This is a genomic window from Rhodanobacter sp. FW106-PBR-R2A-1-15 (genome assembly GCF_058789735.1).
On record NZ_JBYTEM010000021.1, the window covers coordinates 1 to 57312 of the forward strand.

At 64.5% G+C, this 57312-nt stretch carries 54 protein-coding genes and 1 pseudogene (1 of these 55 only partly in view); 35 read left to right on the forward strand and 20 right to left on the reverse strand.

The window, feature by feature from the left end; genetic code table 11:
* Positions 1-134 precede the first annotated feature (134 nt).
* Entirely contained in the window at positions 135-1142 is a 1008-nt protein-coding gene (locus tag AC3WTD_RS11675) for a DNA-binding protein (RefSeq protein ID WP_027485184.1), read from the reverse strand.
* A 168-nt stretch (positions 1143-1310) separates the two neighbouring features.
* Between AC3WTD_RS11675 and AC3WTD_RS11680 the strand changes: the two genes are divergently transcribed.
* The 16 genes from AC3WTD_RS11680 to AC3WTD_RS11755 all read left to right on the forward strand — a co-directional run bounded on the left by AC3WTD_RS11680 (position 1311) and on the right by AC3WTD_RS11755 (position 19134).
* A complete protein-coding gene (locus tag AC3WTD_RS11680; protein WP_027485185.1) occupies positions 1311-2474 on the forward strand; it encodes a tyrosine-type recombinase/integrase in 1164 nt (387 codons plus the stop codon).
* Complete coding sequence (locus tag AC3WTD_RS11685; protein ID WP_027485186.1) at positions 2471-2779, forward strand: hypothetical protein; 309 nt, start codon at positions 2471-2473, stop codon at positions 2777-2779. Before AC3WTD_RS11680 ends, AC3WTD_RS11685 begins: the two co-directional genes overlap by 4 nt.
* A gap of 112 nt (positions 2780-2891) precedes the next feature.
* Complete coding sequence (locus AC3WTD_RS11690) at positions 2892-3221, forward strand: hypothetical protein (protein WP_027485187.1); 330 nt, start codon at positions 2892-2894, stop codon at positions 3219-3221.
* Between the two features lie 577 nt (positions 3222-3798).
* The gene (locus AC3WTD_RS11695) at positions 3799-5586 is read left to right on the forward strand and encodes a copper resistance system multicopper oxidase (protein ID WP_027485188.1); all 1788 of its coding nucleotides are present in this window, start codon (positions 3799-3801) and stop codon (positions 5584-5586) included.
* A complete protein-coding gene (locus AC3WTD_RS11700) occupies positions 5583-6866 on the forward strand; it encodes a copper resistance protein B (RefSeq protein ID WP_027485189.1) in 1284 nt (427 codons plus the stop codon). The genes AC3WTD_RS11695 and AC3WTD_RS11700 overlap by 4 nt, the downstream gene beginning before the upstream one ends.
* An 11-nt stretch (positions 6867-6877) precedes the next feature.
* Positions 6878-7987 (forward strand): c-type cytochrome, encoded by a 1110-nt coding sequence (locus AC3WTD_RS11705; RefSeq protein WP_027485190.1) that lies wholly within the window; start codon positions 6878-6880, stop codon positions 7985-7987.
* 26 nt (positions 7988-8013) lie between these two features.
* A complete protein-coding gene (locus AC3WTD_RS11710; protein WP_395121386.1) occupies positions 8014-8541 on the forward strand; it encodes a DUF411 domain-containing protein in 528 nt (175 codons plus the stop codon).
* A gap of 138 nt (positions 8542-8679) precedes the next feature.
* A complete protein-coding gene (locus AC3WTD_RS11715) occupies positions 8680-10935 on the forward strand; it encodes a heavy metal translocating P-type ATPase (protein WP_395121387.1) in 2256 nt (751 codons plus the stop codon).
* Between the two features lie 245 nt (positions 10936-11180).
* Positions 11181-11594 (forward strand): hypothetical protein, encoded by a 414-nt coding sequence (locus tag AC3WTD_RS11720; protein WP_027485193.1) that lies wholly within the window; start codon positions 11181-11183, stop codon positions 11592-11594.
* 82 nt (positions 11595-11676) lie between these two features.
* Positions 11677-12510, forward strand: a complete 834-nt coding sequence (locus AC3WTD_RS11725; RefSeq protein ID WP_492613891.1) for a TolC family protein — start codon at positions 11677-11679, stop codon at positions 12508-12510.
* Positions 12511-12513: 3 nt separating this feature from the next.
* A complete protein-coding gene (locus AC3WTD_RS11730; protein WP_492613892.1) occupies positions 12514-12951 on the forward strand; it encodes a TolC family protein in 438 nt (145 codons plus the stop codon).
* Positions 12952-12962: 11 nt separating this feature from the next.
* Complete coding sequence (locus AC3WTD_RS11735; protein WP_027485195.1) at positions 12963-14255, forward strand: efflux RND transporter periplasmic adaptor subunit; 1293 nt, start codon at positions 12963-12965, stop codon at positions 14253-14255.
* Positions 14252-17428: an efflux RND transporter permease subunit gene (locus tag AC3WTD_RS11740; protein WP_027485196.1), complete on the forward strand. Its 3177-nt coding sequence runs from the start codon at positions 14252-14254 to the stop codon at positions 17426-17428. Before AC3WTD_RS11735 ends, AC3WTD_RS11740 begins: the two co-directional genes overlap by 4 nt.
* 3 nt (positions 17429-17431) lie before the next feature.
* Positions 17432-17782 (forward strand): copper-binding protein, encoded by a 351-nt coding sequence (locus tag AC3WTD_RS11745; protein ID WP_027485197.1) that lies wholly within the window; start codon positions 17432-17434, stop codon positions 17780-17782.
* 126 nt (positions 17783-17908) lie between these two features.
* Entirely contained in the window at positions 17909-18250 is a 342-nt protein-coding gene (locus tag AC3WTD_RS11750) for a hypothetical protein (RefSeq protein WP_168149676.1), read from the forward strand.
* Positions 18184-19134: an MFS transporter gene (locus tag AC3WTD_RS11755; RefSeq protein WP_231381789.1), complete on the forward strand. Its 951-nt coding sequence runs from the start codon at positions 18184-18186 to the stop codon at positions 19132-19134. The genes AC3WTD_RS11750 and AC3WTD_RS11755 overlap by 67 nt, the downstream gene beginning before the upstream one ends.
* Positions 19135-19399: 265 nt before the next feature.
* On the opposite strand, the gene AC3WTD_RS11760 is transcribed toward AC3WTD_RS11755, so the two are convergent.
* Positions 19400-19798 carry a MerR family DNA-binding protein gene (locus AC3WTD_RS11760; RefSeq protein WP_027485198.1) on the reverse strand — a complete coding sequence of 133 codons (399 nt, stop codon included), beginning with the start codon at positions 19796-19798 and terminating at the stop codon, positions 19400-19402.
* A 40-nt stretch (positions 19799-19838) separates the two neighbouring features.
* Here AC3WTD_RS11760 and AC3WTD_RS11765 point away from each other — a divergent pair, with 40 nt between their 5' ends.
* From AC3WTD_RS11765 to AC3WTD_RS11810, 10 genes are all read left to right on the forward strand, one after another.
* Entirely contained in the window at positions 19839-20195 is a 357-nt protein-coding gene (locus tag AC3WTD_RS11765) for a mercuric transporter MerT family protein (RefSeq protein ID WP_027485199.1), read from the forward strand.
* 10 nt (positions 20196-20205) lie between these two features.
* On the forward strand, positions 20206-20493 hold the full coding sequence (locus AC3WTD_RS11770) for a heavy-metal-associated domain-containing protein (RefSeq protein ID WP_027485200.1): 288 nt from the start codon (positions 20206-20208) through the stop codon (positions 20491-20493).
* Entirely contained in the window at positions 20483-20698 is a 216-nt protein-coding gene (locus AC3WTD_RS11775) for a GDCCVxC domain-containing (seleno)protein (RefSeq protein WP_027485201.1), read from the forward strand. The genes AC3WTD_RS11770 and AC3WTD_RS11775 overlap by 11 nt, the downstream gene beginning before the upstream one ends.
* Before the next feature lie 176 nt (positions 20699-20874).
* Positions 20875-21198 (forward strand): hypothetical protein, encoded by a 324-nt coding sequence (locus AC3WTD_RS11780; protein WP_223250752.1) that lies wholly within the window; start codon positions 20875-20877, stop codon positions 21196-21198.
* Between the two features lie 212 nt (positions 21199-21410).
* Complete coding sequence (locus tag AC3WTD_RS11785; RefSeq protein WP_043795569.1) at positions 21411-22589, forward strand: TolC family protein; 1179 nt, start codon at positions 21411-21413, stop codon at positions 22587-22589.
* Entirely contained in the window at positions 22586-23683 is a 1098-nt protein-coding gene (locus tag AC3WTD_RS11790) for an efflux RND transporter periplasmic adaptor subunit (RefSeq protein WP_027485203.1), read from the forward strand. The genes AC3WTD_RS11785 and AC3WTD_RS11790 overlap by 4 nt, the downstream gene beginning before the upstream one ends.
* Positions 23683-26817 (forward strand): efflux RND transporter permease subunit, encoded by a 3135-nt coding sequence (locus AC3WTD_RS11795; protein WP_063107839.1) that lies wholly within the window; start codon positions 23683-23685, stop codon positions 26815-26817. Before AC3WTD_RS11790 ends, AC3WTD_RS11795 begins: the two co-directional genes overlap by 1 nt.
* Positions 26814-27143 (forward strand): P-II family nitrogen regulator, encoded by a 330-nt coding sequence (locus tag AC3WTD_RS11800; protein ID WP_027485205.1) that lies wholly within the window; start codon positions 26814-26816, stop codon positions 27141-27143. The genes AC3WTD_RS11795 and AC3WTD_RS11800 overlap by 4 nt, the downstream gene beginning before the upstream one ends.
* Positions 27144-27276: 133 nt before the next feature.
* Entirely contained in the window at positions 27277-27897 is a 621-nt protein-coding gene (locus AC3WTD_RS11805) for a cation efflux transmembrane domain-containing protein (RefSeq protein ID WP_027485206.1), read from the forward strand.
* Entirely contained in the window at positions 27897-28802 is a 906-nt protein-coding gene (locus AC3WTD_RS11810) for a cation diffusion facilitator family transporter (protein ID WP_043795557.1), read from the forward strand. Before AC3WTD_RS11805 ends, AC3WTD_RS11810 begins: the two co-directional genes overlap by 1 nt.
* A gap of 210 nt (positions 28803-29012) precedes the next feature.
* Here the strand turns inward: AC3WTD_RS11810 and AC3WTD_RS11815 are convergent, their stop codons facing one another.
* From AC3WTD_RS11815 to AC3WTD_RS11830, 4 genes are all read right to left on the reverse strand, one after another.
* On the reverse strand, positions 29013-29582 hold the full coding sequence (locus tag AC3WTD_RS11815; RefSeq protein WP_027485207.1) for a phosphatase PAP2 family protein: 570 nt from the start codon (positions 29580-29582) through the stop codon (positions 29013-29015).
* The gene (locus tag AC3WTD_RS11820) at positions 29579-30202 is read right to left on the reverse strand and encodes a cation efflux transmembrane domain-containing protein (protein WP_027485208.1); all 624 of its coding nucleotides are present in this window, start codon (positions 30200-30202) and stop codon (positions 29579-29581) included. Before AC3WTD_RS11820 ends, AC3WTD_RS11815 begins: the two co-directional genes overlap by 4 nt.
* A gap of 12 nt (positions 30203-30214) precedes the next feature.
* Positions 30215-32173, reverse strand: a complete 1959-nt coding sequence (locus AC3WTD_RS11825) for a cytochrome c/FTR1 family iron permease (RefSeq protein WP_240954413.1) — start codon at positions 32171-32173, stop codon at positions 30215-30217.
* A 70-nt stretch (positions 32174-32243) separates the two neighbouring features.
* A complete protein-coding gene (locus AC3WTD_RS11830; RefSeq protein ID WP_206370854.1) occupies positions 32244-32810 on the reverse strand; it encodes a cation efflux transmembrane domain-containing protein in 567 nt (188 codons plus the stop codon).
* Positions 32811-32938: 128 nt separating this feature from the next.
* On the opposite strand from AC3WTD_RS11830, the gene AC3WTD_RS11835 reads away from it, so the two are divergent.
* Positions 32939-33325 carry a MerR family transcriptional regulator gene (locus tag AC3WTD_RS11835; RefSeq protein WP_027485211.1) on the forward strand — a complete coding sequence of 129 codons (387 nt, stop codon included), beginning with the start codon at positions 32939-32941 and terminating at the stop codon, positions 33323-33325.
* 18 nt (positions 33326-33343) lie between these two features.
* Here AC3WTD_RS11835 and tnpC read toward each other — a convergent pair whose 3' ends face one another.
* A complete protein-coding gene (gene tnpC, locus AC3WTD_RS11840) occupies positions 33344-33712 on the reverse strand; it encodes a Tn3 family transposase post-transcriptional regulator TnpC (RefSeq protein WP_068205447.1) in 369 nt (122 codons plus the stop codon).
* The gene (locus AC3WTD_RS11845) at positions 33693-36713 is read right to left on the reverse strand and encodes a Tn3 family transposase (protein ID WP_063107840.1); all 3021 of its coding nucleotides are present in this window, start codon (positions 36711-36713) and stop codon (positions 33693-33695) included. The genes tnpC and AC3WTD_RS11845 overlap by 20 nt, the downstream gene beginning before the upstream one ends.
* 105 nt (positions 36714-36818) lie before the next feature.
* On the opposite strand from AC3WTD_RS11845, the gene AC3WTD_RS11850 reads away from it, so the two are divergent.
* The 3 genes and pseudogenes from AC3WTD_RS11850 (at position 36819) to AC3WTD_RS11860 (ending at position 39417) form a co-directional block, all read left to right on the forward strand.
* Positions 36819-37325 (forward strand): IS630 family transposase, encoded by a 507-nt coding sequence (locus AC3WTD_RS11850; RefSeq protein ID WP_492613893.1) that lies wholly within the window; start codon positions 36819-36821, stop codon positions 37323-37325.
* Positions 37321-37900 (forward strand): annotated as a pseudogene (locus AC3WTD_RS11855) (oxidoreductase dimerization domain-containing protein); the annotation flags it as partial. The gene AC3WTD_RS11850 and the pseudogene AC3WTD_RS11855, both read left to right, overlap by 5 nt.
* A gap of 200 nt (positions 37901-38100) precedes the next feature.
* A complete protein-coding gene (locus tag AC3WTD_RS11860) occupies positions 38101-39417 on the forward strand; it encodes a hypothetical protein (protein ID WP_492613894.1) in 1317 nt (438 codons plus the stop codon).
* Positions 39418-39427: 10 nt separating this feature from the next.
* Here the strand turns inward: AC3WTD_RS11860 and AC3WTD_RS11865 are convergent, their stop codons facing one another.
* The 12 genes from AC3WTD_RS11865 to AC3WTD_RS11920 all read right to left on the reverse strand — a co-directional run bounded on the left by AC3WTD_RS11865 (position 39428) and on the right by AC3WTD_RS11920 (position 54118).
* Positions 39428-40390 carry a DUF6629 family protein gene (locus AC3WTD_RS11865; RefSeq protein WP_492613895.1) on the reverse strand — a complete coding sequence of 321 codons (963 nt, stop codon included), beginning with the start codon at positions 40388-40390 and terminating at the stop codon, positions 39428-39430.
* A complete protein-coding gene (locus AC3WTD_RS11870) occupies positions 40341-41558 on the reverse strand; it encodes an MFS transporter (protein WP_492613896.1) in 1218 nt (405 codons plus the stop codon). The genes AC3WTD_RS11865 and AC3WTD_RS11870 overlap by 50 nt, the downstream gene beginning before the upstream one ends.
* Positions 41555-42028: a hypothetical protein gene (locus AC3WTD_RS11875; RefSeq protein ID WP_027492535.1), complete on the reverse strand. Its 474-nt coding sequence runs from the start codon at positions 42026-42028 to the stop codon at positions 41555-41557. The genes AC3WTD_RS11870 and AC3WTD_RS11875 overlap by 4 nt, the downstream gene beginning before the upstream one ends.
* Positions 42025-43593: an ABC1 kinase family protein gene (locus AC3WTD_RS11880; RefSeq protein WP_492613897.1), complete on the reverse strand. Its 1569-nt coding sequence runs from the start codon at positions 43591-43593 to the stop codon at positions 42025-42027. The genes AC3WTD_RS11875 and AC3WTD_RS11880 overlap by 4 nt, the downstream gene beginning before the upstream one ends.
* Before the next feature lie 23 nt (positions 43594-43616).
* A complete protein-coding gene (locus tag AC3WTD_RS11885) occupies positions 43617-45389 on the reverse strand; it encodes a hypothetical protein (RefSeq protein ID WP_492613924.1) in 1773 nt (590 codons plus the stop codon).
* Entirely contained in the window at positions 45389-46351 is a 963-nt protein-coding gene (locus AC3WTD_RS11890) for a hypothetical protein (protein WP_492613898.1), read from the reverse strand. The genes AC3WTD_RS11885 and AC3WTD_RS11890 overlap by 1 nt, the downstream gene beginning before the upstream one ends.
* Positions 46348-47259, reverse strand: a complete 912-nt coding sequence (locus AC3WTD_RS11895; RefSeq protein ID WP_492613899.1) for a ribose-phosphate diphosphokinase — start codon at positions 47257-47259, stop codon at positions 46348-46350. Before AC3WTD_RS11895 ends, AC3WTD_RS11890 begins: the two co-directional genes overlap by 4 nt.
* A complete protein-coding gene (locus tag AC3WTD_RS11900; RefSeq protein WP_492613900.1) occupies positions 47256-48770 on the reverse strand; it encodes a thymidine phosphorylase family protein in 1515 nt (504 codons plus the stop codon). The genes AC3WTD_RS11895 and AC3WTD_RS11900 overlap by 4 nt, the downstream gene beginning before the upstream one ends.
* Position 48771: 1 nt before the next feature.
* Positions 48772-50157, reverse strand: a complete 1386-nt coding sequence (locus AC3WTD_RS11905) for an MBL fold metallo-hydrolase RNA specificity domain-containing protein (protein ID WP_492613901.1) — start codon at positions 50155-50157, stop codon at positions 48772-48774.
* A 36-nt stretch (positions 50158-50193) separates the two neighbouring features.
* Positions 50194-52650, reverse strand: a complete 2457-nt coding sequence (locus AC3WTD_RS11910; RefSeq protein ID WP_492613902.1) for a heavy metal translocating P-type ATPase — start codon at positions 52648-52650, stop codon at positions 50194-50196.
* 238 nt (positions 52651-52888) lie between these two features.
* On the reverse strand, positions 52889-53191 hold the full coding sequence (locus AC3WTD_RS11915) for a DUF2933 domain-containing protein (protein WP_492613903.1): 303 nt from the start codon (positions 53189-53191) through the stop codon (positions 52889-52891).
* A 573-nt stretch (positions 53192-53764) separates the two neighbouring features.
* On the reverse strand, positions 53765-54118 hold the full coding sequence (locus AC3WTD_RS11920; RefSeq protein ID WP_492613904.1) for a DUF3693 domain-containing protein: 354 nt from the start codon (positions 54116-54118) through the stop codon (positions 53765-53767).
* Positions 54119-54201: 83 nt separating this feature from the next.
* On the opposite strand from AC3WTD_RS11920, the gene AC3WTD_RS11925 reads away from it, so the two are divergent.
* From AC3WTD_RS11925 to AC3WTD_RS11945, 5 genes are all read left to right on the forward strand, one after another.
* Positions 54202-54408: a hypothetical protein gene (locus AC3WTD_RS11925; RefSeq protein WP_492613905.1), complete on the forward strand. Its 207-nt coding sequence runs from the start codon at positions 54202-54204 to the stop codon at positions 54406-54408.
* Positions 54409-54694: 286 nt separating this feature from the next.
* Positions 54695-55684: a replication initiation factor domain-containing protein gene (locus AC3WTD_RS11930; RefSeq protein ID WP_492613906.1), complete on the forward strand. Its 990-nt coding sequence runs from the start codon at positions 54695-54697 to the stop codon at positions 55682-55684.
* On the forward strand, positions 55666-55947 hold the full coding sequence (locus AC3WTD_RS11935; RefSeq protein WP_492613907.1) for a single-stranded DNA-binding protein: 282 nt from the start codon (positions 55666-55668) through the stop codon (positions 55945-55947). The genes AC3WTD_RS11930 and AC3WTD_RS11935 overlap by 19 nt, the downstream gene beginning before the upstream one ends.
* A gap of 317 nt (positions 55948-56264) precedes the next feature.
* A complete protein-coding gene (locus AC3WTD_RS11940; protein ID WP_492613908.1) occupies positions 56265-56477 on the forward strand; it encodes a major capsid protein in 213 nt (70 codons plus the stop codon).
* 146 nt (positions 56478-56623) lie between these two features.
* A protein-coding gene (locus tag AC3WTD_RS11945; protein WP_492613909.1) for a hypothetical protein crosses the window boundary here: on the forward strand, positions 56624-57312 show its beginning. 700 nt of this gene lie beyond the right edge of the window; 689 of the gene's 1389 nt are visible here — the first part of the coding sequence; the start codon lies at positions 56624-56626; the stop codon falls past the right edge of the window.

The window sequence follows — 57312 nt, forward strand, 5'->3', positions numbered from 1 at the left end:
GTGCGGTCGCCCGGTTCGCTTGATGTTCCAGGACGAGGGGCGGTTTGGCCTGCTCGGCTCGCCACGGCGATGTTGGGGTCGTGCCCGGATAAGGGTAAAATTGGGTCATAAGCCTCAAACAAGGCTTACGCGTCTCACTTCTTGCCCTGTTTCTTCCGAGGCGTTGCTGGCGACTTCCGTTCGTCCAGCAGCGTACTGATACGCGACTCGGCGGTGATAGCCCGAGTTTCGAGCGACTGCATCGCCGTTCCCAAACCTTCCAATTGCCCGCGAGCTGCGGCCAGTTCGATGGCCATGCGATCGCGATCCGCGACAGCCGCGGCCAATGCCCCCAAGCGGGTATCACGCTCGGCCAGTTCACGACGGTGATGTCCTGCTTCGGTGCGCAGCTCCGCCAAACTGGCTTGTTGTCGCTCCAGTCGTTCTCGCGTTTTGACCATCTGCTGTTCTGCGCGCCGCTGGCCTTCGCGAGCTGTATCGATCTCCTGCAGCATGCGGGCTTGGGCGGCCTCCAGCCGCTCGTTCGCTGTATCACGTTCGACCTGAAAAGCCGCATCCCGGCTCGCAATCACGGCTTGGAATTCTTCGGCCTGGTCAGTTTGCGCTTGACGGATGCGTTCGATCTGTTCGGCGGTGTCGGTCTGGAGTGCGATGAGTTTCTGCTGCAGTGCCTGGCCATCCTGAAGCGCTTGATTCTTCGCGGTGGCCTCGAACTCCACTCGCGTTTGCAGCGTGGTGATCTGCTGTCGAAGTGTTTCGCACTGTTCGGTCAGTGTCGTTGAGGTCGCCAATGCGTCGTCGCGCGCCTGCGTAACCGTAGCGTGCTGCTGCTCCGCATCTGCCACGGCAGCTTCCAAAGTGCTCCGCTGTTCGGCGAACACCACCTCGCCCTGTTCGACGGCCACCACCCACAGGGCACGCATGGCGTCGGCCACAGCAGCCGGGAGATCAGCACCGAGCGCATCGGCCTTCGTACGTTCGTCCTTCCACTGCTTCAGCTCGTCATTGATCGTCGTACGGCTGCCTTGCTGGATGACGGCGTAGATCTGGTCGACGGTGATTTCGTGCGGCCGCTTCGCACCGGCAACGAGTTGGGCGGCGGCTTCACGGGTACGCTGACGGGTATCGCTGACACGGCTCATGGCAAATTCCCAGTCGCTCGGAGGGTCAATTTCGAAGGATAAGAGAATGTATATCATAGTATTACGTTATATACGTAATGATTAAATCAAGAAATTTACGATAACTCCTATAATCGAAAGTCTTTTGGCAGTACGCTGTGTTTTCCGTGGCGTCGGACATCGGAAAGCATGACTGAGCCTGCAGTGACCCTTTTGGCGTTGCCCCAAGCCTTGCCGCCCGCCCTGTCGGGAGGTGTCGGCACCAACCGCGCACCGGCCAGTGTGGCGCGGCAGATCGCCGCCAACGACGACGTGGCCGCGATCGGCCTGTGGCTGGCGGAATATCACGACTCGCCGCATACCTTCCGCAGCTACCGCAAGGAGGCCGAGCGATTGCTGCTTTGGGCCACCCAAGTGCGTGGCAAGCCGGTGTCCAGTCTCACCCGCGAGGATGTCATCGCCTATGAGGCGTTTCTTGCCCAGCCACCGGCGACCTGGTGCGACGCCGGTCTCGCCCGTCGCGGTGAGCATCGGCGACTGTTCATCGGGCCGCTGGCCGAGCGCAGTCGCCGGCAGGCCTTGGGCATCCTGGCGGGGCTGTTCAATTACCTCGTGCGCGCTGGCTATCTCGCGGGCAGTCCGTTTGTGCTGCAGCGCCGACGGGCACGCCGCGGCCCCCGCCGCACGATCGAACGCTACCTGGACCGTGCCCTCTGGGACCAGGTGCTACGCGTCGTCGACGGCTGGCCACAGACAACTGCGCGGGAACGGCAGCGCTACGAACGCGTTCGCTGGATCCTTCGCTTTCTCTATGAAACCGCCTTGCGGGCCGCCGAAGCCGCGGCCGCCAGCGAGGGCGATTTTCAGCCTATTCGTGGCCGGTGGTGGCTGCATACCGTGGGGAAAGGCGGCGTCGAGGGCACGATTCCCCTAAGCGACGGTCTCATGGAAGACTTTGCACGCTATCGGCGCTTCCATGGACTGCCGGCGTTGCCTTCGGGCGACGGCACAGCCCCGGCCATTCTGGGCATCGCCGGACGGTCTTCCCCGCTGACACCCACGGCGGTCTACCAGATCGTCAAGGACACCTTCCGGCGCGTGGCCGACGAGCTGCAAAAGCACGATGGTGCCCAAGCCGCGCGGGTGCGGCGGGCCTCGACCCATTGGCTGCGGCATACGGCCGCCACGCACCAGGCCGAGGACGGCACCCCGATCCACCACATCCAGCAGAATCTGCGTCACAGCTCCATTGGTACGACCTCGATCTATATTCATGCGGAAGAGGATGCGCGACATGCCAGCACCACGAAGCCACGCATCGAGCCATCGGTGTCCCACGGAGACGTGCCATGACTGACCCCGACGACCGCTTTGGCATGCCAGACAGTGCGTTCAAGGCCGCCCGGAAAAGCCACGGCGTGAATAGCCCGGTTTTTCGGGCGGGCATGTATGTCCCGACTCGGCAGGAAGTAGCTACCCTTTCTGCCGCCAAACTCCTCCCGATCGTGGTCGACTGGATGTGGGAAAGCCCGTCGGAGTTGATCCCGAACAACGACCAGATTTCGCAGCTTCGCGCGATACTTCTGGCGCGTACCGATGCCGGCGAACCCGAGGTACGCGAACTCATTGTGGCCTGTGAGGATTATTTAAAGGTGTAACCACATTGCCCGTAGCAAAGTGGACAATCGGCCGGAATTTCAACTTGCGTACACACAAATGGGCACACGCTCGACACTGTTGCGTTTGGCAACTCATCGTTGGGACAGCCATATGACTACTTCACGCAAATCACTACTTTCGACGCTTGGCTCTCTGGCGCTCGCATTGGCCCTCAGTGGCGTCGCCGTGGCCCAAGACAGCACGCCCACAAGCGGCATGGACAAGATGGGTGCGATGCACTCGGACATGAAGGGCATGCACGACAACATGATGGGCATGCACATGATGCCGGCGACGGTGACGGCGGCCGATACGAAGACCGGCGTGGTTGATGTGACGACTGAGGGCATGGCCTTGAAGGTGCATTTCCCACCGTCCGCCATGGCCAGCCTGAAGGCCGGCGACAAAATCACCTTGCATATGGGTTTCAGCAAGCCGTGAATCCCCTGAACCCACCTCCAGAGTTGAGGGTGTCAGGTCACACGGGTAAGCTCCCCCTATGACCTTCTCGCTACGTCTGCTTGCTCGTTCACGTCGCCTTCGGGCGATGGGCGTGTTGGCGTGGCTGATGCTGGTCATCAACTCATTGGCCGCTGCACCGATGGGCATGACGGGAGGTCCTCACTCCCATCCCATGCACGCAACGGTCGCGGCGGTCAGTGAACACTGTCACCACCATGTGGCCGTCAAGGCATCCCGATCCTGTTGCGACGATCAGGCCGGTTGCTGCGGTGGCATGACGGGACACACCTGCAATTGTGCCGCGATGTGCAGTACCACGTTGCCACCCGGACCAGCAGTTGCCCTGATCTCGACTGCGATCACCGCCCGCTACGCCTTGCCGCTGCCCAGCAGCGCGCCTTCGTTGAATACCGCCCCTCCGTTGCGACCACCGGCGGTCTGACTCTCCCTCGTTGCTAATGAGCTTTGCGTTCGATCGTCGCGTGTCGGCGATCGCAAGCAATCGGCTGTGATCGGTATCGGTAATGTTCGATATCACCTGCCTTGGAGAGATCCCATGAACTTGTTTTCCCCGCCCCCGGCGGATCTGTCGCGGCGTCGTTTCGTGCAAGGCGTGGCCATCGGCGGTGCCGTAGCCGGCCTGGGCCTGCTGCGTCCTTCGAATGCCTGGGCGCTGACCAGCCCCGGCCAGCCCACCGTGCTGAGCGGCACCGATTTCGCACTCGATATTGCCGAAACACCGGTCAACTACACCGGCGCCACGCGTCTGGCGACCACCGTCAATGGCGGCATCCCGGGTCCAATTCTGCGCTGGAAGGAAGGCACTACGGTGAACCTTCGAGTGACCAACCGGTTACGCGTGCCGACCTCGATCCATTGGCACGGCATCATCCTGCCGTTCCAGGAAGATGGGGTGCCGGGTATCAGCTTCGACGGCATCGCTCCCGGCGAAACCTTTCTCTACCAGTTCAAGGTGCGCCAGAGCGGTACCTATTGGTACCACTCGCACTCGGGCTTCCAGGAACAGACGGGTTTGTATGGCCCGTTGGTGATCGAACCGGCCAGCCCGGATCGCCATCCGACCGATCGCGATTACGTGGTGATGCTCAACGACTGGACCGATGAAAATCCCGAGCGCATCTACGCCAAGCTAAAGAAGCAGAGCGACTACTACAACTTCGCCCAGCCCACGGTGCCGGATTTCTTTCGCGATGTGCGCGAGAAGGGGCTGGGCCAGGCCTTGGCCATGCGCAAGATGTGGAACGAGATGCGCATGAACCCGACCGATTTCGGCGACGTCTCCGGCTACACCTACACCTACCTGATGAACGGTGCGGCGCCGGCGGGCAACTGGACCGGCATCTTCAAACCCGGCGAGAAGATCCGGTTGCGCTTCATCAACGGATCGGCGCAGACGATCTTCGACGTGCGCATTCCGGGCCTGAAGATGACGGTGATCTCGGCCGATGGCCAGGACGTCGAGCCGGTGTCGGTCGACGAATTTCGCATCTCGGTGGCCGAAACCTACGACGTGATGGTCGAGCCGCAGGACGAGCGCGCGTACACGCTGTTCGCCCAGTCGATCGATCGCAGCGGCTACGCTCGCGGCACGCTGGCGCCGCGCGCCGGCATGGAAGCAGACGTGCCCAAGCCCGATCCCATTCAGTGGCTGGCCATGCAGGACATGATGGGTGCGATGGCGATGGGTGATGCCGGTCACGGGAACATGCAAGGCATGTCGGGCATGAGCGGCATGCAGGGCATGCAGGGCATGGCCGGCATGGATCACGGTGCGATGCCGGGCATGGCACCTGCGCCAGCGCCTGTGGTGCGCCACGCCCGCACCGAATACGGCCCCGGCGTGGACATGCATGTGGACATGCCGCGTACCAACCTCGACGACCCGGGCATCGGCCTGCGCGACAACGGTCGACGCGTGCTGACCTACGCCGACCTGCACACCATCGGCGGACCGATCGACGCGCGCGAACCCAGCCGGGAGATCGAGCTGCACTTGACCGGCAATATGGATCGCTTCATCTGGTCGTTCGATGGCGTGAAGTTTTCCGACGCCAAGCCGGTGCATTTCAACAGCGGCGAACGGCTGCGCATCGTGCTGGTCAACGACACCATGATGAACCATCCGATCCACCTGCACGGCATGTGGAGCGAGCTGGAGAATCCCGAAGGCCAGTTCCAGGTACGCAAGCACACCATCAACGTGCAGCCGGCGCAGCGCATCACCTATGCGGTGTCGGCCGACAACCCCGGTCGGTGGGCCTACCACTGCCACCTGCTGTATCACATGGAAGCGGGCATGTTCCGCGAAGTGGTGGTGTCATGAAAATGAATCGCCGCAGCACCTCAGTCGTCCCGCTGCGTTCCGCGTTGCTGGCCGCAATATTGCTGGCGTTGCCACCGGTGGTCACGGCGCAGAGTGCACCCGCGTCCAGCAGCACATCGTCGATGGACATGAGCTCCATGCCAGGCATGGATCACGGCAGCATGTCCGGTATGGCCATGCCGGCTGCTGCGAGCAGCACGGCGAAGCCGGCAACGAAACCGCCTGCCAAGAAAGCCAGGAAGAAACCCGTCGCAGCCCCGCCGACGCCGGCTTCCCACAACATGGATGGCATGAAGGGCATGGATCACAGCAGCATGCCTGGCATGGATCACCGCGCGATGTCGGACATGCCCACGCCCGCCAAACCTGCCGCATCGGCAGCACCCGCCGGCGACATGTCGGGGATGGATCACTCGTCGATGCCCGGCATGAGCCCGGAAGCGATGCAGGGGATGGACCACAGCGGCATGGCCGGTATGGATCACGGCGCGATGCCGAAGAAGGATCAAGGCGACATGACCGGCATGGGTGCGATGCCGGGCATGACGATGGGCCCGATGCAGGGCGGGAGTCCGCCAGCGAATGCGCGCAGCTCCGACTACTCCGACGGCGTCGGCTACGGCTCCATGAAAGGCATGGACATGGCCGACAACGCACCGCTGGGCAGGCTGTTGATCGACCAGTTGGAAGCCTTCCACGGCCGCGATGCCAACGGCCAGAGTTGGGAAGCCGAAGGCTGGTACGGCAACGACGAGAACAAGCTGTGGGTACGCACTGAAGGCGAGCGCAGCCGCGGCAAGCTGGAAGACGGCGACCTCGAAGCGTTTTGGAACCACAACATCGCCACGTTCTGGAGCACTCAGCTCGGCGGTCGCCAGGACGTGGGCGAAGGCCCCAAGCGCACGTGGGCGGCCTTTGGCGTGCAGGGCCTGGCACCGTACTGGTTCGAGGTGGAAGCGACGGGTTACGTCGGGGCTTCCGGTCGTACAGCCGCGCGTCTGCGCGCCGAATACGAAATGCTCTTCACCCAGCGCCTGATCCTGCAGCCGGAAGCGGAGATCAACCTGTACGGCAAGAACGATCCGCAACGCCGGATCGGTAGCGGCGTGTCCGACATTCAGTTCGGCTTGCGTCTGCGCTACGAGATCCGTCGTCAGTTCGCGCCGTACATCGGCGTGAACTGGGTGCGTCGCATCGGCACCACCGCCGACTACGCGCGGCAGGATCATCAACCCGTTCTCGACCGGCAGATCGTGGCCGGCGTTCGCATCTGGTTTTAAGGGGAAACATCATGAAACAGCACATCAAGCATCACAGCATCACCGTCGCCGTTGTTCTTGGCGTCCTTGCCATCGGTGCAGGCGCGTTCGTGTACTCCGGCATCTACAACATCGGCGCCGACGACCATCACACCAAGCCGGTGTTCGCGGTCATGCAGACCCTGCGCGAGCGCTCCATTCATGTCCGCTCGGAAGACCTCACGGTTCCGGATCTCAACGATCCCCAGCTGATCCTGAAAGGGGCCGGCCAGTACGCGGCTATGTGTACCCAGTGCCACCTCAAGCCGGGCATGAAGGACTCGGAGCTTCGCCCCGGACTGTACCCGCAGCCACCGAATCTGTCACAGACGCGGGTCGATCCGAAGGACGCGTTCTGGATCATCAAGCACGGCATCAAGATGAGCGCGATGCCGGCATGGGGTGGCAGTCACGACGATCCCACCATCTGGAGCATGGTCGCGTTCCTGCAGAAGCTGCCGGCCATGACGCCGGAGCAATACAAGGACATGGTGGCGAAGGCGCCGCCGGATGAAGACATGGACATGGGCGACGAAGGCGGCCATAGCCACGGTGGGGCTGCTGACGAGGACGCTCACGGTGCTGCCGACATGAAAGACATGGTCATGTCCGGCGAGGCCGGTCACAGCCATGGCGCCGCTCCAGAGGATAGCCATGATCATGCGTCGACCACCGCGCCTGCAGCCGAAACCCCGCTGTCGCTGGATGGAATGAAGCCAAAGGCGGCACCAGAGGCCGAAGCTGTGGCACAGGCGTTCCACACGGCCTTGCAGCATGGCGATCGAACGGCGGTGCTTGCCCTGCTGGCACCTGATGTCACCATCAGCGAAGGCGGGCATACCCAGACGCGTGACGACTACGCGAACGGCCATCTCGGCGAGGACATCGCGTTCCTGAAGAGCGCGAGGATCACACCCGTCTCGCTCGGTTCGATGCCGATGGGCGACACCGCGATGGTCGGCAGCGAGAGCGACATCCAAGCCATGGTCAAGGGCAAGCCGACCATGTTGCGCAGCCGCGAACTGCTCAATCTCAAGAAGGACGGCAAAGACTGGAAGATCGTCTCGATCCAGTGGCAATCCGCACCGGTATCGGGAGAATGACCGTGAAGCGAATGAGCATCTCAGCCATGAATGCAAGAAACGTTTTGTTCGCAGCCATCTCCGTTGTTTCCTTCAGCGCGCTTGGTGCCTGCACCTACCCCGTCGATGCGCAGTCCAGCCAGCCATCCTCCGCGACAATCCATGCCGCAACAGCAAGCTCACCGGCCGCATCGCTTCCAGTCATGCTGGTGCACAAAAGCGCTACGTGTGGATGTTGCGGCGCGTGGGTCGACCATATGCGTGCCGCGGGCTTCAACGTCGACGTGCGCGATGTCGACGACCTCGATTCGGTGAAGAGTCAGGTCGGCATTCCGTTCGGCAAAGGGTCATGCCATACCGCCGAAGTGGGCGGCTATTTTGTCGAAGGCCATGTGCCGGCGCCGGACATCAAGCGGCTCCTGGCTGAAAAGCCCGATGCCAAGGGCCTCGTCGTGCCGGGCATGCCGGCCGGTTCGCCGGGCATGGAGATGCCCGATGGCCGCGTCCAGCCTTACGTGGTTGAGCTGGTCGGCCGCGACGGCACGACGTCCGACTTCGCCCGCCACGGACACTGACACGTCGATCAACGTCAAGCCATTGCCATCGTCATGGGAGGATGCATGAACACCCATCATCACCACACGGGCGCCGACAACCACGGACGTCACACCCAACCCGGCGCAGTGACAACCGCGATCGATCCGGTTTGTGGCATGCAGGTCGATCCACACCAGACCGCCCATCACGCCGAACATGATGGAGTAACGCATCATTTTTGTTCGGCGCGCTGCCTGGAAAGTTTCACGAGGGATCCGGCCAAATATCTGACCCGGCGACCCGATGGTGCCCCCGTGCAGGCACCGACGGGAACGATGTATGTCTGTCCGATGCATCCGCAAGTGCGCCAGGACGGTCCCGGCATCTGCCCGATCTGCGGCATGGCACTGGAGCCGGAAATGCCAGGACTGAACGATGAGGACCATCCCGAACTGCGTGATTTCAGCCACCGCTTCTGGTGGACCTTGCCGGCAACGCTGGTGGTGCTCGTACTGGCGATGTTCGGCCACCACTTCCCCCGATTGCCGGTGGACGCCCGGACCTGGATCGAGCTGGTACTGACCACGCCGGTGGTGTTGTGGGCAGGCTGGCCCTTCTTCGTTCGATGCGTGCAGTCGGTCCGCAACCTCAGTCCCAACATGTGGACCCTGATCGGCATCGGCGTCGGCGCGGCGTTCGGCTACAGCATCGTCGCCACCCTTGTACCGGACCTGTTCCCGGAGTCATTCCACGAACACGGCCGCGTGGGCGTCTACTTCGAAGCCGCCGCGGTGATCGTCTCGCTGACCTTGCTCGGCCAGCTACTCGAACTGCGTGCCCGCTCGAAGACCTCGACTGCCCTGAAAGCCCTGCTAGGGCTGGCCCCCAAAACCGCACGCCGCCTGCGCGACGATGGCGGCGAGGAGGATGTCGAACTCAGCCGCGTTCACGTCGGTGATCGCCTGCGCGTACGCCCCGGCGAAAAGGTGCCGGTGGACGGCGAAGTCATCGAGGGACACTCCCATGTCGACGAGTCGATGCTGACCGGGGAGCCCGTCCCGGTCGAAAAGGCCATCGGCTCCAGCGTGATCGGCGCGACCCTCAACGGCACCGGCAGCCTGGTGATCCGGGCGGAGAAAGTCGGCTCGGCGACCGTGCTGTCGCAGATCGTGCAACTGGTCGCACAGGCGCAACGCTCGCGCGCACCGATGCAGCGCATGGCCGACAAGGTAGCTTTCTGGTTCGTGCTCGCGGTCCTCGCGATCGCCGTCGCGACCTTCTTCGTGTGGGGACTGTTCGGCCCGGACCCGTCGTGGACGTTCGCAGTGCTCAACGCGATCTCGGTCTTGATCATTGCCTGCCCTTGCGCGCTGGGATTGGCCACGCCGATGTCGATCATGGTGGCGACCGGCCGCGCCGCCGGGGAAGGCGTGTTGTTCCGTGATGCCGAGGCGATCGAGAACCTGCGCAAGATTGACACCCTGATCGTGGACAAGACGGGAACCTTGACCGAGGGACGTCCGGCGTTCCACACCGCGCTCGCGGCCGAAGGGTTCACCGAGCAGGAGGTGCTGCGCCTGGCGGCCAGCCTCGATCAGGGCAGCGAGCACCCACTGGCCGACGCGATCGTCGCGGAAGCCCGCCATCGTAACCTGACGCTAGAAACGCCGGAGAGCTTCGAGTCGTCCACCGGCATCGGGGTACGCGGCAAAGTGGGAGGCGCCATCCTGGCGATCGGCAATACCGCGCTGATGCACGAGGTCGGGGTCGATGCCTCCGTTCTTTCCATCCCGTCCGAAGAGCTGCGCCGGGCCGGTGCCAGCGTGATGTATCTGGCGGTCGATGGCGTCCTGGCCGGCCTGCTCGCGGTGGCCGATCCGATCAAGGCCACCACCGAAGATGCCATCGTGGCACTGCACGATGCGGGCCTGAACATCGTGATGGCCACCGGTGACGGCGTCACCACCGCCCATGCGGTCGCGCGTACCCTGGGCATCGACGAAGTACATGGCGAGGTCCGCCCGAAGGACAAAATCGAACTTGTACAACAGCTGCAAGCCGAGGGACACCGGGTCGCGATGGCTGGCGACGGGATCAACGACGCACCCGCGCTTGCCGGCGCCGATGTCGGCATCGCCATGGGCACCGGCACCGACGTGGCAATGTCGAGCGCGCAGGTGACGCTGGTGAAGGGCGACTTGCGCGGCATCGTGCGGGCACGGTCGATTTCCAACGACACCGTCGCCAACATGAAGCAGAACCTGGGCTTTGCGTTCCTCTACAACGCGCTGGGTGTACCGATTGCGGCCGGCGTGCTGTACCCCGTGACGGGCCTGTTGCTCAGCCCGATGATCGCCGCTTTGGCGATGAGCCTGAGCTCCGTGTCGGTGGTTGCCAACGCATTGCGACTGGGCCGAAAACGGCATGGCTGAGATGACCAACGCCGGCGAATGAAGCGAAGCGAATCCAGCGCGATGCCTTCGCCGGCACGCGGGAGTACGCCACCATGTGTTTCCTTCCTCACGCCCAGCACACCTTGGTATCGGGCTTGGCGACCACCCCGTTCTCCAGGAGGGCCGGGGTTGGCCGGCAAGAACAGCGAAGGAGACCGGGCCGACAATCTGTAGTTGATTCAGGTCAATGAAATTCTTGGTATTTTGGAGATATAGTGTTGCCTATGGCCCGTCCTTTCCGCATGCATCGCGCCACACGTCGCCGCCTTATCTGGCTGGTGACGCTGCTGCTGCTTTGGCAGCAGACGGCACTGGCTGCCTACGTTTGTCCGACGGTCCCCGAAGCGACACCGGCGGCTGCGCTGATGACTTCGATGTCGGGCATGGACGGCGGCTGTGCGCAGAATCAGGATGCCCCCGCCAGCCCGCTGTGCCAAAAGCATTGCACGCCCGATCACGCGACGCAGGTTGAAGCGCATACGACGGCGGTGCCATTAAGCGTGTTGCCGGCAATGCCATCGATGCTGATGGCGCCCGCCGTCGTTGCGCTGCCATCGAATCGCGCGCTCCAACGGGCCGGGCATCTGCGCGCGCCGCCACCTCCGCCCATGTTGTTGTTCTGCTCACTCCTGATCTGATCTGACACGTTGCGGCATTGACGTATGTGGCGTCGCGCCTGCATGGCGCGACGCAGATCGCAGACCAGCGGAGTATTCACCCATGTTGTCCCATCACTTTGCCCGGCGCCTGATGGTGCCGGGTCTGGCCGCGCTCCTGTGGGGAGCCTTGGCCACGGCGGCCGGTGCCATCGAGCCACCGCTGACGCTTGAGGCGGCCGTTCGGCAAGGCCTGGCGCGGGCGCCGCAACTTGAAGCGCGTACCGCCGATACGGCGGCAGCCCGCGAGGAAGGTGCGCGCGCCGGACAGTTGCCGGATCCCACCCTGACGCTCGGACTTTCCAATTTCCCCGTCACCAGCCCAGGGGCTTTCAGCCTGCGCTCGGACAGTATGACCATGCGCACCGTCGGCGTGATGCAGACGATTCCATCGCGAGCGGCGCGCGACGCCGAGCGCGGTTTGGCCGCTGCGCAGATTGACGCAGCCGAAGCCGATTACGTCGGCGCCGCGCAAACGGTGCGCGAACGCATTGCCGATGCGTGGATCGAGGTATGGGCCACACAACAGAAACGTGCGCTGCTGGGCGAGTTGCGCGGCGAAAGCGCATTAGCCGTGCTGATTGCGCAGGCGCGGCTGCGCGGTGGCGACGGCAGCGCCACCGACGCGCTGGCGGCGCGCACGGATGCGGCCACACTGGACAACCGACTGGAGGCCGTTGACGCCGATCTCGCCGCAGCACATACGGGGTTGCAGCGTTGGCTTGGTGAGGACGCGGCCACCGTGGCCGACACGCCTGATTTCCAGGTGCTGCCGGTAGCGCCTGCTCGACTTGAGCAAGCCATTGATCAGCAGGCACCCATGCAGGCGTGGCAAGCACGCGAACAGGTAGCTGAGGCCGCACTCGCCCAGGCACGGGCTGCCAAACACCCGGATTGAAACGTGTCGGTGGAGTATGGCCGGCGCGCGCCGTATCTCTCGGACATGGTGACCTTGCAGGTGGGTGTGAGCCTGCCGCTGTTCACCCGCAACCGGCAGGATCGGGGAATCAGCGCCAAGCAGGCGCAATGGGATGCAGTGCAGGCCGATCACGAAGATGCGCGTCGCGCCCAGCGCGAAGCGGTGGCGCGTGCGGTGGTGAATTGGCAGGGTTGGGGACGACAAGTCCAGCGCTATCAGGACACGTTGCTGCCACTCGCACGGGATCGTGCACGCACGGCGCTGGCCAGCTACCGCGGTGGTGGTGCGCTGCAGCCATGGCTCGATGCTCGTCGCGATGAAATCGAACAGCGGCTGGCCTACGCCGAGGCACTGGCGACCCATGCGCGCCTGTGGGCCGCGCTGGCCTATCTGCTACCCAATTCGGAGACGACGCCATGAAGCGCGCACACTTGAAACCTGCCCTGATGATTTTCGCCGGCGTCTTGCTCGCGGCGGTACTGCTGGTGGTTGGCTATCTCGGCGGTCGCCGGCATGCACCGTCGGCATCGGCGTCGACTGGCAACGCGGCATCAGCAACGGATGCCGGTGAGCGAAAAGTCCTGTACTGGTACGACACGATGGTGCCGCAGCAGCATTTCGACAAGCCGGGCCTGTCGCCGATGGGCATGCAGATGGTGCCCAAGTATGCCGATGATGGTGGACCCAAGGATGTCATCCAAATCGATCCCACCACCGTGCAAAACCTCGGCGTGCGCACGGCACTAGTCGAGCGGCGGGTGCTGGCTTCGGCCATCAGGGTGCCCGGTACGATTACCTGGGACTTGCGCCAGGCCAGCACGATCAGCGCGCGGGTTGATGCGGTAATCAGCAAGCTTGATGTGCGCGCGCCGTATACCGTGGTCGCTGCCGGCGCACCGCTGGCGCAGTTGCTGGCGCCGCAATGGAACAGTGCGTTGGCGGAATATCGCGCGCTGGAGCAGGCGCGGTCCGCCGACGCGCGCGAGCTGCGCTCCGCAGCGCGGCAACGGCTGCAGGTGTTGGGGCTGACAGCGGCGGATATTCAGTCGTCGCGTCATGGCGCGGATGCGGCGATCACACTGCACGCCCCGCAAGCGGGCGTCGTCACGACACTGGATGTGCGTGAAGGCCAGCGCGTCACTGCAGGCCAGACCCTGATGACCTTGAACGGTCTGTCCACCGTGTGGGTCGAGGCGGCACTCCCGCAGGCGGTGGCCGGCACGGTGCGCAGCGGCACGCCGGTGGGGGTCACGGTCGATGCCCTGCCGGGTCGGTCGTTCCACGGCACCGTGGAAACCTTGCTGTCGGACGTGGATGCGGTGACGCGCACCCAGCGCGCCCGCATCGTGCTCGACAATCCCGACGGTGCCTTGAGTCCGGGCATGTTCGCTACCGTGCAACTCAACCCGACTCCGGACGTGGCCGTACCGGTGGTACCGGACGACGCGCTGATCGCGACGGGCACCCACACGCGAGTCATTCTCGCCGAGGGAGATGGCCACTTTCGTGCCGTATCGGTGCGCATCGGGCGGGCGGCCGGCGGCTATACGGAAATTCTCGATGGCCTCGCGGGTGGTGAGAAAGTCGTGGTCTCCGGCCAGTTTCTGATCGATTCCGAAGCGAGCCTGTCCGGTGCGCTGGAGCGTCTGAATGACGCCCCCACCAAACCGGCGCCGGCCACGAGCGTGCCCATGCCGGGCATGCCGATGGGAGACCGACCATGATCGCCGCCCTGATTCGCGCGGCGATTGCGCATCGCGTGTTCGTGCTGTTGGCTGCACTGGCCTTGGCCCTGATGGGCATGTTCTCGGTGACGCGCACGCCGGTCGACGCGCTGCCCGACCTGTCTGACACCCAGGTGATCATCCGCACCAGTTACCCGGGCCAATCGCCGCAGGTGGTCGAGGATCAGGTCACCTATCCATTGGCCACCACCATGCTCTCGGTACCTGGCGCGACGACGGTGCGCGCCTTTTCGTTCTTCGGCGACTCCTACGTCGATGTGTTGTTCGATGACAGCACTGACTTGTACTGGGCACGTTCGCGTGTGCTGGAGTACCTGAGCCAGGCGCGGGATCGCCTGCCGGCCGGAGTCACGCCTGCCCTCGGCCCTGATGCCACGGGACTCGGCTGGATCTACGAATACGCGCTGGTGGATCGTACCGGTCAGCACGATCTTGGCCAGTTGCGTGCGCTACAGGACTGGTTCCTGCGCTATCAGCTCAAAACCGTGCCGAATGTCGCCGAGGTCGCCACTTTGGGCGGCATGGAGCGCGCCTGGCAGATCGTGCCCGATCCGCAGGCGCTGGCGGCGCGCGGCGTCACCGTGGCGCAGCTGGTCGATGCGGTACGCAGCGCGAACGGCGCCAACGGTGGCTCGGTGATCGAACAGGGCGAAGCGGAACTGATGGTACGCAGCGAAGGCTATCTGAAGAGCCGCGCGGACTTCGAGAACGTGCCGATCACCACCAACGCCGGCGGTGTGCCGGTGCTGCTGCGCGATGTGGCGACGGTGCGGCGGGGCCCGACGTTTCGCCGTGGCATTGCCGAGCTGGACGGGCAAGGTGAAGTGGTCGGCGGCATTATCGTGATGCGCACGGGCAAGAACGCGAAGGCCACCATTGCCGCCGTGAAAGCACGGCTAGCGGAACTGCAGCGCAGCCTGCCGGCCGGCGTCGAGATCGTGCCTACCTACGACCGCTCGCAGCTGATCGACGCCGCGGTGGAGAACCTGTGGAGCAAGTTGTTCGAAGAATTCCTGGTGGTGACGCTGGTCTGCGTGTTGTTTCTGGGGCACCTGCGCTCGGCGCTGGTGGCCGTGATCACGCTGCCGCTGGGCGTGTTGGTCGCCTTCATTGCACTGCATCTGCAAGGCGTCACGGCGAACCTGATGTCGCTCAGCGGTATCGCCATTGCGATCGGCGCGATGGTGGATGCGGCGATCGTGATGATCGAGAACGCGCACAAACATCTGGAACATTGGCGTGACGCGAACGACGGACGTGAACCGCAAGGTGCGCAGCGGTGGTCGCTGATTGCCGAGGCCGCCGCCGAGGTGGGGCCCGCGTTGTTCGTCAGCCTGTTGATCATCGCGCTGTCGTTCGTGCCGGTCTTCGCGCTGCAGGGGCAAGAAGGCAAGCTGTTCAAGCCGCTGGCCTTCACCAAGACCTACGCGATGGCGGCAGCGGCTGGGCTGGCGGTGACGCTGGTGCCGGTGCTGATGGGTTATTTGATCCGCGGGCGCATCCGTGCCGAGCGCGACAATCCGCTCAACCGGGGTTTGATCCATGGCTATCGGCCTCTCCTCGAAGCCGTGCTGCGCTATCCGAAAGCAACCCTGGTGCTGGCCGGTGTGCTGCTGCTCACCGCGGTCATTCCGATGACCAAGCTCGGCAGCGAGTTCATGCCCGCGATGGACGAAGGCACATTGCTGTACATGCCCACTGCACTGCCGGGGCTGTCCGCCGGCAAGGCCTCGCAGTTGCTGCAGTTGACCGATCGCATGATCAAGACCGTGCCCGAGGTTGATCATGTGTTTGGCAAGGCCGGGCGCGCCGAAACGGCCACCGATCCGGCGCCGCTGGAAATGTTCGAGACCGCGATCACCTTCAAGCCGAAGGACCAGTGGCGGCCCGGCATGACGATGGACAAGATCAAGGCGGAACTGGACAAGGCGGTGCACGTGCCGGGGCTGACCAACCTGTTCGTGCCGCCGATCCGCAACCGCATCGACATGCTCTCCACCGGCATCAAGAGCCCAATCGGCATCAAGGTGCTGGGTACCGACCTGGCTACGCTGCAGACTGTGGCCGATCGGATCGAGACGGTGGCGAAGACCGTGCCCGGTGTCAGCTCAGCGATTGCCGAGCGCCCGACCAGCGGCCGCTACGTCGACGTGCACATCCGCCGTGATGTCGCCGCGCGCTACGGGTTGACCCAGGAGCGCGTGCAGCAACTGATCGCAACCGTGGTCGGTGGCGATCCAATCGGTCAGACCGTCGAAGGGCGCGAACGTTATCCCATCGTGGTGCGCTACCCGCGTGCCGAGCGCGATTCCATTGGAGCGCTGCGGCAGTTGCCGATCGTCGCAGCCAACGGTGCGCAGATTACACTTGGCCAGATCGCTGACATTGCCGTTGAAGCAGGACCGTCCATGCTGAAAAGCGAGGGCGGGCAGCTGGCCACGTATGTCTACGTCGATACGGCCGGCAGCGATTTGGGCACGGTGGTGGCCAACCTGCAACGCGCGGTGGCGCAGCAAGTCAAATTGCCGCCGGGTACGACCGTGGCGTGGTCCGGTCAGTTCGAATACCTGGCCAGTGCCATGGAAAGACTCAAGGTGGTGGTGCCGATTGCGCTGGTGATCATTTTTCTATTGATCTATGCCGTTTTCCGACGCGTGAGCGAAGCGGCGCTGATCATGGCCAGCGTGCCGCTGGCACTGGTCGGCGGTCTGTGGTTGATCTGGTTGCTTGGTCATGCGGTGTCGGTGGCCACGATCATCGGCTTCATCGCGCTGGCCGGAGTCGCCGCTGAATTCGGCGTGGTGATGCTGCTGTATCTGCACCATGCCTGGGAGCACCAACTTGCGCTCGATCCCCACGCCGGCCCAGAAGCGCTGGACGAAGCGATTCGCGAGGGTGCCGTGCAGCGCGTGCGCCCGAAGGCAATGACTGTCGCGGTCATTCTCGCCGGTCTGTTTCCCATCCTGCTCGGCCATGGCGCCGGCTCGGAAGTGATGCAGCGCATAGCCGCCCCGATGATCGGCGGCATGGTCACGGCACCCTTGCTATCCATGCTCGTTATACCCGCGGCGTACCGCCTGCTGGTTCGTTATCGGCTGCGTAAAGCCAGCAAGACAAACGCCACACTTCACTCCAACCCACAAGGAAACTGACCCATGAAAAAGCCATGCATTACCCTCGCGATCACCGCTGCGCTGTTCACGGCTCCGGTGTTTGCCAACCCTCAGCAGATGGATCCCAACATGCCGGGCATGGCTGGGATGCATGAAGCCACACCCGCCGATGTGCAGGGCGTGGGCGTGGTCAAGGCGGTCGACACCACCAAGGGCACCCTCACGCTGCAGCATGAGGCGATTGCCGCCATCGGCTGGCCGGCCATGACGATGCCGTTCAAGGTGGCTTCGCCGGAGCTGCTGACGCACGTGAAGGTGGGCGATAAGGTGCAATTCACCTTCCATCAGGCCAGCACGGGTAGCACGGTGACGGCGATCCGTCCGGCACGTTGACAGACCACGTCGCCGGCTGGCCCCAACTGTCGAGGGTCAGCCGGCGGTCGTGAAAGCAGTACCGCCACGCACGTTATGCGTGCGCCTGGCGGTGTTTGTTGTGGTTGTCATTTTTGGAGAACGACCATGAAATCGTTTACTGCTTGTCTCAGCCTCCCGCTGCTGCTCGCGGGCCTTACCATTGGCCGCATCGCGTACGCGACCGATTCCTACACTGATGGCTGGGTTGGCCATGTGGATGGCCCGCGTTTGGATGTCTGTTATCGAGTCACGCCACTGCCAGCGGTTGGTGCGCGACTGGAGGTCCTGCGGACATCCTTCGTGGTTCCAAACAAAGGGCAGCCCCGCCAACAGTTCGCGGTGGCGGGGTATGCCACGGTAACGTCGATCATCGACGCGCATTGCGTACGTGCCGAGCTGACCCAGGGCACGGCGAAGCGGACCGATCACGCGCGGCGCGCGGACTGAGCGGACGCGACGACAAGGCCGCCAAGGCATGCTCCGCGACGGCCCAAAGCGGCATCGGCAGCCTGTATCCGTACGAACAACGTGGACGGCCCCTCGGCTGGCTGTTCGGAGCAATGGCCGGTGGCATGGCTTTCGGCTCGACTTTCGGTGCCGTGCTGGAGCCTCTGCTTGGTTGGCGCGGCCTCTTTGTTTTGGTCGCCTTGGCCGCCGTGGGTGTGTTCGTGGTGCTGCTGCTCCGCCGTTCACTTATTTCGTCGAGGAGGAAGGCTGTTCCCGAGACGATGGGAGAGCTATTCCTCGGATATCGCGATCTCATCGGCACTCCGCGGGGGCAGCGCACTTATGGCTATGTTTTCGTCAATTCGATTTTTCACTCTGGCGTCTTCACGTGGCTCGGTGTCTATTTCGAGCAGCGTTACGGTCTTGGCCCGGTAGGGATTGGTGTAGCCCTGCTCGGCTACGGGATTCCTGGTTTCTTGTTCGGCCCGCTGATCGGCCGGGCCGCCGACCGCTGGGGGCGCGCCAGGTTGTTGCCCATCGGGCTTGGGTTGGGTGCCCTAGGTGCAGCTACCCTGATTTTCAACGGTCCCCTGATACTCGCGATTGTGGCCGTGACCGTCCTTTCTCTCGGCTACGACATGACGCAGCCCCTCTTCGGGGGCATCGTCACCGCGCTTGGAGGAAAGCGCCCGGGACAGGCGATGGGCTTGAACGTCTTCGCACTATTCGCTGGATTCGGCGTGGGTAGCCTCCTGTTCGGCGAGGCGCTTCGGCTTGGGTTCGGGATGGCGCTTGGCATCTTCGTCATGGTTCAAGCGCTGGCGACCGCGCTGTCCATCGGATGGTTCAGCGCGGAGGTTCCAGTCAACAGAGTCAACAGCTAGCCCGCCAGCGCAAAACCCACGGATATGGATCGAATACATATCCTTGATCACTGGTCTGTTGGCGGGGCCGCGTCGCTTAAACGGCTGCTCCAGCGGGGGAGTAGAGATTGGGAAGCCACGGTTCGGTGCCATCTGGCTCGTAACAGAGTGCCAAGATACTTTCTTCTTCGCTTTTCTATTCCTCATCGGCCCACTGGCACGTGTCCGAAGTTTCATTTCAGAGGTTCGCACCACGCCGTACGCAGACGTCACAGGCCGATAAGCGCTACGTCTGATGCAAAAAATTCAAGGTCGGGCAATGCTCCCCACGCGGCGCATGCGCGCAGTCGTCGGCGAGCTGCATAAGTTCCGTTTCCAGCCGCTTCAGATCCTCCAGCTTGCGGCGCACATCGAGGAGTTTGTGTTCGGTCATTCGACGCGTCTGCTCGCAGGCTCGTTTGCCCTTGAGGTGGAGAAGTCCGGCAATCTCGTCCAGCGTGAAACCCATGGTCTTGGCGCGTCGAATGAACTGAAGACGCGCCAGATCCTGGTGTTCATAGCGACGCACACCGCCCAACGGGCGCTCGGGCTCACGCAGCAGGCCCACCCGCTGGTAGTAGCGCACGGTCTCGATGTGGACGTCGGCGGCCAGGGCCAGCCGGCCGATGGTGAGGGCGGAAGTCATGCTTGACTCCGTAGTTGGGTACGGAAGTTAGTATGCGCTCATGAATACGTTACCAGCCAAATCGTCGCTACCCGCCGTGATCGTCGCGCTGCTCGCGGCGATCGGGGCATCCGTGTGTTGCGTGGTACCGCTGGTGCTGGTGTTGCTGGGCATCAGCGGGGCGTGGATCGCCTATCTCACGGCGCTCGATCCCTGGCGTCCATGGTTCATCGCGGCCACTTTGCTTAGCCTTGGTCTCGCGTTCTGGACGCTGTATGGGCCATGGTCGCGTTGCCGCACCGAGGGCACCTGCGTCGAGCCGACGGTCTTGCGGCGGCGGCGGTTTTGGCTGTGGACAGCCACCGTGCTGACCGTGCCGTTGTTGCTGTTTCCCTATTTCATTGGCTGGTTTTTGTAGGAGACGAACGATGCGTCAGTGGCTATTCGTAATGGTCGCCATCTTGGGGCTGGGCATGGCTCATGCGGCAACACCCACCACGGCCGTGCTGCATGCGGCGAACATGACGTGCCCGAGCTGCAGTGTGACGATCAAGAAAGCCTTGAGCCGCATAGCGGGTGTCACGAGCTCGAAGGTCGATCTCAAGGCCGAGACTGTCACTGTGACGTTCGATGCCGATCGCACGACGGAGTCGACACTGGCGCGCACGGTTACCGAGGCGGGTTTTCCGGCTACGGCGCAAAACCATGGCGGTTGAGCCCATCCTGCAGAGCACGCTGACGTGCCCGCATTGCGACCATCAGGCCACCGAGACCATGCCGACCGACGCCTGCCAGTTCTTCTACGACTGTGAGGGCTGCGGCGAATTGCTCCGGCCCAAGGCGGGCGACTGCTGCGTGTTCTGCTCGTACGGCAGCGTGCCGTGTCCGCCGATCCAGCAACAGAAGTCGTGCTGCGGGTAGACCATCCTTCATAGGGGTCAAACGGTGCCGGTAGGGGGTTGTCTGAATTCATCACGACCGGCGCCCAAGTGAAATTGTCTAACAGCGTGGCTGTCGTATAGGATCATGGGATGTATCGGTCTGCGCCATCACTGCTGACTCGCCTGCGCCGCCACCGCGGATTGTGGGTGTTGGCCGTGGCCGTGTTGCTGATCAAACTGGTCAGCGGATCGATCTGCGTGGCCGATGGACCGGGAGCGCGATTCGCGTCGGCGACCGCTGCTGCCCCGACCACCCTGTTGGCGGACACCGCCGTCAGTTCGGTATCGGCTGACGATGCGAACTCCTGTCTTCTGGGTGAAGGGCGCAGTTGCCACTGTGCCTGTGCCCATTCGGTGACGTTCCCCGTCAGCGCATCGCTTCCCATCGCCATGATGGAAGCACGCTTCGCACCGCTCACCCTCCATTCGGGATTCACGCCGGCCACGACCGGCTCGCTGCTGCGCCCTCCGATCGCCTGAAACCGCTCCGTTACGCGACGCCACCGCCGGTGCAGTTCGTCGCTTCGTGACCGTTTTCAGGAGATCGCTTCATGTCTGTTTTTCGTTCGGTGCCCATCGGCGCCGTGTGTCTGTTGTACGCGGCGATGCTCAGTGCCGCGCCCGTATCCCCTTTCTCCCCACCGGTAGCTCCCCTGCCGACATCGTTGTCGACGTCGCCCTTGCAGGATGCGGTGCGCCGTATCTGGCAAGCCAGTCCCGAGGTGCAGGCCGCGCGCGCGGATCTGGATGCTGCCCAGGCCCGTGCGCGTGCCGCTGCGCAGCCGCTGTACAACCCCTCGCTGTCGCTTGATGCGGAGAATGCCGACGCCAATCGGCGCACGGCCGGCATCAGCCTGCCGCTGGATCTGTCCGGCAAACGCCGCGCTCGCGCCAGCCAGGGCGAGGCCGACCTGCTGGCGGCCGAAGCTGGCTACAACCTGCTGCGTCGCGATGTGGCCACCCGCTGGCTGAAAGCCTGGTCGACGGCCGCACTCGCAGCCCGACAGAGCGAACTGGGGCAACGCCGCCTGGCGCTGATGAAGCGCTTCGATGACTTGGCCGCACAGCGGTTGAAGGTGGGCGACATCAGCAGTCCGGAACGCGACTTGGCCGGCTTGGCGCTCGGTGAGGCGCAGGTGCAACAAGCCACACTCGCGGGCAATGAAGCGGCAGCTCGTGCGGCGTTGCTGGCCATCAGTGGCGATCAACTGACCGCGTTGCCACCGTTGCCCAACGGTATGTCACCGGCGGCGGGCAGTGTTACGCCGTTGCCCGTCGATGAACTGCCCGAACTGCGCCAGGCCCGCGCCCAGCAAGCGAGTGCCGAGGCCGGGGTGCAAGTCGCCCGCCGGGCACGTATCCCCGATCCCACGCTGAGCTTGACCGGCGGACAGGTACGCAGCGGGCCGCGCACCGATCAGGTGATCGGTCTGAGCGTGTCCATTCCGTTGCCGGTGCTCAACACCGGACGTGCCGAAGTGGATGCCGCCCGTGCGGAAGCCGATGCAGCGGCGGCCGGTGTGCGCTCACGCCAGTTTGTGCTGCGCGCCGGACTGCAGGAAGCGCAAGCCCGTTACGCCGCCTTGCGCAGTGCGACCGAAGCCTTTCGCAGCGGCCGGGCCGCTGCATTCGAGGATCGCACCGCGTTGCTGGAGAAGCTCTGGCGTGCCGGCGAAATCAGCACGTCCGATTACCTCGTGCAGCTCAAACAGAGCCTGGACACCGCGCTGTCCGGCCAGGAACTGGAAAGCCAAACCTGGCAGACCTGGTTCGACTACCTCACCGCTGCGGGCCGTCTGACCGACTGGCTCGATGGCCGCACTCAGGACGGTCCTACTCAGGACGGCCTTAATCAGGATATCCCCCGATGAATCTCTCTCTTTTGAAACGCAGCCTGCTGGGCATGGCGCTGCTGGCCGCGTTGGCCGGCCCTGTCATGGCGCAGGAACCCGCACCCGCCAATCCGCTCGCGCTGGATGCCAAGGCGATCAAGGACGCCGGCATCGTGCTCGACAAGGCCGCCACGCGCGCCCTGACCGATGAACTGAAAGCCCCCGGCGAAGTGAAAGCCGATGCGTATTCCACCGTGCTGGTGTCGCCGCGCGTCGAATCGCAGGTGCTGGCCCGCAAGGCCAAGCTCGGCGACGTGGTGAAAACCGGTGCGCCGTTGGTGGTGCTCTCCAGCGTGCAGGTCGCCGAGACGCAAGGCGCGTTGATCGTGGCCGAACAGGACTGGCAACGGATCGCGTCGCTGGGACCGCAGGCGGTGTCGGCACGACGCTACAACGAAGCGAAGGTGCAGCGCGATCAGGCGCGTGCCAAGCTGCGTGCCTACGGGCTATCCGACGGCCAGATCCGCGGCATGCTGCGCGCGGGTTCCGCCAAGGCGGATGGCAGCTATGCATTGCTGGCGCCGACCGCCGGGCGCATCGCCAGTGACGAGTTCCTCATCGGCGAACGCGTCGAGCCCGGCCGTACCCTGTTTACCTTGGTCAACGACGACGCGGTCTGGGTCGAGGCGCAACTCGCGCCGGGCGATGCGGCCCGCGCGCAACCCGGCATGGACGCGCGCGTGCTGGCGCACGACCAGACGCTGACGGGGAAGGTCATCCTGAGTTCGTCGCAGACGAACGAACGCACCCGCACCGTGCCGGTGCGCATCGAAGTTGCCAACCCGAACAACCTCCTGCGCCCGGGCGAATTGGTCGAAGCGCGCATCGCGGTCGGTGAGGCGGTGCCGAAGCTGGCGGTACCGGCCGAAGCGATCGTGTTGCTGCAAAACCAGCCGACCGTGTTCCTGGCCAAAGGCAACGGCACGTTCGAGCCGGCGCCGGTGATGGTCGGCGACACCCGTGATGGCTGGACGATGGTCACCCAGGGCCTCAAGGCCGGCGACACCTACGTGCGCAAGGGCGCCTTCGCCTTGAAGGCCCGTTTGCTGCGCTCGCAGTTGGGAGAAGAATGATGCTGGAACGTCTGGTTGAATTCTCCCTGCGCTACAAGGTGCTGGTGCTGATCGTTTTCGTGGTGATCGGCTTCCTTGGTTTTCAGGCGGTGCGTCAGCTGCCCATCGATGCCTTCCCGGACGTCACACCGGTGCAGGTCAATGTGTACACCGAAGCCTCGGGACTTGCGGCAGAGGACGTGGAACAACTGCTGACCACGCCGGTGGAGTCGGCACTGGCCGGCCTGCCCAAGGTGGAACAGATCCGCTCGGTCAGCCTGTTCGGCTTGTCCTACGTGTCGGTGTACTTCGACGACAGCATGGACATCTACTTCGCCCGTCAGCTGGTCAACGAACGGCTGCAGCAGGTCGGCGATCGCTTGCCGGCGGGTTACGGCAAACCGGCGATGGGACCGAACACCTCCGGCCTCGGCCAGGTGTTCTGGTACACCGTCGAGCGAGCCGACAACAAGCTCAAGGGTGCTACCGCCAGCACCGCGCCGAACGACATGGACCTGCGCACCCTGCAGGACTGGACCATCCGCCTGATCCTGCGCACCGCCCCCGGCGTCGACGACGTCACCTCCTGGGGCGGCCAGGAAAAGCAGTTCCAGGTACGCATCGACCCGATGAAGCTGATCGCGCACAAGCTCGGCTTCAAGGACGTGATCGAGGCGCTGCAGGCCAACAACGCCCAGGTCGGCGGCAACTTCGTCGATGTGGGCCGCGAGCAGTACCTGGTGCGTGGACTGGGCCTGATCCAGAACGCGAAGGATCTGGGCAACATCGTGCTCAAGACCGAGGACGGTACCCCGGTCTACGTGCGTGATGTGGCCACGATCACCGAAGCGGGCGCACCGCGCACCGGTGCGGTGACCCGCGATGGCAAGGAAGTGGTGATGGGCCAGGCGCTTGCCCGCATCGGCGAGAACGCCAAGAGCGTGGTCGATGCGGTGAAAGCCAAGCTCGACACGGTGAAGCAGGCGCTGCCGCCCGGCGTCGTGGTCAAGCCAGTGTACGAACGCACCGAGTTGGTCAATGCGGCCGTGGAAACCGCCGTGCGTGCCTTGATCGAAGGTTCGATCCTGGTCGCGATCATCCTGTTCCTGTTCCTGGGCGAGTTCCGCAGCGCCATCGTGGTGGTGGTGGCGCTCCCGCTGGCCATGCTGATCGCCTTCATCTGCATGAATCAGGTCGGCCTCTCGGCCAACCTGATGTCGCTGGCGGGCCTGGCGATCGGCATCGGCATGATGGTGGACGGCGCGGTGGTGATGGTGGAGAACGCCTACCGCATCATGGCCGAGCGCAAGGCGCATGGGCTCCCGGTGGATCGCACCGCCGCGGTGCTGGCGGCTGCCCGCGAGGTGGCCAATCCGATGGCGTTTGCGATCCTGATCATCATCGTGGTGTTCCTGCCGCTGTTCAGTTTGCAAGGACTGGAAGGCAAGATGTTCAAGCCGATGGCGTTCAACATCAGCTTCGCGATGGCGGGATCGCTGATTCTCGCCTTGACGTTGATCCCGGTACTCGCCGCGCTGGTGCTGAAACCGAAGGAAGAGAAGGACACCTGGTTGGTGGCGTTCCTGAAACGCCATTACGCCACGGTGCTCGCCTGGGCGTTGGCACGTCGCAAACTGGTGTTGGGCATCGCCGCCGGTGCCTTGCTCGGCAGCCTCGCGCTGTTCCCGTTCCTCGGCAAGGAGTTCATGCCCAACCTGAAGGAAGGCGCCATCATGTGGCGGATCACCTCGATCCCGTCGGCATCGCTCGACGAGTCGATCGCCATCTCCAAACAGGTGTCGACGCTGATCAAACAGAAGTTTCCGGAAGTGGAAACCACGCTGGCAATGATCGGTCGCGCCGAGAAAGGCGAGACAGCCGACGTGAATTACATGGAGGTGTACACCCCGCTGAAGCCTAAGGATCAATGGCGCAAGGGCGAGACGCTGGAGAGCATCGAGGAGGCCATGCAGAAAGAACTGTCGGCGGCCTTGCCCACCGCGGTGGTGAGTTACACCCAGCCGATCCAGATGCGTATCGAGGAACTGATCTCCGGTGTGCGCGCCACGTTGGCGCTGAAGATCTACGGCGATGATCTGGGCGAGCTGGATCGCCTGAGCGGCCGCATCAAAAACGCGCTGGCCGGGGTGCCCGGCGTGGCCGATCTCGCGCTGGAGGCAAACATCGGCAAGCCACAGATCCGCATCAAGGTGGATCGCGATGCACTGGCCCGCTATGGCTTGAACGCCGACGACGTGTTGACCGTGGTGAAGAACGGCATCGGTGGCGAACCGGTGACGACCCTGCTCGATGGCGTGAAACGCTTCGACATCGCGGTGCGGCTGGACGATGCGGACAAGGCGTCCTTGCCGGCGATCCAGCGCATCCCGATCCGCACGGCCAGTGGCGCGCTGGTGCAGTTGTCGCAAGTGGCCGAGGTCAGTGATGCGGAAGGCTATTCGTTCATCCGTCGGGAACAGCTGCAGCGTTATGCGGTGATCCAAATGGACGTGCGTGGTCGCGACATCGACGGCTTCGTCAAGGAGGCCAATGCCGCCATCGCGCAGCAGGTGAAGCTGCCGACCGGCTACTACAGCGAATGGGGCGGCGCATTCGAGAACCAGCAGCGGGCGTTGAAGCGGTTGTCGCTGATCGTGCCGGCGACGATTTTCTTCATCTTCGTCTTGCTCTACACCGCGTTCAACTCGGTAAAGCACGCCACGCTGATCCTGGCCAACGTGCCGTTCGCCACTATTGGCGGCATCGTCGGGCTGGCGATTACCGGGCAGTACCTGTCGGTGCCCTCGGCGATCGGCTTCATCGCGGTGTTCGGCGTGGCGATGTTGAACGGCATCGTGTTGGTGAGTTTCTTGAACGAGCAACGTGAGAAAGGCTTGCCCGTGCGCGAGGCGGTGATCCGCGGCACCGCGCTACGCATGCGCCCGGTGATGATGACCGCCAGCGTGGCGATCCTGGGCCTGGTGCCGATGCTGTTGTCCAGCGGCGTCGGTGCCGAAACCCAGCGTCCGCTCGCCACCGTGGTGGTGGGCGGGCTGATCACCTCGACGTTGCTGACGCTGGTGCTGCTGCCGGTGCTCTACGACTGGATCGAAGAACGCGCCGCCCGGCGCCTCGCCAAGGAGAACACCCCATGAAAGAAGTAAAGGCATTCATCCATCGCGGCCGCGTGGTCGACGTCATCCATGCCCTGGAGGACGGTGGGTTCCGCTATCTCTCGGTGAGCGACGTCAAAGGGTTGTTGACCGCGCTCAGTGCCCAGGAACAGATCTATTCGATGGAACTGGGCGAACGGGTGACCAAGCAGATCAAGCTCGAAGTGTTTTGCGAGGACGACCAAGCCGAACGGGCCGTGCAGCTGATCCGTTTGCACGGACGCACCGGCCAGAGTGTTGCGGGCTGGGTCTACCAGAGCACGGTGGATCGGGCGTGGCCGATCGACGGGCGTGTGGATAACGACTAATCGGGGCAGCGGGAGTACTCACGTCGCTGCATCGGTGTCATTTCATAACACGGCGGCGGCCGCGTAGAGTGGTCGCCGCCATGAGGGATTCCAATACCTGAAGCATGCATCCAATCCATCGGGTTACCGGCTCATGTCTGATACGTGTTGTGCCACCACCATCGATATTGCCGCGTTGCAGGCGCGGCAGCGTCGGGTGTTGATGATCGTTCTGGCGATCAACCTCGCTACTTTCACGATGATGCTGGCCGCGGCGATCTACAGCGGTTCGTCGTCGCTGCTGTCCGGCGGGTTGGACAATCTTGGGGATGCGCTCACCTACCTCTTGAGCCTTGCGGTTGTTGGTGCCAGTGACCGCGCGAAGGCCCGGGTGGCGCTGTTCAAGGGCGCACTGATTCTTGGTGCGGCGCTTGCAGTCGCCATCCAGATTGGCTGGCGTCTCCTGCATCCTGGCGTGCCGATCTTCGAGGCGATCGGTATCGCCGCCTTGCTGAACCTGGTCGCCAATGCCGCATGCCTGCGCCTGCTGCTGCCTTACCGCAAAGGCGACGTCAACATGGCCTCGGCCTGGGAATGCTCGCGCAATGACGTGTTCGAAGGTGTCGCCGTGCTGGCAGCGGCCGCCGGCGTCGGCTTCTTCGGCGCCGGCTGGCCCGATCTGCTGGTTGCGTCGGCGTTGTTGTTGATGTTTCTGCGCTCGGCATGGCGGGTGTTCCGCATGGCGTGGCGAAGCTACGTGAGTGGAGACAACTGATGAATGCCGGGCACGATCATGTGGGTACGGAGATCAGGCACGAGACGCCGCTGTGGTGGGCACTCGGCCTGACCAGTATGTTTCTTGTCGCCGAGATCATCGGCGGTCTGCTTACCAACAGCTTGGCCTTGTTGTCGGACGCGGCACACATGGCGACCGATGTGATCGCGCTGACGATCTCGCTGACCGCCGTGCGCCTGGCACGACGTCCCCCCGATGCGAAACGCACCTATGGTTACGCGCGCATGGAAGCCATCGGCGCACTCGTCAATGGTGGCTTGCTGTTCCTCGTCGCCGGCTACATCTTGTGGGAGGCGGTGCGGCGTTTCAGCGAACCGCCGTCGGTGGCCTCCACCGGCATGCTGGTGATCGCGGTGCTCGGGCTGGTGATCAACCTCATCTCGATGCGATTGCTCAAGGCCGGCAGCGGTGAAAACCTCAACGTGAAAGGCGCCTATCTGGAAGTTTGGGCCGACATGATCGGTTCGGTCGGCGTAATCATCGGCGCGTTGATCATCAAGTTCACCGGCTTTTACATTGCCGATCCAATCATCGCCGTGTTGATTGGTCTGTGGGTGCTGCCGCGGACATGGACATTGCTGCGAGAGGCCGGGAATGTCCTGATGGAGGGGACGCCTCGTGGCGTCGATACTGAACGGGTCCGCGCCGAAATGCTGGCCACTCCGGGCGTGGCTGCGCTGCACGATGTGCACGTATGGGCGCTCAGCAGCACGCGTTCGGCGATGGCGGCGCATGTGATCATGGATGGCGACGCATCAGACGCAGAAGCGCTGCGGCTCCGGCTGGCGCAGATGCTGGAGGCGCGCTTTGACATCCATCACGTGACGCTGCAGGTCGAAACAACGTCGTGCGGGCTGGGGTGCGAGGAGCCGCAAAAGGTTTGACCTCACACAGTCGCTTTGCCAAACCGCGAGCCCGGTGCCGCTTCCACGCGATGACTCCCCGTCGGCGTGGCGTGGCTGCGACGGGAACCGTCGTCCTGTCTCAAGCCTGCGCACGTCATTGTGCGTGCGATGCCGATGAACCTGGGCGATCGCGTGCCCGCTGGCGACGCTGGCCACGGTGGAAGGCCGACAGTATGCGCGGCTACGTGGTCACCGCCGTTGGACGGCGTGGGGCTGGCTCGCAACCCCAGCCCAGCCACTCAGCATGGCCAGCCCACCTATCGCGAGGGCTCCCAGCATATCGCCGGGATAATGCACGCCCAGGTAGATGCGTGCCCATGCCATGAGCAGACCAAGCAGTGCGATCCCGATGCCCCAAACTCGGCTGCGTTGATTCAGCAACAGTATGCCGGCGACGACCCACTGCACGGTCAGGTGGTCGCTGGGAAAGCTGCCGGTCGCCGCATGGGAGACCCATGCTTGGCCGACACCGGCCACGAAGGGGCGCGCTCGATCCCAGACAGCGCCGATGACCAGATTCAGGAGTAGTGCCACGGCAGCGACACCCACCGCTTTCAGGGCGATCGAGCGCATCGACCACCGAGGAAACATCAGCATCGTCCCAAGGAGAGCAGCGGTCAGGATCAACGGCCCATCGGCCAGACCGCGCGCCAGATGCAGCATCGCGGGCGACGGCGGTGTAGACGGATGGATGGCGTGGAACAGTCGAAGGTCAACGGCATACACCACCGGGCCAAGCCCCAATGCCGGAGCGGTCATGGTTTGACGATCGATTCGCTGGCGGCAACCCGCGCTTCCTTCGCTTCGCGCAGAATGCCCAGCGCCTCCTTCAGTACATAGCAGGCGATGGCCGTACCGATCACCAGATCAGGCACCGCGCTGTGCCATAGAAGCACCAGCACACCGGAGACGATGACCGCCAAGTTCGCGAGGACATCGACCCGGGTAAATAGCCAAGTCGCTCGCAAATGCACCTCACCATGACGAAAGCGTTCCAGCAAGCGCAGCACCGTGGTGTTGACGACGAGAGCCACCAAGGCGATGCCCGTCATCCATAAGCCCTCGGGGTGGCTTCCCATCACAAGGCGCCACACGACACCGAGCAAGACGCCTAGCCCCAGCACCAAAAGCAGTGTTCCGCTCAGTTGTGCCGCCGAGGCCTTGAAGCTCGCGCTGCGCGCCCACGCCAGCAGGGCGATGCCGTAGGCACTCGCATCGGCCAGCATATCCAGCGAGTCGGCGATCAATCCCATCGACTGGGCGATCAGCCCCGCGACGATGCCGACCACGAACATCGTGGCATTGAGCCCCAAGGCGACGCGCAGAATTCGGCGTTCCGCTTCATTGGTCGCTTGCACGTGGCAGCCGCAGTCGCTCATGTCTTGTCGCCTTCAGTCTGCATCGGGGAGCACTTCCCGAGTCGTTGGAGGTGACGGGAGTCGTTGACGGCCACGACGGATATTGAACACGAATCCGACAGCCAGCAGCACCAAAATCGCCAACTGGGCCAACAAGGATTGCCAGGTCGGATAGATGCCCAGCAATTCGATATGCGGCACTGGCGCCACGCTCACCGCGACCCAGCCGGCCTCCTGCAGGGCGGCGATACCTTTGCCAGTCAGCACGATGGCGAGCACGGCGATCAGCGCCGAACTGGCGGAGAAGAATGTGCCGATCGGCAGCCGCCGGCTGGTGCGCAGCAGCACCCAGGCGATTAGCCCCAGCACCGCGGCACCGGCGGCGATGCCGCTGAGCAGCCACACTTCCTGGCCGTCGTTCCACAACGCAGCGTAGAACAGGATGCTCTCGAACACCTCGCGGTACACCGAGATGAAGGCCAGTCCGAACAGGAACCACGCCGAACGTCGGTTGAGCGCGGCCGCCATCTTTTCCTTTAGATACGCCTGCCAGCGACCACCGATGCTCTTCTGGTGCATCCACAGACCGACCCCGAGCAACACGAACGCCGCAAACAGCGACGACAGTCCCTCGGTCAATTCACGACCGGCACCGCTGATGGAGATCGCATAGCTGGCGATCGCCCAGGTGATGCCACCGGCCACGAGCGCAAGGATCCAGCCCGCATGCACGTAGCGCAGCGCTTCGGGTCGCGCGGCCTTGCGTAGAAAAGCGAGCAGTGCGACCACGACCAGCAGGGCTTCCAGACCCTCGCGAACCAGGATGGTGAAGGCACCCAAGAAGATGGCGGCCGCATCGCTCGCCGCATCGGCGGTGACTTCCTGTGCGCGTACCAACAGACCATCAATGGCATCGGCCTGTTTCACCACCGACTCCACGGGAGTGTTACCCGACAATGCGCTGCGATAGGCACCCATCGACGTTTCGAGCTGGGCGCGCAGCGCGCTGTCACGTGCATTGAGTTGCGGTTCGACCGGTTCCACGCCATCGAGGTAGGCGGATAGCGCCAGCTGGGTGGCTTGCGTCTTCGCACCAGCACGGTAAGCCGTCAGGCTCGCCGCCAGTCGCGCCCGTGCCAGGGGGATGCCGGCCAAGGCCTGCTGCTGGATGACGTCAGGGTGAGCTCGCAAGTAACCCACGATCGTCCGAGCACGCTCTGCACCAAGAGTAGGTGTCAGCTGCGCAACACGCGCACGCGACAGCTCCTTCAGATCCGCGATCTGCGCTCGCGCGGCAGTGTCGTGTTGCCAGGTATCGGCACCGGCGACCGCTTCCTTGGCGTAAGCCAGCGAACCCACGTAGTACGCCAGCGCCCAGCGGTCATCGGAAGAGAGTTGCTGCGCGTAGCTCGCCATCGGCGTGCCTGCCACGCCCTGGCTGATCACCTCATACAACGACAGCGCGCTGCGTTGATCGGCCCGCGTCTGATCGGTGAAGTTCACCGGTCGGGGCGATAGCAGCAGGCCAGCGGGCCCGTCACCGTGTCCGGTGGCGCCATGACAAGCGGCGCACTGGTTTTGATAGAGCGTTGCCCCGCGCGCCAGATCGGGAGCGCGTTCCGGTGCGGTCGGCACCGGGTACGCCTGCAGCAACGCATCGGCCAGTGCATGCGCCTGCGTCGCCACCTGCGCGGGTGTCGCCTTGGCCTCGACCGAGGCCACCAACGTATCGGCTTGTTGCAATAGTGCCGGTGTGGCGACGGTCGGTGGCAACGCGGCGATACGCGATCGCGCTGTCGCCGTGAACTCCCGCATCTCGGCGTACTCGGACGTGCTGATCACAGCGCCATCCTTCACCGCGCCCGCGTAATCGGTCGCCAGGTAGTCGAGCATCTGCCAGGTCTGCGGGACGGCGGAAGGGATGTCCTCGGCCTGTGCCGGCAGCGCGCCTATGCCCCACACCAGAAGGGCGGCCACGGCGACGTGGTGCAAGATATTGCGAATGCGTGTCGTTATCATTGTTGAAGTATAGCCAGAGAGGGATTCGGTGGCAGCATGGCGTTCACTGGACGTGCGAGGGGTGCAAACGAAACTGCGGCCACGCGGATCTCAGGACCTCGACACCGGTTCGCGCGAAAAGCAACGCCAGCAAGGCGCCAAAAGCCAGATCGAGCCATGTCCAGCCGCTCCAGGCCATGAGTGCCGTGGTCAGCAAAACGCCGGCATTGCCGATGACGTCATTGCGCGAGCACAGCCAGACCGAGCGCATGTTGATGTCGTGCGAACGAAATCGGGTCAGCAACGCGAGGCAGGTGAGATTGGCGATGAGCGCGACACCGGCGGCGATCGCCATCACACCCGTCAAGGGCTCGGCACCCGTCACCAGCTTGCGGCCGACTTCGGCGATCACGATCCCCGCGAACAGCAGCTGGATGCCGCCTTTCACCAGAGCGGACCCCGCCCGCCACCGCAGGGCCTGTCCCACGGCCCAGAGACTGAGCGCATACACCAACGCATCGCCGAGACTGTCCAGGGAGTCTCCCTGCAGCGCGGTCGAATCAGCCCAAAGCCCCGCGCCGAATTCGCCCACGAAGATCGCCACGTTGATGAATAAGACCGTCCATAACACGCGACGCTGGGCCGCAGAGCGAGCCAACGCTTGACCGGTTGATTCACAGTCGCAACATGCCATCACTTGAACTCTTATGCGGTGTGCGGCGTAGACTAAAGTCCGTAGCTACTACGGAGTCAACCACCGTGCGCATTAGCGATCTGGCGAAAGCCACCGGCTGTCATCTGGAAACCGTACGCTACTACGAGCGCATCGGGTTGCTGCCGCCGCCGGAGCGGTCGACTGCGGGATACCGCAACTATCGCGATAGCGACGTCGAGCGTTTGCAGTTCATTGTGCGCAGCCGCGCGCTGGGTTTTAGCCTCGAAGAAATCCGTAGCCTACTCACGCTTGCCTCACGCACGGAACTGTCGTGCAAGCAGGTCGATGGCGTGGCACGAACGCATCTGGCACAGGTGGAAGCCAAGCAGCGCGAATTGGCGGCGCTGGCCGCCGAGCTGCGGGGCATGATCGAAACGTGCCATCACGACACGCGAGCAACCTGCACCATCTTGCAATCGCTGGCAGGGTAGATGGTCTGCATTCCTCCATTAGCCATCGTCAGGGGTCAGCGTCAGAAGTGGCCGTATCCGTTGTCGGATGGTCAGGAGCAAGGCGCTCATGCTCTCCAGCTCGGCCTCAATGTCTGCCGCCAACTCGGTGATGGTTTCATCGACGCTCGTCGCGGATAAGGCTCCCCCGTTGATCAGGGTGTGCGCCATCCCATGCAACCGGAGAAGATCGGCGCGTAATTCGTCCGGATCGACCAGGACCGCGCGAACGGTGTCGAGATCATCGACCGCACGCAACAGGTGAGTCGTATCAAAGGTCGCGCGCAATTTTTGAAGTCCTATGACGTCGACACCCCCGCGGGGCGACGCGGCGTCGATCCGCCCCGTGCTATTCGATCGCTGGGTCATTCGCTTGCTCCGTTGCTAGGGTCGTCGCCCGCGCGGCTTTGGCGGCATCCTTGAACAGGCGGTCACGAATCCACGGTTCGGGCGGTCGCTTCAAGTCAAGGCGATAGTCACCAAACCGTTTGACGCCGCCGGTCAGATAGGGTGAGAAAAAGGCCACGTCGTGTCCCGACACCGCGAGACCTTCATCAGCAAGCTTTTGAAGGGCGCGCATCATGTCCACGGTGTTCTGCAAGATCACGGCCGAGGCGATCAGATCGTTATACCGAAGACGCTTCTGTTGCTCGTCTGGATCGTTCTCGGCGATCACGTCGCCGCCGAACGAAAAGAACTTCGCGAAGCCGTTGTACGACTCGATCTTATTGGTCTCGGCCGTGACCTCTTGGCGCAAGGGCAAACTACCGATCCAGTTCAACAAAAAGACGGTGCGGTGGGCGCGCCCGAGCTCCTGCGCCGCCAGAAAAAGGCGGTTGCGTTGGCTGCTCGCACCGAGCCGGCGCAGAAGCATCGGGGAGGCGATCCTGCCCGCCTGGATCGAGATAGCAATCTGCAGGAGATCCTTCCAGTGGGTCTCGATCAACGTCCAGTCGATTGCGCCATGAAAGAGCGAGTCGATGTGCTTGTAGTGGGTCTGCTTGTCGGCACGGAAGAAATCGAGATCCTTCCAGTTGCGTATCCGCGGCAACAGATTGATACCGAGCAGGTACGTGAACGCAAACACGGTGGCCGACTGGCCCTGCGTGTCCGAGTACACGGTGTCGGGTTCGACCGACAGCTTGGCTTGCATCAGGCCTTCGATGACGTAGACGGCCTCCCAGATACCCGGCGGGATAAAGTGCCGAAAGGTCGCGATGTAGTTATTCGCGACATGACGATAGGCCACCGCACCCATCTTGCGGTACCGAAAGTGATAGCCCGCCAACAAGTTCTGATCGTAGAAGTCATATTGCGTGCCATCGGCCGCGACGCTCTTGCCGTCACCCCAGAGCCGCGGAAGATCGAGGCGCAGATAGAGCTCAGCCAGTTCGCGAGTGGCGGCTTCGAGCTTTTCGACGGTGACGTGCCGGCGGTTGACCCGCGAAATCATATGCGGGCTGACCTCGCCGACGAAATGGCGCGCGGCTTGGTTGGGCCCCAGGTTGCACCCCATAGCGAAGACCGTTTGCAGATAACGCTCGGTGGCCTGTTTGATCTTCGGCTCGTGCCCCGATATCGGGCCAAAATGCCGCGTGAAGTGCGTCCAGTGCTCGATGTTGGCCAGAATATCCAGGAGGTTCCGCGTGGGGAGTTCACGGCCGAGTGCACTCTGCAGGGCAATCACCGACGCCGGGATATCCCGCGCCTGGACGCGACGCAGCACCGGCTCGCCATCGGCACCGATCGCCACATCTCCCTTGAGTTCGGGAAACGCGGCGTCGATGCGTGCCGCCGTGTCGGTCAACCGTTGTTTCAGCTCGCTGACGCATGCCGCCGCTGAGGGTGGAATATCGACCTTGGCGCAAAAATCGGCGAGGCGCGCTTCGCACTCCGCCCATGGCAGCAAGTGCTCTCGGACGTCGGCGAAGGCCTCCGATCCCACCACACAGGTATCACCGGATTTGAGCTCGCTGGCCAGGTGCGAGAAAACACACATTTCGAGGTAGCGACGATTGACGGACGGGCCATCGTCAGAGCGCATGATGAGCTTGCGCCACCGTTCCGAGCAAAATTGCAGATTCACCGCGTCGGAAACCCATTCGGCTTTGCGACCTTCGTTGGCCAGCACGATGGCCAACGCTTCCATGAGCGATTGGTTCTGCGTCGACGAGACGAAATCAAGCGTGCGCGCAAGCCGCATCAACACTGCACGATGACTGCTGAAGAAACGCCAGAGCAATGGCAGGTGATTGCTACCGCCCGATAGACGAATCGCCGCACAGTCTTCGCGTAACCCCTCCAAATTGCCGTCCGGCGTCAGCAGTGCGCGGATGCGACGTCCGGCAGCAGGGTCTTCCTTTTCCTCCGCGAGGATCGCCAGGACATCGTCCAGTTTCGCGACGAGCTGTTCGGCCATCGCACGTTGGTGCATCTGAATCGCGGTGAGTTCTTCCTTGGCGCGTTTGTGCAGCGTACTCACGCGGCGAATGAACATTTCCGCGAGATCGTCGCGTGCGCGAACCCGCATGCGGTGAATCAGTGCGAGCATCAGGGCGTATCGCCGGCTAGGTACTGTGCGTTTGAGGTCATCCGCATCGAGCAAAGCGGCTTGGTGGGCGAGGTGCCGGATCTTGTTCACGGGGGCATCGCGGAGTGAATCATCCACGTCGCCCAGTGTCTTCAGCCACGCCAACTGATCGAGAACGGCTTCGAGGTGCTTTTTGGTCGCCCGCTTGGGGATGGCCTTGATCGCCTGGAAAGCCGACTGCCGCTGGGCGAAGTCGGTGGCCAACAGACTGTCCAAAAAATCCCGACGTTCGGTCGTCAGACCCGCGCTGACGCTGTCATACAGGCGCTCTTGCGCAGTCACGGCCGCGGCTTCGGCGATCCTGTCCAGCGTGGAGAACGCCGGCAGCTCGTACCGGCGATAGATCAGCTCTTCGATCGTTGCATTGATGACGTCAACACGCTGGTCCATGACTTCGGACGCTTCATACGCTGCACGCACGGCAATGCGTTGTGCTTCCTTGCCGTAGTAGCGTTGGATGTCGAGATAGGTACGGACGGCCGCGAAATGCCGATAGAGGGTCTTGGAGCCCCGATAGTCAGCCGCCGTGGCTGGCTTCAGGTTCAACACCGTCCGAATGTGGCCGATGATCTCAGCCGGCACGCTCTCCAAGGCAAGAAAGTAATGCAACTGCTGAAACGTCTTGAGCAGCACGATCAAGCCCAAGCGGCCCGCATCGCTACGAGCAAAGCCCGAAGCCCATTCCACTTCGTCCGCATCGGGGGTGTAATACCGGAGCAGGTCGCGTGTCGTGATCACACGAGGAAACCGCGGGTACGCGGTGCGCTCAAGATTCGCCATGGCCACCATCCGAGAGAGAGGGTGGCTTTGAGCTTAACGAACGATGGTGACCAAGACCAACCGCGAACACGATTTTGTTGCAGTGTCACACAGTTGCAGCACGCTATGACCCAATTTTACCCGTATCCGGGCACGACCCCATGTTGGGCGCCCTCACCGACACGTCCTGTCGTGGGGGCGCGGCTGGAACGTCAATACATCTACGCCTTCGCCGCCGTGAGTCCTCACGACGGCGTCCTCGACAGTCTCATCTTGCCGTGGGTCAATGCCGAGGCCATGTCCCTGTTCCTGGCCGAAGTGGCCGGTCGCCATCCTGGCGAGTTCATTCTCATGGTCATGGATCAAGCCGGCTGGCATCAGGCAAACGCCCTGGTCGTTCCCGACTCCATGCGCCTGGTGTTCCTTCCCCCCTATAGCCCCGAGCTCAACCCAGCCGAGCATCTCTGGAAGGCCTTGCGCGAGCAAGACTTCGGCAACGAGGTCTTCAAGAACCTCGATGCCGTCGAAACGACCCTAGCCGGCGGATTGCGCGCACTGGAAGTCGATCACGACCAAACCCAGTCTTTGACCGGCTTCAAGTGGATAACTTCTATATCATTGAACGCAAATTAGTATCAATGCCGCAGGCGTGGCAACTCATGCGCAAGGCGCCATCCGGATCGACGCGGCTATGCGTACCAGCGCGCCGGACATCTACGCCGCTGGCGACTGCACCGACCAGCCGCAGTTCGTCTACGTCGCGGCCGCCGCCGGCACCCGTGCAGCGATCAACATGACCGACGGCAACGCGATGCTGGAGCTGTCGGCGATGCCAGCCGTGGTGTTCACCGACCCGCAGGTCGCCACGGTCGGGCTGTCCGAAGAGGCAGCCCAGCTGGAGGGAATCGAGACCGACAATCGCGTGCTCACGCTGGACAACGTTCCGCGCGCGCTGGTCAACTTCGACACCCGCGGCTTCATCAAGCTGGTGGTCGAGGTGGCTTCGCATCGGCTGATCGGCGTGCAGGCGGTGGCGCCGGAGGCGGGCGAGCTGATCCAGGCGGCGGCGCTGGCGATCCGTGCGCGCATGACCGTCGAGGAGCTGGCCGACCAGCTGTTCCCGTATCTGACCATGGTCGAAGGGCTCAAGCTGCGCGGCGCAGACCTTCGGCAAGGACGTGAGGCAACTGTCCTGCTGCGCTGGCTGAATCCGACAGGCGAATCTCGGGTTTGTTCGGTTTCGTGCGATCCAGTCTCACGACGAGCCTGGCGACCGATCGAGGCGCGGCCACTCCGTCAGGACGTCGAAGCCTCGCCACGCATGGATCAATACCACGCATCGAAAAGCCTCGATGTATAGTCCGACTGCCGAGCAGCGCCGAGTGATGCAGGCGCGCCCGGTTGGGACTTGAGTCTCCATCCGGAAAGCAAGATCTTCGGCCTCATGCAGATACCCACGTGCGACATCGACTGCGCTGGTACGGACCCGGAAGCGCTGAACCGGCGTTGCGGCTGCGCCGTGGTCGACATCGACCAATTGCGCCAAACCCTGGAGGCGGCGCTTCCTGGGATGGGAGCCATCGACCCGGTGCGGCATGCGCACCTGTTTTCACCACATGCCTTGTTCGTGGACCGGGATGCGTTGGACGCCATGAGTTCCGTTGCGGCGGCCGTGTTTCGGGTCGCCAGGCATCCGCGCTACGTGGAGCACGTGCTGCGCCATTCCCCCGAGATCGCGCGACATGATCCGGGTTCCACGGGCGGCGTGCTGGGGCTGGATTTTCACCTCACGGTCGAAGGGCCGCGGCTGATCGAGATCAACACCAATCCCGGTGGGCTGCTGCTCAACGCGTTCCTGCTCGATGCCGTGCAGTCCTGCGCGCCGGCAGCCTGGGCGCCATGGGCGACCGGTGCCGCGGCGCAGGAGGCAGGCGTTTCGGCATGGCTCGAGGACGCGCAGCGCCAACTCGGCCGGATGCCCAGGCGCATGGCCATCGTCGATGTCGCGCCGCGCGAGCAGTTCCTTTATCCGGAATTCGAGTTGTACCGGCAGGCATTCCAGGCCCGGGGCATCGACACGGTGATCCGGGCGCCCGAAGAACTCATTCACGACCGCAATGGCCTGCATGACGCCGACGGGCCGGTCGATGCCATCTACAACCGTCTTACCGATTTCGCCCTACGCGAACCTGCCTGCCAGCCGCTGGCCACGGCATACCTGGCGGGCTCGATTGCGCTGACACCGCATCCCCGCGCACACGCGGTGTACGCGGACAAGCGCAACCTCGCGGTACTCGATACCCCGCAGTTGCTCGAGAGCTACGGAATCGATGCCTCCACGGCCAATCTGTTGGCAAAGGCCATCCCGTCGACGGTCGAGTTGACTGCGGAAAACCGCGATGCCCTGTGGGCCGCGCGTGACCACTACTTCTTCAAGCCCGCGTCCGGCTACGGCAGCCGCGGCAGCTATCGTGGTGACAAGGTGACCCGGCGCACATGGGAAGCCATGGCTTCCGCGGCTTACGTGGCGCAGGCTTTCGCACCGCCCAGCGTGCGTATCCCGCACGCCGACATCACGCTCAAGGCCGATGTGCGCTGCTTCGCTTCAGAGGCTGGCACACTGCTGTTCGCGGCCCGCCTCTATCAGGGGCAGACCACGAACATGCGTACCGCGCACGGCGGATTCGCCGCGGTGCTCACCTCGCACGAAGCACGCGTACCCTGAGTCGGGGAGGTCACCCGTCGGTACTCGTCACTCGTTCGGCAGCGTCGGCATGCCGCAAGGCGATGTACACGATCAGGCTGACGGCCGCCGCGTAAAAGCACCACACGGAAATGAACCAGCGTGCGTAGACGGCGTAGGCCACTGCCGCCGAGATCATTGCGAGCAGGCCGAATACCTGCACGAGGGGACGGCTGGAAATCGCCAGGCTCAAGGTCGTCGCCGCCAGGTATAGCGTCAATGACAGCGGCAGGAAGAAGTGCGGCGAGGCGTATTCCAGGTGCCCGCCGACAGGCGCGACATGGATCGGTGTGGCGACCATGCCCCATGCCAGGAAGGCCGCACTGGCGAGCCCACCCATTGCGAGCAGCCCCAGCCAACGGCGGCGCTGCGCACCGGGCTCGATGGCGCGGACCGCCCAAGGCACGTACACCGGCCACAGCAGGTGCGAGAATACCGAATACACCTGAGTCGCCACGCCACGCAATCCTGGCGCCGCCCATGGATAGCTCATCCAGACCAGACCTTCCGTGAATTGCTGCGCCGCGAACAGCAACGGGATCCAGGCGAGCAGTCGGTAGCGGCGGTCGGGCACGCGGCGCAGGCCGAGCAGCCCGATGCCGGCGAGCGCTGCGCTTGCGGTGAAACTGGCGGTAGCCGAAAAGCACATACGTGGCGGTTCCTGGAAATGATTCAGCGCTGGGCGACGTAGCCGCCCGGAAACGTGGGGGACGTCCCACCAACCATCCATGTAGGCTTCGCTGAGCCTGAGCGAGCCTTGCGCCAGCAAGCGCGCGAACAGCCGCGGGTCATGCGGCTGCAAGGCCGAGAGGCGATCCCCGTCCAGACGCACCTTGCCCGCGCCAGGAGGGGCGCGCCACGGTCGCGACAGCGTTGGAAAGACCAGTTTGGTGTCGATGCGTGTGTCATGTGTGCCGGTTCCTGGGCACCGACCGCGGGGCGATCGACGCGTCATGCACCGAGACCAGCCGCCGGCGTAGACGATGCGTCGTGATCGACGCGAGCCCGAGCAGGACGAGCCCAATGGCGAGTAGCGCACGGCCGGTGGCCGTCGCCGTGAAGGCATAGCCGCCGGCGAGACTGCCCAGCGCCTGGCCCGCGGTGGTCACGGCGGTACGCAGGCCGAGCGTCATCCCTTCGGCGCCGCCCCCTGCCGTGCGTGAAGTCCAGTAGGTGAGTGCAGGTTGCAGTACGCCCGCGCCGGCCGCGACCAGCACGATGCCCGCCGTCGTGCCCCATGCCCGGTCGACCGCGGCGAGGATCGCCAGCCCGGCGGCGGTTGCGACAAATGCGGGCGCGACCCAGCCGAAGGCACGTACCGGATCATGACCGCGGTGGAACACCATCATCTGCGCCAACAGCATGACTACGCCGCAACCACTGAACATCAGTCCGATATCACGCGCGGTGAGCCCCAAGGCCAGTCGCCCACGCGTGGTGAGACCGACTTCGTAGACGCTCATGGCCGCCGCGGCGAGCGCTCCCAGCGCGAGCCAAACGAGCAATTCACCGCGGTGACCCACCGCCCGGGGAACCACTACTTGTGCGGTCGCCGGCAGGCTCGGTATCCGCCAGGCGACGGCCGTAGCGACGGCGAGTGCGGCCAGACCCGCCAGCGCCGGCAGTTGCAGCTGCGAGTCCGACGCCAGGACGCCGCCGAGGCCTGGGCCAAACAGCCCGCCCAGCAGCCCGCCACGCACGACATCCGCAAACCTTTGGGAACGGTCCGCTTCGTCCAGAGCCACCTGCGAGGCCTGTGCGAGCAGCGCCGGCAGGACGGCGCCAGCAAACAGACCCTGCAGTGCGCGTGCAGTGATCAGACTGGCAAGTGTCGGAGGCAGCGTGTAGAAAGCCAGGGCGCCGATCTGGCCGATCAATCCGACACGCAGCACGCGTACTGCGCCCATGCCGCTGCACAGCCACCCCCACAGCGGCGCGCTGACGATCACGGCCAGGCTGTAGACCGCCATGAGACGCCCCGTCAGCGGTGCCGCATCGATATCGGCAAGACGCGCGATCAGGACCGGAAGCACCGGTAGTACCAAACCGTATGCCAAGGCCGTCGCCGCGCTGGCCACGACCGTGGCGTGACGCCCGACCAGCGTGGACTGTCCCTGCGTCACGCGGGTTCCACCGATGCAGGCTGCGTCGGGGTTGACACGGTCCGCGTTGCGGCCAGCAGCTGCGCAAGCGTGGCGTGGAAGCTCGTGTCGAACGCCACCCCGTGCCGCGCCGCCGGCCAGCGCATGCGTGTCTCCCTCGCCAGGGCGAACGCCGCTGGTTGGTGCGGCGGTGCCAGCATCGCGAGTGCATCCAATTGCGCGAGCGGGACATCATCGAGTTCGCAGCCGTGCGCCAGGTCTCCCCCATGAACGATCCGGTGCACAACGACATCCGGTACATGCCCGTCCGTCGGCAGCCCCTGCAGCAGTGCGTCGAAAGGTTGGTCTGCACCTCCTTGGATCGGAGTTTCGATGCGGGCCGGCTTGCTCAGGTGTGCCGCGTCTGCGTGATCGGATCGAGCGAGGTGGTAAGTCGCAGCCTTGAGGGTCGCGGAGCCCAAGCTGGGTGCGAGCAGACGCAGGTCGCTCACAGGTGTCCCGAGCGGCTGATACCGATGATCAGGCGCAACGAAAGCACGGCGGCGGCTACGAAAGCGATGACGGAGAGCACTGGCAGGTGGCCGAACATCCGCGGGCCGTCGCCATGGAGCGTCAGCAGTGAACCACTTACGTACAGACCCAGCGTGACCAGCGCCAGTGCGAGCCGATTACCGGTGCGGCCGATCGCTTCCTGTGTGGATACCAAGCCGCGGTGGTGGATGGTGAATGCGGGCCGTCCGCCATTGAGTTGCGCCTGGCGCAGCAAGTCGGCTGCCAGTTGCGGCAATTGCCGTGCCGTGCGTGCAAACTGCGCTGCGAGCGGACGCTGGCCCGTGCGGCTGGCGTCGTCGATGGCAGTCGCGATCTCCGGCGCGCGACGTGCCAGCGTGCCGAGCATGTCGAATTGTGGATCCAGCGCGCGCAGCGTGTTCTCGACGAGGAACAGCGTGCGCATGAGCACCAGCAGATGGGCGGGCAGGCGGAAGCTCGCGCCATGGCCGATCCGCGCGACGCGCCAGATCGCCTCGGCCACCGACCATTGGGCGAGCGGCCGACCGACCAATTCTGAAAGGATCAGGTGGATTTCACGCTCATGATCGCGCCGTTCGATGTGGGGACCGAAGAATCCCAATGCGATGGCCGCATCGAGCACATCGGCGCCGTCATTGGCGACGACCGCCTCCACCAGGCTGCCGAGAGCGAGCCGTGCGCCCGGATCAAGCACGCCAATTGAACCAAAATCATGGAAACACAGGCGGCCGTCGTCGAGCACGAAGAGGTTGCCCGGATGTGGGTCGGCGTGGAACACGCCTGCGATGAACAACTGGTGGAGATAGGCGTCGAGAAGCGCAATGGCGAGCGCAGGCGCCTGCGGCGTCCTGTAGTAGGCTTCCAACCGCTGTCCGTGACTCATTTCCTGCACCAGCACCTCGCGCGCGGCGAAGGGCTCGATGACGTGGGGCAAGGTGACGTCGGGTAACGGATCGAGCACGGGCGCCATGCGCCGCATGTTCTGCGCCTCGTGGCGCATGTCGATTTCGGCGTGCATGAACTGCGAGAGCTCGTCGACCAGCTCCACCGGACGCTGGCGTCGCAGCGGCGGCCAGACGACCTGGGCGATGCGAGCCGTGCGCCTGAGCAGGCGTAGGTCGGCATGAACCTGGGCCTGGATTCCTGGGCGGGTGATCTTGACCACGACCTCACGGCCATCGTGCAGGCGCGCGCGATGGATTTGCGCGACCGAGGCGGCGGCGAGCGGGTTCGGATCAAATTCCGAGAACAGGGACGACAGTGGCTGTCCGAATGCGGCATCGATCGCTGCGGCGGCCTGCGACGATGGGAACGGGGGCACGTCGCTGTGCAGGTGCGACAGCGCTTCGCGATAGGCCGCGGGGAGTAGATCCCAGCGCAGGCTCAACCCCTGGCCGAGCTTGATGAAGGTCGTGCCCAGGCGAGTGAGCGTCACGCGAACGCATTCCGGCAAGCGCTCCGGTGCGCGACGCCGCCAACGCAGCGCATCCCAGGCCAGGCCGAGGCCGGCCCACGCGATCTGCATGCCACGCCCAAAGGTTCCCTGCATTACTGCCCCCCAATCGACAGCTGCTGCACCGTGGCCGCCACTGGCAGCGCACCGATGGCGACCCGGCACACGCCATAGAGCACGCGCCAGCTGAGTGGCAGCGGGCCGCCCCGCGAATCTACACGATCGCGTGCGCGCATGCCGAGGCGTTGGACGAGTAGCCCGATTCCTGACAGCGGATACGCCAGCGAAAGTAGCGCGCGCGCGAAAAGCGCGCCCGGCGCGGCGCCCGCGATCGACAACAAGTCGATGCGCTTGCCCATGCCCGGATCGGCACTCGTCACGGACGCCCCATGCCGGATGGCGATGATCGTTGCGGGATTCCCGCGCCCGTCCAGTGCTGTACGTTCGTCGACGGTCAGCAACTCCTCGGTGGCGCGCTCAAGTACGCGTGCCGCCGCATCGACCACATGCGCCCAAGTGCTGCGGTTGGCGAACAACAAGCCGGGCACATCCAGCGTGCCGCCGCAATTGATGAAGCCAAGCGCCACCGTCGTCGCCGGGCCAAGATCCAGGGGGCGCAACACGCCCAGGAAGGGCTCGGGACGGGTATGGGTCAGGAAAACCCGCGGCATCGTGGGTGGAAACAATTCGTGGACGAAGGCGGCAGGCTGCACGTAAGTCGATTCATCCGGGTCGCGCGGCGCACGGAACCGTGCTGGCTCCCCGAGGTAAACCACCGTGGTCGGCACATCGTGCGCCGACAGACGTTCATACGCACGCAGGATTTCCTGTAGCTGGTAGGCGCCGGTGGCAACGAGCATCAGTTGCGCACCGTGTGGATCTCCGGCCAGATGCACTGCGCCTGCTTCCGCCAAATTGTGCGCCTGGTCCGGCGTCAACACGTTCGGCACGGAGCGCTTGGGCACGACCAGCGCGGTGACGGTACCCCGCTGCGCATAGGCATGCGCCAGCGCGGCAGCGGCGCCGTTCGAGTCGGGCGGGAAGACCACGCGTGAAACATCCGCCATTTCGCCGAGCAACGCCTCGGCCATGGTGGGATCCTGATGCGATTGCTCGTTCTTGGCGTTTTCCCAGGTGTGCGAAGTCAACACGAGCGGCACGCCGAGCCAACCAGGTGGACGCCCGGCCTGACGGAGATGGCGCGAGAAGATCAGTTCCTGGCGCACCGCGCCGAGCATCTTCGGCGCGAAGGCCTCGTAGGTGACGACTAGGTTGAGCCCGCCCTTGTTGCCGAGCGCGGCGCACATCACCGCTTCTTCGTTGAGCGCGGTGATGACCGCGCCGGTGGTCGACTCCGCGACGCCCTGCTCGGGCTCCTGCACCCGATGCTTGAGGGTGTCGAGAGTGCGGTCGAGCTTGTTGCTGCGCAGCTCGTCGGGATTACCCACGCACACGCGCAGTTGCGGATTGGCTTCGGCGATCGACGTGAACTGCGCATCCAGCGCCTGCATCGGCGAGCTCGTGCCGCCGGGCGCGCGGTCCGCGATGGGCGGAACCCGTGGTGGCGGAACTTGGCGCGTCGCCAGTGCGTGGTCGCGTTCGCGAACCCGCTGCTGGGTCTGGTGGGTATCGAGGGCGGCGAGAGCCTGATCGAGTTCGGTCCGGGGCACGAACAGCGCCGCCGCGCCCTCGTTGAAGAGGGCCCGCGCTGGTTCGTCCTGCGACGGGTTGCCCGGCAACGGCAGGTTGTGCGCGGTATTGGTCCCCGCGCCGGGGAACCCGTAGCCTTTGACTGTCTCAGCGATGCCGTAGGGAAGCACGACCCCACGATCGTGGGACTCGCCGGGTGCCTGCAGGCGCGCCTCCATCACGTGGATGCCCCAGGCGATGCTGGCCGGATCACGGCCGTCCAGGGATATCGGATCAAATCCGTTAAGGCGCAGGTGCCGGTCCAGCCAGCGCTCGCCACCCTGCTGGCTGCGCTGCTCGATACGGCGGCCGTTGAGGATGATGATGGGGCTGACCAGCCCGCTGTCCTCGGCGCGCCACCAGCGCGGCGCCCAGTCGCTGCCGCGTTGCTCCTCGAAGGCGCCGCCGCTGAGGAAGGCGACCAGGCGCTCGCCCTTGAGCGGCGCGTGCACGTACTGCAGTTCCGCGAAGCCCAGGTAACCGCCTTCCAGCACGCCACCGGCGGTGTGCGCGTTGACGTGCGAACCGAGCGGCGACGCTGCGTGCCGTCCGGATTGAGGGTGTAGGCGTAGAAGTCGCTGGCGAAGCGGCTCAGCCCGGCGTCGCTGCGGTCGTAGCGCGCGGCGTGCGCGTCGGTCATGTTGCCGACCAGCAGATTGAGCGCGTCGATGGCGGCCACGCAATATCCCTGGCCCATCATCCAGGCGCGGGTCACGCCATCGAGGGCATCCATCAGCAGATAGGCCGTGTACGCCGGCACCATGTTGAGCGACCCGCCGGTGTGGCCTTCCGGGGTCGCCTTGAAGTCGTCCGCCTCCAGCGCGCCGCCATCGGTGCGCACGCGGCGAGCGTAGGTCATATGCACGACCAGCCACATCCCGGCGCTCGCGAGGCGGTCGGCGGCTGCGAGCCGGCGCCAACCCGTCGCCGCGTCGGCGAGCCGGCCCAGCACGACGAGTTCGGCCACCATTTCGCGGACCCGCACCTGGGTGAGTGCGTCGTGCCGGAGCACGCCATAGCCTGCGGCCCAGTCGGCGAAGTCAGCGTCGGCCTGCCTATGCGCAGCCGCCAACTGTTCGATGCGCTGGCGGTCGGCAGGGGGAAGCTGGTCGGCAGTGCAACAAGTGAAATGCAAATTCATGGAGCCCCCTGGGTCGGACCCCGCGCCATCAGCTCGGACACCGCTACTGCCAGCGCGTCGCCCATGGGAATGGTATTGGATGCGTGCGCGATGGTGTCGGTGCTGACGATGCGCACCAGGCCCGCGGACTGTAACCGCGCATAGGCGTCGCCCGCGAACACCGGATGGATGGCGACCAGCACCGGCGCTGGCAGTCCCAGCCGCTGTAGGTGCTTGAGCGTTTCCAGGATGGTATGGCCCGACGAAACGATGTCGTCCACCAGCACCGGCGTGCGGCCGTTCGCGGCAGTGGCATCGGGCAGGCTGACGCGTACGTCGTAGTCGCCATGCCGCTCCTTGCTGAGCACCTGGTAAGGCAGGTGGGCCTGTGCGGCGATGCCCGCCACCCATTGTTCGCTCTCACTGTCCGGCCCGATCAGCATGGCATCGGGCACCTCCCGCGCGATCCAGCCTGCCACGGCCGGCGTGGCCGAAACTTGGCGGACGGGAATCCGGTATAGCGCGTCGAGTCGCGGATACCGGTGCAGATGGGGATCGACCGTCACCAGCCAGTCGAAGGCTTCCTCAAGGAAACGCGCGAACAGCCGCGCGCTGATGGCCTCGCCACGGTGGAAGCGGGTGTCCTGGCGCATGTATCCCAGGTAGGGGGCAACCAGTCCGACCGAGCGCGCGCCGAATTCACGGGCGGTTTGCGCGGCGAAACGCAGCGGCAGGGCAAGAGAATCCGGATCGTGCAGGCTGGCGAGGAGGACGACGTCGGCGCCCTGCAGGTCGTCATCGAGCGCGACCAGCGACTCGCCATCCGGAAAGTGGCGCCAGGCCAGCGGCGCGAGGCGCGCCCGCAGCGTCGGCGCGATGGTGGCTGCCAGTGCGGCATTGGCGGGGAAGGGGATCAGTACCCGGTTCATACCGTCTCCCTGACGATGTCGAACGGGGTGGTCGACGCGGCGTATTCCAGCGCGTAGGCCAGTTCCCCGGGCGATTGTGCGTGCACGGTGAACAGCGGCTGCCCGCGCGCTACCAGGTCGCCGACGCGCCATGCAGTCTCCAGGCCGGCGGCGGCTGAGACGGGCGCACCGGCGAGCTTCGCGATGCGCGCCAGCCGGCGATTATCGATCGCGGCGATCCGGCCGTCCGCACCAGCCGCCACGTCTGCGGTGTACGGCGCGCGTGGCGGTTCGCGGAAGCCTCCCTGCGCCTCGCAGATCGCCAGGAATTTCGCCAACGCCTGGCCGGACTGCAACGTCGCGTGAGCGCGGGCTTCCCCGCTACCCGTGATGCTGCCGGGCACGAGGTCGAGCAGCGCACCCGCGAGCGCGATGGCGCGATCGCGCAGGTCTGCCGGCGCGTCCGGCGCGTTGCGCAGCACGCGGAGCACGTCGTGTGCTTCCAGCGCCGGGCCGATGCCGACGCCGACCGGCTGCGTGCCGTCGGAGCGATGCACACCCAACGACACACCCAGCGCGCTCGCCGTGCTGCCCAGGCGGGCGGCCAGGCTGTCGGCCGCGGCGTCACTGCGCACCTTGGCAGTCGGTCCGATCGGCATGTCGATCAAGATGTGGGTCGAGCCGGCGGCAACCTTCTTGGACAGCACGCTGGCGACCAGTTGGCCGTCGCTGTCGAAATCCAACGGACGCTCGACTCGGATCAGGATGTCGTCGGCAGGACTCAGGCGCACGTTGCCACCCCAGACGATGCAACCGCCTTCCTGCTCGACCACCCGGCGCATGGCCGGCAGGTCGAGGGCGACCGGCGCCATCACTTCCATGGTGTCCGCGGTGCCCGCAGGGGAAGTGATCGCGCGCGAAGACGTCTTCGGGATGCGGTAGCCCAGCGCGGCGACGATCGCCACCACGATGGGTGTCGTGCGGTTGCCCGGCAAGCCACCGACGCAGTGCTTGTCCAGCACCAGGCCGCCGCCCCAGTCGAGCCGCTGACCGACCGCGATCATTGCCCGTGTCAGCGAGGTGGTTTCGTCCGGGTCGAGGCGCTCGCCCGCACAAGCCGTGATGAACGCTGCCAGTTCCAGGTCGGACAGGCGGCTTGCGACCGTGTCCTCCATCAGCGCCAGGAACTGCGCATCATCCAGCCGTGCGTCGAACACCTTGGCCCGCAGTGCGCCAGCCGAGGCCGCTGGTTCCGGGTGGCGGAAGCTGGCCAGCGCGCCGGGAGCGGGAGCCAGGACCTGCCAGGCGGCCTCCGACAGGGCCACTTCGTCGACGGTGACCAGGTCGCCGACCACGACGTTCAGGGTCGCGATCAGCGTGCGCCCCCCGACATCCATCTGCACGCGGGTCACCGCCGCGAAGCCTTCGGAGCGGCAGACCTCGCAGTCCCTGTGCATGTACACCACCGGCTGCTGGTAGGTGTCGATGCCGGCACGGATCACGCGCAGGCGAGCAGGGGAGGATGCGTCCATGTCAGTTCGCGCCCTCCAGCGAAACGCGCTCCATGTGTTCCGGTGCGCGCGCATGCCACCCAAGCTCGTGCTCGATGCGCGCGCGAAGGGTGTCGGAGGCATCCGGTTCGCCATGGGTAACGTAGACCATGCCCGGAGCGGATGGCGCGGTTCGCATCCACGCCAGCAGTTCGTTTGCGTCGGCGTGCCCGGAGAACCCGGCCAGCGGTATGACTTCGGCGCGGATTGGCACTTCCCGGCCAAACATGCGCAAGGTGTGCGCACCGCCAACGAGCGCCGCGCCGCGGGTGCCGCCGGCCTGGTAGCCGGAGAGCACGATCGCATTGCGATCGTCGGGGCCGAACGCTTCGATGTGGTGCAACACGCGCCCACCGGTGGCCATGCCGCTGGCGGAGATGATGATCATCGGCTCGCGCCGGCGGTTGAGCGCTTTCGACTCCTCGACGCTGTTGACGAACGTGGCGATCTCGTACATGCGGCGGCAGTCCTCGTCGGATACGTGGTGCTCGGCGTGGTGCTCGTGGTAAAGGCGCGTTGCATTCACCGCCATGGGGCTGTTGAGGAAGACGGGGACCGGAGGGATCTCGTTTCGTTGCCGCAACCGCGCCAGGTGCAACATCAGCGCCTGGGCGCGACCCACCGCGAAGGCCGGGATCACGATCACCCCGCCGCGTGCGGCGACCCGCCGCACGATGGGCGCGAGTTCCGCCTCCTGGTCGATCGGGACATGCGCGCGGTTGCCGTAGGTGGACTCGCAGACCAGTACGTCGCAGGCAGGCAGCGGCGTAGGCGGATTCATCAGCGACTCGTGCTGCCGGCCGAGGTCGCCGCTGAAGTGCAGGCGCAGGCCGTGCACATCGAGGCTGACATGGGCGGCGCCGAGGATGTGCCCCGCGGGGTAGAAGCGCGCCCGGATGCCAGCTACGACCTCCACGTCCCGCTCGTAGTCGTGGCCGTGCAGCTGCCGCAGACTGCGCTCCGCGTCCTCCTTCGTGTAGAGCGGCAGCGGCTTGGCGTGCTTCGAGTAGCCCTTGCGTGCCGCGTATTTCGCCTCCTCCTCCAGCAGGTGCCCGCTGTCCGGCAGGAGCAGGCCGCACAGCGCGACGCTGCCTGTGGTGCAATGGATCGTGCCGCGGAATCCCTGTCTGACCAGCGCCGGCAGATAGCCGGAATGATCCAGGTGGGCGTGGGTGAGCACGACTGCATTGATCGAGTCCGGCGCGACCGAAAACGGCGCCCAGTTGCGCTCGCGCAGCTGCTTGTACCCCTGAAACAGCCCGCAGTCGACCAGCACGCGATGGCCGCCGGCTTCGATCAGGTAACGCGAGCCGGTGACCGTGCCGGCGGCGCCGAGGAACTGCAAGGTGGAATCGGTAGCGTTGTTCATATCGCTCCAGGAAAGGTGCAGGGCAGGCGGTCTGGATCAGGTCGCTGCCTTTTGGGATGGGGAGGTGTCGCCCGAGCGTGGCGCCAGGCGGACGCGGCGCAGCATCAATGCGTTGACCGCGACGATCACCGAGCTGCCGGACATCGACAGCGCCGCGATCTCCGGCGACAGCGTGAACGGGTAGAGCACGCCGGCCGCGAGCGGGAAGGCGACCACGTTGTAGCCGACCGCCCAGGCCAGGTTCTGGTGCATCTTGCGCAAGGTCGCGCGGGCAATGGTGACCGCGCGAACTACATCGTAAGGGTCGCTGCGCATCAGCACGATGTCGGCACTTTCGATCGCCACGTCGGTGCCGGCGCCGATGGCGAAACCGACCTCAGCCTGGGTCAGCGCGGGGGCGTCGTTCACCCCATCGCCCACCATGCCGACCTTCTGGCCCTGCGCCTGCAGCTTTCTCACCTCGTCGGCCTTGCCTGCGGGCAGCACGTCGGCGAGCACGATGTCGATGCCAAGGTCGCGGGCCACGCGCTCGGCGGTGGGCCGATTGTCGCCGGTGATCATCGCGACCTTGACGTTGCGCCGATGCAGCTCCTCGATGGCTGCGCGCGAACTCTCGCGGATCGCATCGGCGATCGCGATGAGACCGGCGAGCTGGCCATCGACGCCGACGAAGATCACCGTTCGGCCGGCGCCGGTGAGTCGTGCCGCGTCCGCCTCCAGTCCACCCAGGTCCACGCCGTGTTCGGCCATCAGCAGGCGGTTGCCGAGCAGCACCTGCGCCCCGTCGACCACGCCGGTGGCGCCCTGGCCGTCGATGTTGGTGAACGCCGTCGCGCGCGTCGGCACCGCGCCCGCCCGTTTCAGGATGGCCTGGGCAAGCGGGTGCTCGGAATGCACCTCGACCGCCGCGGCGGCGGCAAGCAGGCGTTCGGGTGTCCAGCCAGGGGCCGTCGCCAGGTCGACCACCTCCGGCTGGCCGACGGTGAGCGTACCGGTCTTGTCGAAGATCACCACGTCCAGCCGCGCGCTCAGCTCGATCGCTTCGGCATGCTTGAACAGGATGCCGTGACGCGCACCCAGGCCGGTGCCGATCATGATCGCCATCGGCGTCGCCAGCCCGAGGGCGTCGGGGCAGGCGATGACGAAGACCGTGATGGTCAGCGTGAGCGCGAACAGCACGGACTGGTCCAGCCACCAGTACCACACGACGAAAGTCGCTACACCGATCACGATCGCCGCCAGCACCAGCCACTGCGAGGCCCGATCGGCGAGCAACTGCGCAGGAGCCTTGGAGTTCTGCGCGTCCTGCACCAGCTTGATGATCTGCGCCAGCGCCGTGTCGCCGCCAACCTTGGTGGCGGTGTAGGCGAAGGCGCCACTCTTGTTGATCGAACCGCCGACCACCGTGGCACCCGGGTCCTTGCGAACCGGCATCGACTCGCCGGTCAGCATGGACTCGTCAACTTGCGAACTACCCTCAAGTACCGTCCCATCCACCGGCACTTTGGCCCCGGGACGGACGACCACTACGTCGCCGGCCCGGACCTCGGCGGTGGCCACCTCGAGATCCTGTCCGTCGCGCCGGACGATCGCACGGGGCGGAGACAATTTGAGCAGCGCCCTCATCGCATCCGAGGCACCGGCCCGGGCCCGCATCTCCAGCCAATGGCCCAGCAGGATGAAAGTCAGCAGGACCGCGGAAGCCTCGTAGAAGTTCGGGCCTTCGAAGAAGAAGGTCGACGCAATGCTGAACCCGTAGCCCGTGCCTACGCTGAGCAGCACCAGTACGGACATGTCGAGCACGCCATGGCGCAACGAGCGGATTGCCGCGGTGAAGAACGGCCAGCCTGGATACAGCACCGCACCCGAGGCGAGCAGGAACAGCCAGACGTTTTTATCGAGGCCGAAAGGCACCGGCAGCGGTTGCATCAACCCCATCGGCGACCACAGGAATACCGGGATCGCGAACGCCAATGCGACCAGGAAACGGCGGCGCATGTCCCGTGCCGCCGCGTGCAGGTCACCGCCGTGGTGCATGCCGGCATGGGCGTCGCCTGCATCCGCGGCATGATCGGCATGCGAGCCCGCGGCTGGCTGCTCCCGGCCCGTCTCGTCCGCGTGCGCGTGGTGGTGCGCATGCGTGTGGCCGTCATGCGCATGTGCAACGTCACGGTGACCGTTCGTGGCGCACTCGAAGCCACAGCGCCGGATCGCCTCGGCAATTCGGCTGGCATCTACCTGCGCCGGGTCGTAGTCGACCTTCAACCGTGATGCGGCGAAGCTGGCATCGGCCGCACGCACACCCGGCAGCTGGGCAATCGTCTGCTCCAGCGTGCGGGCGCAGCCAGCACTCACCATTCCGCCGATGGGCCAGGCGTGACTGCGGCTGGAGGGCGCGTGGGCATCCATAGTGTGGGTGCTCGCTTCGACGGGACCAACAAGCGCATGCAAATCACCAGCGCTTCCGCGTTGCCCGGGGTCTTGACCGGTCATGACAATCTCCTTCAGTGCGGGGGATGCGACGTCTGTGTGGCGTGCGAGCGGAGGGGAAGGAAAGCGGGCACGTCCTGCATATACGCGGCGTGCCTCGGGCCGAAGCGAGCGAAGCTGTCACGCTCCTCCCGACGTGCGAGACGCACGTAGGCGACGAGCATCATCGGGTACAGCACCAAGGTGATGGGGGGCGACGAGGAACCACAGGCCATAGCCATGGGACGGCGCATGCGGCATGTCAGTGCTCCGGTGGCTGGTGGTCGTGCCGAGCCGGTTGCGAATCGGGCGTCGGACCCGGTGGCATACCGTGTTGCGTGTCCCGATGTGCGCCGTGTGCTCCATGCCCATGCCCCCGGTGCATGAAAACGTGCATCAGCAGGCATAACAGAAGCAGGCCAAGCGGTAGCCAGCCGGTAAAGCCAGTACCACGTGCGTGGTACTCGCTCAGCAGATAGTAGGTGGCGATCGCCGCGAAGATCCACCAGACCCAACGTCCCCGGATGGCCGACGGCCCGGGGGCAGGGGTATGAGATGCTTTCATGAGCGCCTCCTATGACAGCGTTTGATCCGCAGGCTCGCCGTGCCCGGCGGAAGGAGTGGTCACTCGGGCTGACGTCAGGCGATGACGGTTGCGCATCGCACTGTGCTGGCGGCTTTCCGACTCCACGATGCCACGGTAAGCCGCTGCGCCGCATACGCATTTGACTATGGTCAAAAAGGATTCAGGCCCTCAGACATGCGCTGTTCTGCCGCGGCGTCAGGGAGATACTGGTAGTAACGACGCGAGCAAGCGTATCGATGAGCATGCGCGTGCCGACTGGCTGTTTTCTGCAGGAACCCAGGGGAAAACTTGCACGACTTGTTGTTCATGGCCCTAACTTCTCGAAAGTTGGAGCCTCCTCAAATCCCAAGGGACGTTCGGGGAATGGTGCGACCAAGTGCGGTAGTAGACAGGCCGAGCAGGGCCGACGTCCGAGCCTCGGCTCGTCCCAAGGCGACGGTGCAGATGATTGACCGCCATGTCTGGCGTATGTCTTGGTTTTTGATGAAAAACAGGAAGAAGACAGGAAGGACGTGACGCGCCGGCCGAGTCGATACCACACTACCTTTAATTTTACATAATATACACATGGCCCGGATTATGCGGGGCCGAAACCGTCCCGGCGTGAGCCGGTGCAATGCCCACGGTTAGGGCGATCATCGCGGCAGCTTGGGCCAGTCGAAGCCATACCTTGCGCACTGCTGGAGAGCGCGCGCGTTCTGCTTCGATGAGTGGCAGCCAGTGCCGTAGCGGTTCGCCTGTCGCGTTGCACATCTTCTCGATGACGTCCGCGTCCGGGTGGTTCTCGCCGGTCCGCCATTTGCTGACGGCCTGACGCGATACGCCTAGGGACCCGGCGCACGCGTTGTCGGACGCTATCGAGCACACTTCTTTGTACTTGTCAAGCAGTTTTATTGCGGCGTTCATGTCCCGTACCTGTTGACAGTGGTGTCCCGGACTACTATACATGCGCCCGTGTCCCGCAGTACGGGACAGACAGGGAGCTGACCATGATTGACTTCACTCCGGCACCGATTCAGGTGCGAACCTCCAAAGACGGTGTTACCGCTTGCAAGGTGGCTCGCGTCGATGGTCGCGCCATCGGTTCCGCGTTTATGTTCGGCCACCGTGAGGGCTACTCGGAGCATCAGCAGTGGGCGCGGGCGTTCCTCGCTGCGTGCCGGATTGCTCCGATGGTCTCGGGGGTTCGGCTGTGACGCCTGCCGAGTTTTTCCACGTGGTGCGGGCTGTCGCCTTTCTTCTCGGTCTGTGGGTGTTTGTCGCGGCGTTCGTAGGCAAGTTGCTGGCGGAGTGTTCTTGGCACTTCGTCTGGCTTTACCTGCGCCGGCAACCTTCGTGGCGGCGGTTTGATCGCGCTATGCGCCGCAGGTTCGCGCTGTGAGCCGCCGCCCGGCTCCCGCCTTTGACTTTTCCCCGGCCGGAGCGGGGAAAAGGTCGGTCGGCGAGGTTGGCCCAAGTACTAACAGGGGCCAAAAGGGTGGAGTGACCGGGTTTGCAGTCGGGATCGACTGGCTCACGTTCACGTTCCCGCTGGCTCGGCTTGAAGAGTGTTCGCAGACGAACATGGATTTCCTCGGGGAATTCCTGTTCGGCTCTGCCGCGATGCTTCGTGTCCTGCGCCCCACGGGGCGCGGCTGGCAGTTCTACGCTAACTGCGCGTACATCATGGATCGTGAGGGGGAAATGGTCGGTCGTGTCGCGTGGGGCGGTAACCGCGACACGATGATGGTTGACCTGTCTGGCTCTGGCTGTCGCTGGGTGAAGTCGTGGTCACTGGTGCAGTTCCAGCTTCAGGTGCTTGCGGCGCGCATTTCCCGGTGTGACGTTGCGGTTGACGATTTCGAGGGCGTGAGCCTCGACGCCTCGCGCCGCCAGTCGGCGGACGATCTGCGCGACCTTGCAGAGCAGGCGCGTGGTGGGCTGTTCAAGGGCGCGGGCCGCCCGCCGCTGACGAATTTTCGTGACGACCACGGCCATCGCAAGGGCTGCACGCTGTACGTGGGCAAGAAAGGCCACAACCAGCTGTGCATCTACGAGAAGGGGCGCGAGCAGGGCGACGAAACGTCGCCATGGCTTCGCTACGAGAACCGCTTCTACGGCAAGCATGTCGGTGATGAGGCAGGTAAGCGTGGCGTACCGCTCGACATTCTTGCGCACCCGTTGCAGTTCTTCCGGGGCGCGCATGCGTGGCTGAATTCGTTGTGCGAGCGCATCGGTCTTGTCGATGTTGCGCGCCGCGCTGTGGTCGTGAAAGCGAAGGTCGAAGCAACGGCCAACGCGCTCGTTCAATGGATGCGGACTCAGGTCGGTCCGTCTCTGAATCTCTTGGTGCAGTCGCTCGGCGAATCCGCCGATGCGTACCTGCGCAAGCACTTGACGCGGGACTCGCTGCCCTCGCGTTTCAAGGGTCTCGGTGCAGCGGATCAACTCCATAACCTCGTGAGGCAACAGCTATGCCACGCATCAACGTAAAGGACGCGCTTGTCCATGAACGCACTTTCAACGGCAAAGACGGCAAGCCGCAAATCATCCGCGAGCAGCGCGCTGCGCTTGACCTCGGCGGCGGGTACGAACTCCCGTTTCGCGTCGGCCTTGGCTCTGGCCCCGTGCATCCGGTGGGGGCTTATGACCTCGATCCCGAGTGCTTCTCGCTCGGCAAGTACGGCGACTTGGAACTGTCGCGGTTCGTGAAGCTGAAACCGCTTCCCGCTGGTCCGGCCTCTGCGTCGAAGTAGTTCCCGCTTTCCTGCCGTTCTGCCCCTCCGCTGTTCGCTGTTGAACATCGGGGGGTGCAGGGGGAACCGCTGTTTCCCCTGCGATCTTGACCTTCTGCTGTGAGGCGTTCCCGTGTTCGTTCCGCTCGTACAAGGCTGCGATTCTGCCGACGTGGACGCGACCACTGGGGTTTGCGCCCATCCGTACTGGGTGGCGCAGCAAGGCTTGTTTCCCGATCTAGATGCCACTGCCGGCATCGCCATAGGCGTCGCGATTCTGACCTGCTGGGCGACCGCTTATGTCTTTCGTTCTCTCCGGCGGGTCGGAGACTGAAGCCATGAACAAGTTTTACAAGGGCAAGCGCGCCCAGCTCACCACCGCCGGCCTGCTGGCTCTGGCTGTGGCCACGGGTGCGAACGCGGCCGTTGACACCACGGCCATCGTCGCCGTCATCACGGACGCGACCACGGCTGCTGCCGCCATCGGTGTCGCGGTGCTGTCGATGCACTACGGCATCAAGCTGTACAAGTGGATCAAGGGCGCGGGCTGATCCAAGTGAGGCGGGCGCGGGGGGCAACCTCCGCGCCTCTTTTTTCTTCCACCTGGGCGAAAAGCGGACATGGATATTTCAGGCTACTTCGTGCTGATCGCGCTGCTTGGCGCCGGGCGGATCTTTTTTGCCCGGAGTGACGATTGATGCGCGCGCTGTGGCTGTCGCTTCTCGTTGTTGCGGCTTGTGCGCTTGTGCCCGCGCCAGTGCGCGCGTCCTCGAATCCTTCGTTCGATTCGGCCATGTCGGCTTGCCAGAATTACCATCTGGCGAATTACTATCCCGGTCCGATTACGGGCGAAGTTTGCAACGTGGTTACGTCTCCGGGGCAAGCTGTCGTCAAGGGCGGCACCTTGGGCAATGGTGCTACGGCTGCTGGTACGTGGTCTTCGAACTGGGGTAACTGGGGGTTTAGCGGTCCCGTTCCGGTCGGCAATCCGTGTTCTACGGTGGCTCCGGCCAATGTCTACCTGACCGGCAAGATTCTTTCCGGCTATTCGATCCCGGCCAACGTGGTCGATCCGCAGTCGGGTGTCACCGTGCAGTGTGCGATGAGCGTCACGCCCATTGGCATGCCGACTATGCGCAGCGATGGCACGTGGGAGACGTACGGTAGCGTTGCGCCTTCCGGTAATCTTGCGACGGGGTCTGGCTGGAAGGACGGCACCGGCGCAGCGGTGAATCCGCAGCCGCCGATTCCGACCTTGCCGGCGACGAACGTCACGGCGCCGCCGTCGGTGTGTTCCGGCAGCAGTTGCTACAACGCCGGAACAAACCAGTATTGCGGTAGCGCGGGCGGGCAGCAGTACTGCGTCAGCGGTGCGGCGGCTACGTC

Excerpts from the sequence above, each read along its gene's own strand:
- AC3WTD_RS11675 (WP_027485184.1), bottom strand. The coding sequence starts at position 1,142 with ATGAGCCGTGTCAGCGATACCCGTCAGCGTACCCGTGAAGCCGCCGCC.
- AC3WTD_RS11680 (WP_027485185.1), top strand. The coding sequence starts at position 1,311 with ATGACTGAGCCTGCAGTGACCCTTTTGGCGTTGCCCCAAGCCTTGCCG.
- AC3WTD_RS11685 (WP_027485186.1), top strand. The coding sequence starts at position 2,471 with ATGACTGACCCCGACGACCGCTTTGGCATGCCAGACAGTGCGTTCAAG.
- AC3WTD_RS11690 (WP_027485187.1), top strand. The coding sequence starts at position 2,892 with ATGACTACTTCACGCAAATCACTACTTTCGACGCTTGGCTCTCTGGCG.
- AC3WTD_RS11695 (WP_027485188.1), top strand. The coding sequence starts at position 3,799 with ATGAACTTGTTTTCCCCGCCCCCGGCGGATCTGTCGCGGCGTCGTTTC.
- AC3WTD_RS11700 (WP_027485189.1), top strand. The coding sequence starts at position 5,583 with ATGAAAATGAATCGCCGCAGCACCTCAGTCGTCCCGCTGCGTTCCGCG.
- AC3WTD_RS11705 (WP_027485190.1), top strand. The coding sequence starts at position 6,878 with ATGAAACAGCACATCAAGCATCACAGCATCACCGTCGCCGTTGTTCTT.
- AC3WTD_RS11710 (WP_395121386.1), top strand. The coding sequence starts at position 8,014 with ATGAATGCAAGAAACGTTTTGTTCGCAGCCATCTCCGTTGTTTCCTTC.
- AC3WTD_RS11715 (WP_395121387.1), top strand. The coding sequence starts at position 8,680 with ATGCAGGTCGATCCACACCAGACCGCCCATCACGCCGAACATGATGGA.
- AC3WTD_RS11720 (WP_027485193.1), top strand. The coding sequence starts at position 11,181 with ATGGCCCGTCCTTTCCGCATGCATCGCGCCACACGTCGCCGCCTTATC.
- AC3WTD_RS11725 (WP_492613891.1), top strand. The coding sequence starts at position 11,677 with ATGTTGTCCCATCACTTTGCCCGGCGCCTGATGGTGCCGGGTCTGGCC.
- AC3WTD_RS11740 (WP_027485196.1), top strand. The coding sequence starts at position 14,252 with ATGATCGCCGCCCTGATTCGCGCGGCGATTGCGCATCGCGTGTTCGTG.
- AC3WTD_RS11745 (WP_027485197.1), top strand. The coding sequence starts at position 17,432 with ATGAAAAAGCCATGCATTACCCTCGCGATCACCGCTGCGCTGTTCACG.
- AC3WTD_RS11750 (WP_168149676.1), top strand. The coding sequence starts at position 17,909 with ATGAAATCGTTTACTGCTTGTCTCAGCCTCCCGCTGCTGCTCGCGGGC.
- AC3WTD_RS11760 (WP_027485198.1), bottom strand. The coding sequence starts at position 19,798 with ATGACTTCCGCCCTCACCATCGGCCGGCTGGCCCTGGCCGCCGACGTC.
- AC3WTD_RS11765 (WP_027485199.1), top strand. The coding sequence starts at position 19,839 with ATGAATACGTTACCAGCCAAATCGTCGCTACCCGCCGTGATCGTCGCG.
- AC3WTD_RS11770 (WP_027485200.1), top strand. The coding sequence starts at position 20,206 with ATGCGTCAGTGGCTATTCGTAATGGTCGCCATCTTGGGGCTGGGCATG.
- AC3WTD_RS11775 (WP_027485201.1), top strand. The coding sequence starts at position 20,483 with ATGGCGGTTGAGCCCATCCTGCAGAGCACGCTGACGTGCCCGCATTGC.
- AC3WTD_RS11790 (WP_027485203.1), top strand. The coding sequence starts at position 22,586 with ATGAATCTCTCTCTTTTGAAACGCAGCCTGCTGGGCATGGCGCTGCTG.
- AC3WTD_RS11795 (WP_063107839.1), top strand. The coding sequence starts at position 23,683 with ATGCTGGAACGTCTGGTTGAATTCTCCCTGCGCTACAAGGTGCTGGTG.
- AC3WTD_RS11800 (WP_027485205.1), top strand. The coding sequence starts at position 26,814 with ATGAAAGAAGTAAAGGCATTCATCCATCGCGGCCGCGTGGTCGACGTC.
- AC3WTD_RS11805 (WP_027485206.1), top strand. The coding sequence starts at position 27,277 with ATGTCTGATACGTGTTGTGCCACCACCATCGATATTGCCGCGTTGCAG.
- AC3WTD_RS11810 (WP_043795557.1), top strand. The coding sequence starts at position 27,897 with ATGAATGCCGGGCACGATCATGTGGGTACGGAGATCAGGCACGAGACG.
- AC3WTD_RS11815 (WP_027485207.1), bottom strand. The coding sequence starts at position 29,582 with ATGACCGCTCCGGCATTGGGGCTTGGCCCGGTGGTGTATGCCGTTGAC.
- AC3WTD_RS11820 (WP_027485208.1), bottom strand. The coding sequence starts at position 30,202 with ATGAGCGACTGCGGCTGCCACGTGCAAGCGACCAATGAAGCGGAACGC.
- tnpC (WP_068205447.1), bottom strand. The coding sequence starts at position 33,712 with ATGACCCAGCGATCGAATAGCACGGGGCGGATCGACGCCGCGTCGCCC.
- AC3WTD_RS11845 (WP_063107840.1), bottom strand. The coding sequence starts at position 36,713 with ATGGCGAATCTTGAGCGCACCGCGTACCCGCGGTTTCCTCGTGTGATC.
- AC3WTD_RS11850 (WP_492613893.1), top strand. The coding sequence starts at position 36,819 with ATGACCCAATTTTACCCGTATCCGGGCACGACCCCATGTTGGGCGCCC.
- AC3WTD_RS11865 (WP_492613895.1), bottom strand. The coding sequence starts at position 40,390 with ATGACGCGTCGATCGCCCCGCGGTCGGTGCCCAGGAACCGGCACACAT.
- AC3WTD_RS11880 (WP_492613897.1), bottom strand. The coding sequence starts at position 43,593 with ATGCAGATCGCGTGGGCCGGCCTCGGCCTGGCCTGGGATGCGCTGCGT.
- AC3WTD_RS11885 (WP_492613924.1), bottom strand. The coding sequence starts at position 45,389 with ATGGAGGCGCGCCTGCAGGCACCCGGCGAGTCCCACGATCGTGGGGTC.
- AC3WTD_RS11890 (WP_492613898.1), bottom strand. The coding sequence starts at position 46,351 with ATGAATTTGCATTTCACTTGTTGCACTGCCGACCAGCTTCCCCCTGCC.
- AC3WTD_RS11895 (WP_492613899.1), bottom strand. The coding sequence starts at position 47,259 with ATGAACCGGGTACTGATCCCCTTCCCCGCCAATGCCGCACTGGCAGCC.
- AC3WTD_RS11900 (WP_492613900.1), bottom strand. The coding sequence starts at position 48,770 with ATGGACGCATCCTCCCCTGCTCGCCTGCGCGTGATCCGTGCCGGCATC.
- AC3WTD_RS11905 (WP_492613901.1), bottom strand. The coding sequence starts at position 50,157 with ATGAACAACGCTACCGATTCCACCTTGCAGTTCCTCGGCGCCGCCGGC.
- AC3WTD_RS11910 (WP_492613902.1), bottom strand. The coding sequence starts at position 52,650 with ATGACCGGTCAAGACCCCGGGCAACGCGGAAGCGCTGGTGATTTGCAT.
- AC3WTD_RS11915 (WP_492613903.1), bottom strand. The coding sequence starts at position 53,191 with ATGAAAGCATCTCATACCCCTGCCCCCGGGCCGTCGGCCATCCGGGGA.
- AC3WTD_RS11920 (WP_492613904.1), bottom strand. The coding sequence starts at position 54,118 with ATGAACGCCGCAATAAAACTGCTTGACAAGTACAAAGAAGTGTGCTCG.
- AC3WTD_RS11925 (WP_492613905.1), top strand. The coding sequence starts at position 54,202 with ATGATTGACTTCACTCCGGCACCGATTCAGGTGCGAACCTCCAAAGAC.
- AC3WTD_RS11935 (WP_492613907.1), top strand. The coding sequence starts at position 55,666 with ATGCCACGCATCAACGTAAAGGACGCGCTTGTCCATGAACGCACTTTC.
- AC3WTD_RS11940 (WP_492613908.1), top strand. The coding sequence starts at position 56,265 with ATGAACAAGTTTTACAAGGGCAAGCGCGCCCAGCTCACCACCGCCGGC.